This window comes from Streptomyces sp. CWNU-52B (assembly GCF_047444975.1).
In the GTDB taxonomy this organism is placed as follows: domain Bacteria; phylum Actinomycetota; class Actinomycetes; order Streptomycetales; family Streptomycetaceae; genus Streptomyces.
This window is the reverse complement of the sequence record NZ_JBLFJV010000064.1, coordinates 1-46,481: the sequence shown is the minus strand read 5'-3', so window position 1 is coordinate 46,481 and position 46,481 is coordinate 1. Positions and strand designations below refer to the sequence as shown.

Annotated in this window: 39 protein-coding genes, 6 pseudogenes and 1 CRISPR repeat array; of the genes and pseudogenes, 22 read left to right on the top strand and 23 right to left on the bottom strand. The window is 69.1% G+C overall.

Annotated features, from left to right (window positions below; translation table 11 throughout):
• Positions 1 to 222 (bottom strand): annotated as a pseudogene (locus tag ACLVWQ_RS39385) (hypothetical protein); the annotation flags it as partial.
• A 444-nt stretch (positions 223 to 666) separates the two neighbouring features.
• Between ACLVWQ_RS39385 and ACLVWQ_RS39380 the strand changes: the two are divergent.
• The gene (locus ACLVWQ_RS39380) at positions 667 to 942 is read left to right on the top strand and encodes an IS3 family transposase (protein ID WP_414114131.1); all 276 of its coding nucleotides are present in this window, start codon (positions 667 to 669) and stop codon (positions 940 to 942) included.
• Positions 943 to 1,367: 425 nt separating this feature from the next.
• Here ACLVWQ_RS39380 and ACLVWQ_RS39375 read toward each other — a convergent pair.
• Positions 1,368 to 1,616 (bottom strand): annotated as a pseudogene (locus ACLVWQ_RS39375) (IS5/IS1182 family transposase); the annotation flags it as partial.
• A gap of 1,889 nt (positions 1,617 to 3,505) precedes the next feature.
• Positions 3,506 to 3,889 carry a winged helix-turn-helix transcriptional regulator gene (locus ACLVWQ_RS39370; protein ID WP_414114130.1) on the bottom strand — a complete coding sequence of 128 codons (384 nt, stop codon included), beginning with the start codon at positions 3,887 to 3,889 and terminating at the stop codon, positions 3,506 to 3,508.
• Between the two features lie 101 nt (positions 3,890 to 3,990).
• Between ACLVWQ_RS39370 and ACLVWQ_RS39365 the strand changes: the two genes are divergently transcribed.
• Positions 3,991 to 4,392, top strand: coding sequence for a RidA family protein (locus ACLVWQ_RS39365; protein ID WP_414114129.1), 402 nt, complete (start codon positions 3,991 to 3,993; stop codon positions 4,390 to 4,392).
• Between the two features lie 334 nt (positions 4,393 to 4,726).
• On the opposite strand, the gene ACLVWQ_RS39360 is transcribed toward ACLVWQ_RS39365, so the two are convergent.
• The 3 genes from ACLVWQ_RS39360 to ACLVWQ_RS39350 form a co-directional block, all read right to left on the bottom strand.
• Complete coding sequence (locus ACLVWQ_RS39360) at positions 4,727 to 4,942, bottom strand: hypothetical protein (RefSeq protein WP_414114128.1); 216 nt, start codon at positions 4,940 to 4,942, stop codon at positions 4,727 to 4,729.
• Positions 4,943 to 5,045: 103 nt separating this feature from the next.
• Complete coding sequence (locus ACLVWQ_RS39355; RefSeq protein WP_414114127.1) at positions 5,046 to 5,936, bottom strand: NmrA family NAD(P)-binding protein; 891 nt, start codon at positions 5,934 to 5,936, stop codon at positions 5,046 to 5,048.
• 83 nt (positions 5,937 to 6,019) lie between these two features.
• Positions 6,020 to 6,460, bottom strand: coding sequence for a MarR family winged helix-turn-helix transcriptional regulator (locus ACLVWQ_RS39350; protein ID WP_414114126.1), 441 nt, complete (start codon positions 6,458 to 6,460; stop codon positions 6,020 to 6,022).
• Positions 6,461 to 6,741: 281 nt separating this feature from the next.
• Between ACLVWQ_RS39350 and ACLVWQ_RS39345 the strand changes: the two genes are divergently transcribed.
• Entirely contained in the window at positions 6,742 to 6,873 is a 132-nt protein-coding gene (locus ACLVWQ_RS39345; RefSeq protein ID WP_414114125.1) for a hypothetical protein, read from the top strand.
• A 47-nt stretch (positions 6,874 to 6,920) separates the two neighbouring features.
• On the opposite strand, the gene ACLVWQ_RS39340 is transcribed toward ACLVWQ_RS39345, so the two are convergent.
• Positions 6,921 to 7,868: a helix-turn-helix domain-containing protein gene (locus tag ACLVWQ_RS39340; protein WP_414114124.1), complete on the bottom strand. Its 948-nt coding sequence runs from the start codon at positions 7,866 to 7,868 to the stop codon at positions 6,921 to 6,923.
• A gap of 141 nt (positions 7,869 to 8,009) precedes the next feature.
• Between ACLVWQ_RS39340 and ACLVWQ_RS39335 the strand changes: the two genes are divergently transcribed.
• Positions 8,010 to 8,735 (top strand): SDR family NAD(P)-dependent oxidoreductase, encoded by a 726-nt coding sequence (locus ACLVWQ_RS39335; RefSeq protein WP_414114123.1) that lies wholly within the window; start codon positions 8,010 to 8,012, stop codon positions 8,733 to 8,735.
• A 90-nt stretch (positions 8,736 to 8,825) separates the two neighbouring features.
• Here the strand turns inward: ACLVWQ_RS39335 and ACLVWQ_RS39330 are convergent, their stop codons facing one another.
• Positions 8,826 to 9,023 carry a hypothetical protein gene (locus ACLVWQ_RS39330; RefSeq protein ID WP_414114122.1) on the bottom strand — a complete coding sequence of 66 codons (198 nt, stop codon included), beginning with the start codon at positions 9,021 to 9,023 and terminating at the stop codon, positions 8,826 to 8,828.
• A gap of 175 nt (positions 9,024 to 9,198) precedes the next feature.
• Between ACLVWQ_RS39330 and ACLVWQ_RS39325 the strand changes: the two genes are divergently transcribed.
• On the top strand, positions 9,199 to 9,636 hold the full coding sequence (locus ACLVWQ_RS39325; RefSeq protein ID WP_414114121.1) for a hypothetical protein: 438 nt from the start codon (positions 9,199 to 9,201) through the stop codon (positions 9,634 to 9,636).
• On the opposite strand, the pseudogene ACLVWQ_RS39320 reads toward ACLVWQ_RS39325, so the two are convergent.
• The 10 genes and pseudogenes from ACLVWQ_RS39320 to ACLVWQ_RS39275 all read right to left on the bottom strand — a co-directional run.
• Positions 9,558 to 9,731: pseudogene (locus ACLVWQ_RS39320) on the bottom strand (IS481 family transposase); the annotation flags it as partial. The gene ACLVWQ_RS39325 and the pseudogene ACLVWQ_RS39320 sit on opposite strands and share 79 nt — an antisense overlap.
• Positions 9,732 to 9,918: 187 nt before the next feature.
• Complete coding sequence (locus ACLVWQ_RS39315; protein ID WP_414114120.1) at positions 9,919 to 10,764, bottom strand: hypothetical protein; 846 nt, start codon at positions 10,762 to 10,764, stop codon at positions 9,919 to 9,921.
• An 84-nt stretch (positions 10,765 to 10,848) separates the two neighbouring features.
• Positions 10,849 to 11,229: a RidA family protein gene (locus tag ACLVWQ_RS39310; RefSeq protein ID WP_399450551.1), complete on the bottom strand. Its 381-nt coding sequence runs from the start codon at positions 11,227 to 11,229 to the stop codon at positions 10,849 to 10,851.
• A 47-nt stretch (positions 11,230 to 11,276) separates the two neighbouring features.
• Complete coding sequence (locus tag ACLVWQ_RS39305) at positions 11,277 to 12,770, bottom strand: carboxylesterase/lipase family protein (RefSeq protein WP_414114119.1); 1,494 nt, start codon at positions 12,768 to 12,770, stop codon at positions 11,277 to 11,279.
• Between the two features lie 20 nt (positions 12,771 to 12,790).
• A complete protein-coding gene (locus tag ACLVWQ_RS39300; protein WP_414114118.1) occupies positions 12,791 to 13,705 on the bottom strand; it encodes an MBL fold metallo-hydrolase in 915 nt (304 codons plus the stop codon).
• 390 nt (positions 13,706 to 14,095) lie between these two features.
• Positions 14,096 to 16,351: an FUSC family protein gene (locus ACLVWQ_RS39295; protein ID WP_414114117.1), complete on the bottom strand. Its 2,256-nt coding sequence runs from the start codon at positions 16,349 to 16,351 to the stop codon at positions 14,096 to 14,098.
• Between the two features lie 773 nt (positions 16,352 to 17,124).
• Positions 17,125 to 17,382, bottom strand: coding sequence for a hypothetical protein (locus ACLVWQ_RS39290; RefSeq protein WP_414114116.1), 258 nt, complete (start codon positions 17,380 to 17,382; stop codon positions 17,125 to 17,127).
• Between the two features lie 88 nt (positions 17,383 to 17,470).
• Positions 17,471 to 20,254 (bottom strand): AAA family ATPase, encoded by a 2,784-nt coding sequence (locus ACLVWQ_RS39285; RefSeq protein WP_414114115.1) that lies wholly within the window; start codon positions 20,252 to 20,254, stop codon positions 17,471 to 17,473.
• Positions 20,255 to 20,366: 112 nt separating this feature from the next.
• Positions 20,367 to 20,510 (bottom strand): annotated as a pseudogene (locus ACLVWQ_RS39280) (IS5/IS1182 family transposase); the annotation flags it as partial.
• Between the two features lie 107 nt (positions 20,511 to 20,617).
• Positions 20,618 to 20,860: a hypothetical protein gene (locus ACLVWQ_RS39275; protein WP_414114114.1), complete on the bottom strand. Its 243-nt coding sequence runs from the start codon at positions 20,858 to 20,860 to the stop codon at positions 20,618 to 20,620.
• A 482-nt stretch (positions 20,861 to 21,342) separates the two neighbouring features.
• Between ACLVWQ_RS39275 and ACLVWQ_RS39270 the strand changes: the two genes are divergently transcribed.
• The 3 genes and pseudogenes from ACLVWQ_RS39270 (at position 21,343) to ACLVWQ_RS39260 (ending at position 23,415) form a co-directional block, all read left to right on the top strand.
• Positions 21,343 to 22,595, top strand: a protein-coding gene (locus ACLVWQ_RS39270; RefSeq protein ID WP_414114113.1) for an IS3 family transposase whose coding sequence is annotated in 2 segments (ribosomal slippage) — positions 21,343 to 21,622 and positions 21,622 to 22,595 — 1,254 coding nt in all. Because the reading frame shifts where the segments join, the coding sequence is not laid out codon by codon here.
• A gap of 46 nt (positions 22,596 to 22,641) precedes the next feature.
• Positions 22,642 to 22,698: pseudogene (locus ACLVWQ_RS39265) on the top strand (hypothetical protein); the annotation flags it as partial.
• A gap of 96 nt (positions 22,699 to 22,794) precedes the next feature.
• Positions 22,795 to 23,415 (top strand): hypothetical protein, encoded by a 621-nt coding sequence (locus tag ACLVWQ_RS39260; protein ID WP_414114133.1) that lies wholly within the window; start codon positions 22,795 to 22,797, stop codon positions 23,413 to 23,415.
• A gap of 377 nt (positions 23,416 to 23,792) precedes the next feature.
• Here ACLVWQ_RS39260 and ACLVWQ_RS39255 read toward each other — a convergent pair whose 3' ends face one another.
• On the bottom strand, positions 23,793 to 24,815 hold the full coding sequence (locus ACLVWQ_RS39255; protein WP_414114112.1) for a hypothetical protein: 1,023 nt from the start codon (positions 24,813 to 24,815) through the stop codon (positions 23,793 to 23,795).
• Positions 24,816 to 24,997: 182 nt separating this feature from the next.
• Here ACLVWQ_RS39255 and ACLVWQ_RS39250 point away from each other — a divergent pair, with 182 nt between their 5' ends.
• The 7 genes from ACLVWQ_RS39250 to ACLVWQ_RS39220 all read left to right on the top strand — a co-directional run bounded on the left by ACLVWQ_RS39250 (position 24,998) and on the right by ACLVWQ_RS39220 (position 30,625).
• The gene (locus ACLVWQ_RS39250) at positions 24,998 to 25,261 is read left to right on the top strand and encodes a helix-turn-helix transcriptional regulator (protein ID WP_414114111.1); all 264 of its coding nucleotides are present in this window, start codon (positions 24,998 to 25,000) and stop codon (positions 25,259 to 25,261) included.
• Between the two features lie 172 nt (positions 25,262 to 25,433).
• A complete protein-coding gene (locus tag ACLVWQ_RS39245) occupies positions 25,434 to 26,291 on the top strand; it encodes a DUF6083 domain-containing protein (protein WP_414114110.1) in 858 nt (285 codons plus the stop codon).
• Positions 26,288 to 26,770 (top strand): hypothetical protein, encoded by a 483-nt coding sequence (locus tag ACLVWQ_RS39240; protein WP_414114109.1) that lies wholly within the window; start codon positions 26,288 to 26,290, stop codon positions 26,768 to 26,770. The genes ACLVWQ_RS39245 and ACLVWQ_RS39240 overlap by 4 nt, the downstream gene beginning before the upstream one ends.
• A complete protein-coding gene (locus tag ACLVWQ_RS39235) occupies positions 26,767 to 28,245 on the top strand; it encodes a UvrD-helicase domain-containing protein (protein ID WP_414114132.1) in 1,479 nt (492 codons plus the stop codon). Before ACLVWQ_RS39240 ends, ACLVWQ_RS39235 begins: the two co-directional genes overlap by 4 nt.
• Positions 28,246 to 28,442: 197 nt before the next feature.
• Positions 28,443 to 28,844 carry a hypothetical protein gene (locus tag ACLVWQ_RS39230; protein ID WP_414114108.1) on the top strand — a complete coding sequence of 134 codons (402 nt, stop codon included), beginning with the start codon at positions 28,443 to 28,445 and terminating at the stop codon, positions 28,842 to 28,844.
• A 117-nt stretch (positions 28,845 to 28,961) separates the two neighbouring features.
• Positions 28,962 to 29,249, top strand: coding sequence for a helix-turn-helix domain-containing protein (locus tag ACLVWQ_RS39225; RefSeq protein ID WP_414114107.1), 288 nt, complete (start codon positions 28,962 to 28,964; stop codon positions 29,247 to 29,249).
• Positions 29,246 to 30,625 (top strand): helix-turn-helix domain-containing protein, encoded by a 1,380-nt coding sequence (locus ACLVWQ_RS39220; protein ID WP_414114106.1) that lies wholly within the window; start codon positions 29,246 to 29,248, stop codon positions 30,623 to 30,625. Before ACLVWQ_RS39225 ends, ACLVWQ_RS39220 begins: the two co-directional genes overlap by 4 nt.
• A gap of 399 nt (positions 30,626 to 31,024) precedes the next feature.
• Here the strand turns inward: ACLVWQ_RS39220 and ACLVWQ_RS39215 are convergent, their stop codons facing one another.
• A complete protein-coding gene (locus ACLVWQ_RS39215) occupies positions 31,025 to 31,465 on the bottom strand; it encodes a hypothetical protein (RefSeq protein WP_414114105.1) in 441 nt (146 codons plus the stop codon).
• The gene (locus tag ACLVWQ_RS39210) at positions 31,462 to 31,803 is read right to left on the bottom strand and encodes a hypothetical protein (protein ID WP_414114104.1); all 342 of its coding nucleotides are present in this window, start codon (positions 31,801 to 31,803) and stop codon (positions 31,462 to 31,464) included. Before ACLVWQ_RS39210 ends, ACLVWQ_RS39215 begins: the two co-directional genes overlap by 4 nt.
• 223 nt (positions 31,804 to 32,026) lie before the next feature.
• Here ACLVWQ_RS39210 and ACLVWQ_RS39205 point away from each other — a divergent pair, with 223 nt between their 5' ends.
• Complete coding sequence (locus ACLVWQ_RS39205; protein ID WP_414114103.1) at positions 32,027 to 33,337, top strand: IS256 family transposase; 1,311 nt, start codon at positions 32,027 to 32,029, stop codon at positions 33,335 to 33,337.
• Between the two features lie 790 nt (positions 33,338 to 34,127).
• Positions 34,128 to 34,463 (top strand): hypothetical protein, encoded by a 336-nt coding sequence (locus ACLVWQ_RS39200; RefSeq protein ID WP_414114102.1) that lies wholly within the window; start codon positions 34,128 to 34,130, stop codon positions 34,461 to 34,463.
• A 210-nt stretch (positions 34,464 to 34,673) separates the two neighbouring features.
• Positions 34,674 to 35,068: direct repeats of the CRISPR family, unit length 29 nt; unit sequence GGACAGACCCCCACGCGTGTGGGGAGGAC.
• 753 nt (positions 35,069 to 35,821) lie between these two features.
• Here ACLVWQ_RS39200 and ACLVWQ_RS39195 read toward each other — a convergent pair.
• Together ACLVWQ_RS39195 and ACLVWQ_RS39190 are read right to left on the bottom strand one after the other, a co-directional pair.
• Positions 35,822 to 36,684 (bottom strand): IS5 family transposase gene (locus ACLVWQ_RS39195; protein WP_414114101.1). Its coding sequence is split into 2 segments (ribosomal slippage): positions 35,822 to 36,327 and positions 36,327 to 36,684, totalling 864 coding nucleotides; the frame shifts between segments, so codons are not numbered across the junction.
• A 236-nt stretch (positions 36,685 to 36,920) separates the two neighbouring features.
• Positions 36,921 to 38,283, bottom strand: a pseudogene (locus ACLVWQ_RS39190) (IS1380 family transposase).
• Between the two features lie 201 nt (positions 38,284 to 38,484).
• Between ACLVWQ_RS39190 and cas3 the strand changes: the two are divergent.
• The 5 genes from cas3 to cas5e form a co-directional block, all read left to right on the top strand.
• Positions 38,485 to 41,337 carry a CRISPR-associated helicase Cas3' gene (gene cas3 / locus ACLVWQ_RS39185; protein ID WP_414114100.1) on the top strand — a complete coding sequence of 951 codons (2,853 nt, stop codon included), beginning with the start codon at positions 38,485 to 38,487 and terminating at the stop codon, positions 41,335 to 41,337.
• Between the two features lie 938 nt (positions 41,338 to 42,275).
• Positions 42,276 to 43,826: a type I-E CRISPR-associated protein Cse1/CasA gene (gene casA, locus ACLVWQ_RS39180; protein WP_414114099.1), complete on the top strand. Its 1,551-nt coding sequence runs from the start codon at positions 42,276 to 42,278 to the stop codon at positions 43,824 to 43,826.
• A 52-nt stretch (positions 43,827 to 43,878) separates the two neighbouring features.
• Positions 43,879 to 44,544 carry a type I-E CRISPR-associated protein Cse2/CasB gene (locus ACLVWQ_RS39175; protein WP_414114098.1) on the top strand — a complete coding sequence of 222 codons (666 nt, stop codon included), beginning with the start codon at positions 43,879 to 43,881 and terminating at the stop codon, positions 44,542 to 44,544.
• 1 nt (position 44,545) lies between these two features.
• Positions 44,546 to 45,748: a type I-E CRISPR-associated protein Cas7/Cse4/CasC gene (gene cas7e, locus ACLVWQ_RS39170; RefSeq protein WP_414114097.1), complete on the top strand. Its 1,203-nt coding sequence runs from the start codon at positions 44,546 to 44,548 to the stop codon at positions 45,746 to 45,748.
• Positions 45,745 to 46,481: type I-E CRISPR-associated protein Cas5/CasD (gene cas5e / locus ACLVWQ_RS39165; RefSeq protein ID WP_414114096.1), on the top strand; the 737-nt coding region annotated here is incomplete at its 3' end. The genes cas7e and cas5e, both read left to right, overlap by 4 nt.

Below are 46,481 nucleotides of genomic sequence, written 5' to 3'. Positions count from 1 at the left end.
CAGCAGACCGCTCAGCGGGAAGCGGCGGCGCAGCAGGATCGCCAGCGGCAGGCCCGCCATCACCCATACCGTCTCCAGCAGCCAGGTCGTCGGATCGGCCGCGCCGAACCTCGACACGACGAGCGCCGCGGTCACCGCGACGGCGAGGGCGGCCGGCAGACGGCGCCGAGGAGACAACCCCGCGTCCAGTATCGGGGCGGAGGTGGGGCGGGTGGCGGTCATGGACTGCTCCTCATGTGCAGGGCGAACCCTCACTGTCGGGCCTGACCGCGACCGCCCTCATGAGTACGTGTACTCAGACCGCCGCGTCGCATCGCCCCGATCGGGGTGAGTGATGGCGCGGGGACAACCGTGCGGGCGAGCCGTCCCCTTGATCGTGGCCACCTGGCCACCTGGCCACCTGGCCACCTGGAGACCGGGGCCTGAGGTTCCGGAGGAAGCAGCACCAGGACGGTCACCACGGTCGCCCGGGAGCTGGGTATCAGCTCGGAGTCCCTGTGCGGCTGGTACCGCCAGGCCAGGGCCGACCGGGCGCGGGTGCCCCGGGGGAGCTCACGACCGCCGAGCGCGAGGAGCTCAAGCGGCTGCGCCGCCAGAACGCCGAGCAGGCCGAGACGATCGAGGTCCTGCGAAAGGCCTTGACCTCTTCGCGAAGGAGAGCGATCGGTGAACGAGACGTACACGTTCATCGAAGCGGAGAAGACCACCCACGGTGTCGCTTTCCTCTGCCGCCTGTTGCAGGTGTCCCGTCCCTCCTTCTACGACTGGCTCGCTGCGACGAGGGCCCGGGCTGCCCGCCGAGCAGCTGACCAGGCCCTGGTGCACGAGATCACCGTGCGCCACGTCGCCTCGCGCCAGAGCTACGGCGTCCCGCGGGCCCATGCCGAACTGCGGCGTCCGGGCCGGACGGTGAACCGCAAACGAATCGCCCGCCTCATGTGAACACGACATTCAGGGCGTCACCCGCCGCAAGCGCCGTTCGCTGACGCGACCGGACAAGAAGGCGAGTCGGCCCCGGCCCTGATCAGCCGCGACTTCTACGCCGAAGCGCCCGGCACGAAGCTGGTCGGCGACATCACCGCGCTGCCGACAGCCGAGGGCCGGCTCCACTTCGCCTGCTGGTTGGACCCGGCCACCCGCGAGATCGTCGGCTACTCGACGGCCGCGCCACCACCGCGTCGGCCTCGTCGTCGACGCCCTCGACATGGCCCACGGCCGCGGTGGACTGCAAACCGGTTGCGTGATCCACAGTGAGCCCTTTCCATCTTGATCAGGTGGCGAGTTCGAGGCGATGACGGCACGGACGACGGCTGTGATCCGGGTGGTGCTGCAACGGAGCTTCCGCAGGAGCCGCCAGGACCTGGGGGGCCGGCTGGATCCGCGAGGACCTGCGCGTTCATCCCGTGGTGCTTCTTCCTGCCCGAGTGGTACGGCTGGGCGGCAGCGATGCGGTCGATCGGCAGCGCGGTGCCGTCAAGGTTCACGTACGCCTTGTCCCGCACGATCCTCATGGCCTGTTCCAGCATGGGCGCCCGAGCGGCCAGAAGGTCGACGGCCTCTCGTATGTACCGGCAGACCGTCGCGATCCCTACGCGAGATCCCGCTGCAAGGCGGGCGCGGGACTCAAGGGTCACGTCCACATCCAGGGCCAAAGACAGCCAACTGATGATGTCCTGCGCCGTACGCGAGTTGTCGACTCGGACCGGTATGCGATCCAGCAGATTCTCGAGTCGCTCGACGTGACGCTCCGCGCCGAGGGCTCGCTGCTGCTGGATGTAGTGGTTGACACCGACCCATTCCGCGTCTGCGCCCGTCGTCAAGACCGGGAACTTCAGCTCGTTCGTTTTGGCCTGAACCCGAGGATGCGTGGTGACCGAGCGTTCAGGTGTGCGTAGAACCAGCGCTGCCGCGTTGTGGAGGCGAAGATCTGCGATGAGGCCGCACAGGGCCCTGACCTCACGCTCCTCAGGCAGGCGTTCCCATGTCACCGGTGCCAGTCCCCCGCCTGACACCGGGAGGTTGTGCGATCTGACGGTGTGCCCGGTTTGCCCGGCGGGAACGAGTGCGGTGACCTCGGCGACTGGGTCTCGCCGTAGACGCTCGGGTGTGCGGGATGCGTCCAGCGAAGCCGTAGATCCGGTCTCCTCTTGATGAGGTGATTGAGAGTAAGCATGAAATCTCCTCCCTCCTTGTCGCTCGCCACCGCGCCTGGGGCGCGGCAGCGGTGATGGGGTGGCCCAGGCGGTCATCCGTCGCTGCTCTGCCGCTCGGTTGCGAGGAGCGCCCAGAGCTGGATCCGGGTGTCCTGGCGCCGGCCTTCGTAGGGCCATGGCCTCGCGCCGCACGCCCTCCGACGTCACGCCGAGCCGCTTGACCGCCATCGAACTGCGTACGTTGACGGAACGGCACCGTCAGGCGGCATGCCACTCGCCGGACTGCCTCACCGTGGCCCGAGCCCCCGCCACGTCATCGGTCACGAATCGGGGCCCGGTCCACGGCCGGATGTGCTCGCGGGCCCGGTCCATGTGAGCGGCGAACTCCTCCCCGTGCCACAACTCCAGCGCTCCCGACGAGCGCCGTCACCTCACGGCAGGGACGACATGGCAACTCCCATCATTCACATAACAATGGTTATGATAATACATTGCACGGAGCACGCCGCACACAGCAAGCGGGATCATGGGGTACGCCACCATTCCCTCCGCGAAACGGTGCGAATGGCATTGCCTCCAGTGGGGGCAACGGTCGGGTGACAGCGACTCCGGCCGCAACGCACAAGCGCAGGCTCCCGCCTCACCAGCACGCCCAGGCCGCTCTGGTGTTCCTGCGCAAGCGTGACCCCTTGCCAAGGCGCGAACACCCGCCAAGCACCGCCACGCACAGGACGAACGAGCAGGCGATCACGCGACCTCCAGGGCAAGGCGCTGCGGCTGTCTCCGACCACGCCGGGGCACTGCCACGTCCTGACCGCGGCCCGCGCCCACTCGAATCATCAGGATCTGCGAGTGCCCAGGAGTACCGGTCCTCGCCGATCGCGCCTCCATCGGTGCCGGCGCAGGGGTGACCACACCGGCCGGGGGCCTGTGGGAGGCGAACCCACGCTCACCCGGCAAGCCGTCAACCGCGCGCCGTCCGGAGCGCGGTCCCCGGCCGAGCCGGCATCGCACGCCTCAAGTCCTGGCGCGTCCTCCGCCGACCCGGAGCAGCACGAATCGAAGGGCGCCGATCACCCCAGCCGCCCTCCCTTCTGGCTTCGTTCGCTTCGGACAGCAGCGCTTGTCCACCGGTTTCAGCGGCAATGGGTGATCTTGAGGCTCGTGGATGTTCACGGGAAATAGCAGCAAGTCCACGGGACGGTCCGCCGCCTGCGGGATGTCCGTTCGTGAACCTGTGGCACAGGATGGCTCGGTAGTCCGGCCAGGCGAAGCGCGGGCCGCGTCGGTGGCCGCCACCGTGAGGCCGGTCAGGCACGCGCGTGATGCGCGAGGGTGTCGCTGCCGGCCCGTCAGGCGTCGAAACGGCCGCGCGCACTCTCGATGTGACCGAGGTGCTGGTGGGTCCAGCCGCATATGACGTCGACCGCGGTGCGCAGGGCCCGGCCCGGCTCGGTGAGGGTGTATTCGACCCGCGGCGGCACGGTGGGATACACCTTCCGGTCGACCAGGCCGTTGCGCTCCAGCATGCGCAGGTTCTGGGTGAGCATCTTGTGGCTGACGCCTTCGACCTCGTTTCGCAACTCACTGAAGCGCAGGGTGCGCTCGCCGAGTGCCTCGATGATCAGGAGGGCCCACTTGTTGGCGACGTCCGAGAAGATTTCCCGCGCCAGTGAGTCTGCGCGCCGCAGGTCGGCGTCCTCGGGCAGGACCTTGAGCAGTTGCTTGGTCACCATCAGGTTCCTTAGTCACCGAAAAGTGCGTTCTTCCAGGTCATCCCTCACTCTCCTATAGTTCTCGAGTAACTACAAGAGAGCAGAACGGAAGGGCGATCACCGTGGCCACCATTGATGTCTTCCACTTCGGCGTGCCGGCCGAGAGCGACTTCGGCTACTCGCAGGCGATCAAGTCCGGCGAACTGATCCACGTCTCTGGACAGCTCTCGCTCGATGCGGCAGGCGAGTTCCTGCACGCGGGCGACTTCGCCGCCCAGCAGAAGCAGACCTACGCCAACATGGACAAGGTCCTGGACCACTACGGCGCCACCCGCAACCAGGTCGTCTCGCAGACCTTGTACGTGGTGAACCTGCGGCAGAACGTCGCGGTGACGGCGGAGGGCAACCTGGGGTACTTCGGCGACCACCGCCCGGCCAGCACGGTCCTGGGCATCTCTGAACTGACCTTGCCAGGCCAGGTCATCGAAATCAGCTTCGTCATTGACACGAAACTGTCCGCCTGACGCCTCCCCCTCACACGCCCCACAACCCTCTGAGGACTCCGTTCACGCAACAGCCACACCGACCATTCCACGAACGCCTGCGCAACCCCTGTCGGTGCCACGTTCCTCGACCAGCCGGTGGAAGGTCTGGGTGACCGTGCGCCGCTGCTTGTACGGCACGCCCAGGCTCGCGCCCGCGGGATCCCGTCGATCACCGCCTTGCACGGATCCAGCGCCGGCAGCCGCTGCGGCAGCGGCTCGCATGGTTCCTGCCCGGCCGAGTTCACAGCCTTTCACCGGGGACACCCCGATGCTGTCCTGGCCCGTACCCCGGCGCTCACACAACTCGTGGACATCACCCGACCGTGGACCCGAGCGCCACCCAAACCCGAGTACGACCGCCGACGTGGCCGACCGGTACGACACCCCGCCCTCCGCCTGGCTCGGCCGTGCAGGCGACGGTGCAGGGCTCGACGAACTTGTCCGCCGAACCCCGTGCCAGGTGGGCGTCCGGTAGATCCTGGATGACGCGCTCGGTGCCCGTGCCAGTGCCGGTGCCGGTCTCGGGCACGCCCCGGAGTTTCGGGACTGCTTCAACCCTTGCCGGATGCGTTACCGTGCCTGGAGCGCCGGGACTGTGGCCCGATCGCGGGGCGTTCATCGCCGCCGGAGGCTCAGGAACCAGCCACGTCTGTGGGCGTGGTCCAGCCGGTGGCTCGGATCCACTCGACCAGGTCCAGGGTGGCCGGCTCGATCGAGCGCACCACCGCGAGGTCCGAAGGGTATTCCGCCGCCATCGCGAACTGGCGGAACATCGCCTTGTCGAGGTCGTTGGGAAGCACGCTCAACGGGAGGACCTCGTACCGCGCAGGGAGCCCGGCGCGCGCGCCGAACGCTGCGGCGATCTGGGGGCCCGTCAGCTCGTCGCCGACCATGTCGACGACTCCGCCGGGCGCCTCCGCGGTGTCGAGCAGGAGCGCGGCGGCGACCCGGCCGATGTCCCTGACCGAGATCATCTTCAGGGCGACGTCCTCAGGCAGCGGCAACCTCAGCACGATCTCCCCATGCTCCAGGCTCGGCGCCATCACGCTCGCGAAGTTCTCCATGAAGGCGGTCGCGCGAACCATCGCGGCCCTCAGGCCGGACTTCTTCATGTGCTCCTCGATCCAGTGCTTCGAGTCGTGGTGCGGCACACCCGACTCGCGGTCCGCCCCGAAGACCGAGTTGAACACGACGTGCGGGACGCCCGCCTCGACCGCCGCGTCGACGAGCGCGGAACCGATGCGGATCTCCGCCTCGACCTCTTCGAGGCTGTTCGCCTCCGGGGTCATGAAGTAGAACCCCTCGACCGCCGCCAGCGAGACGGCCAGCGACGCCGGATCGTCGGCCCGGACGGCCGCCAGCTCGACCCCGCGGGCGGCCAGCGCCTGAGCCCGGCCGGACTGCGGGTTGCGGACCAGAGCCCGTACCCGCGCTTTGCGGTCCAGCAGCGCGTCGACCACCGCCCCACCCTGTTGCCCCGTCGCGCCGAAGACTGCGATCGTGCCGGCCATCTGCGTGCTCATCACTGCCACCCCTCAGTAGTTCATGGCGTGAACTAAACTAGTTCACGCCATGAACCTCGTCAAGGTGCGGGTGTGGCGGGGCCTCACGGTGTGCTGGGTTGGTTCGAGGCGGGCGAAGAGAGGTCCGAGGTGTCCACGATGGCGGTGGCCACGCGCTCGAAGTCGCGCTGGTCGTCGGCGTCGAGGTTCCCCGCGATCTCGGGCAGTCGCTTGGCGATCTCGGCGTAGAAGGCCTCGGCGAGCTCCTTCCCCGTGGGCGTCGCACTGAGCATGACGACTCGTCGGTCCTGCGCCGAGCTTGCCCGGCCGACCAACTCGCGTCGCGCGGTGCGATCGACCAGCTGGCTCAGTGCGTTCTTGGTCATACCCAACGACGCGGCGAGGTCAGCCATCTGCCGCGGCTCGTTCCTGACTGCGCAGAGCAGCGTGGCCTGCGCGGGGGTCAGGTCGAATTCGGCAGAGATCTGCGCGTACTTGCGTTGAATCACAACCGCGAGCCAGAAGAGCTTGTCGCCATAGTCCACGCCGGCCTCCCCGGTCCGATCACGAACGATCAGCGTACTCGTCGCGGGCCGGCGGACCACGCCACGCACCAGGAGATGCACACCTCTGCGAGACCGGCCTGGCACTTCTGCCCCAACCGCTTTGATCGACTTACCCGGTTCCTTCACCCTCGGTATCCGGCAAAGATTGTCGACACCCGGCCGCATCCGCCCGCTCCTGGACCGCCTGCCGGGCGGGCCTGGTTCTGGTCACCACACGCCGTGCCACCGGCTGGCACGACGTCGCCGCCGTCCGCCTCGACGTGTTCAACCCGGGCGAAGCCCTCGACCTGTGCACCCGCGTCCTCACCCGCCACCACACCCCCGACCGCGACACCACCCGCGGCGGAGCCGTCGTCGCCGCAGCGCTGTCTGCTGGTGGTGGCCCCGGCTGACCCTGGCGTCCCCGCCGTGGACGGGTGGCGGCACCGGCCCCGCACAGCTATGTGGCATCCGTCTCACGGGCAGCGGTCGCGGTCGCGGCGTAGTCGGTCGGGGTCCGGCCGTAGTACTTGCGGAAGGCGCGGGCGAAGTGGCCGCTGTCGGCGAACTGCCAGCGGGCGGCTATCTCCGTGACGGTCCCGCGCCCGTGCGATGCGACGAGCTCGCGGCATGCCTCCTCGAGGCGGCGGCGCCGGATGTAGGTGCTCAGCGGTCGGCCTTCCCTGGCGAAGGCCCGTTGGAGGGTACGTGGAGAGACGTTCAGCTCCCGGGCGAGAGCCGAGGGGGACAGGTCGGGGTCGGTGAGCCTACGGTCGGCCAGGTCCCGCGCGGCTTGGGCCAGGGCCGGCGACAACAGGGGCTCCACGTCGTCCAGGCCGCCTCCGGCGGCGGCCCGGGCCAACTCGGCCAGGGTGCTGCGGGCGGCGTCGGCGCCGGCCGGCCCGAGACGGTCCAGCATCCGGCCCACCATGGAGGCGTGCGCCGTCAACAGCCGCACCTCGGCGGTGTCGGCCGGACCGGAGGCCGGACCGCCCCGTGCGGGGCGCACCTCTGCGGCGGGCAGGACGAGTACCTGCACGAGGGTGTGTGGCGCCGCGGAGAAGTGGGACAGCCTTCCGGTCTGTACCAGTAGGCGGCCGGCCGGTGCCGTGTGCTCGGCTCCTCCCGGTTCCTCGAACCGCCAGGACCCCCGGTGGACGATCCACAGACGTACGTGATCGTCGGCCCCGACCCGTCGGCCCGCCGTTCGCAGGGCGGCCGCGGTCTCGAAGCGGTTGAACATCATGTCCCGCACTCGGAACCCGCGGGACCGCGCCGAGAAGCCGGACATGGTCGCCCGGCGGAAGGGCGCCAGAGCGAAGGTCTCGCCCATCCGGCTTCGCCACTCGTGTGTGAAGTCGCTGAAGGCGTTCGCGCCGCTCACGTCTGCTGAGAAAGTGCCGCTCATCGTTGTCGCGAATCTCCTGTTCGAGCTGACGCACCGGTCCGAGGCGCCGGGACCTCGCGCTTCCTACCGTTGTTCCGGCATGCATCGAAGATCCGACATCCGCAGTCCGGAATGTCGATACGAGGGTAACGAGGTGGCGAATTGAGCACGCTCGCGATCGTGGGCGCAGGCCCGCAACTGGGACGCGCGATCGGCCGGCGGTTCGCCGCCGAGGGGGTCGACGTGGCCCTGATCGCCCGCAACCGTACGACGCTGCAGGCGGTGGCCGACGACCTGTCCGACAGGGGCGTGCGGGCCGAGGTGTTCCCCGCCGACGTGACCGACCGTCCCGCTCTGCACGCGGCGCTCGCCGCCGCCGAGGAGCGCCTGGGACCGATCGACGTACTCGAGTACTCGCCCGCGCCGTCCCTGGCCGATCTTCGCCGGGCGCCGCTGGTCGAAGCCACGAAGGTCACCGTCGACTCGGCTCTGTCCCAGCTGGATCTCTACCTGCTCGGCGGTGTCGCGGCGGTGCAGCACGTCCTGCCCGGCATGCTGGAGCGCGGCACGGGGACGATCCTGGTCAGCAGCGGGGCGGGGTCGGGGCCGGTGATCGCCCCGCACGTGGCGAACGTCCAGATCGCCACCGGCGGGCTGCGCAACTGGATCCTCAACCTGCACGCGGCGCTCTCCGGCACCGGCGTCTACGCCGCGCACGTGGCGATCGCCGCCTTCATCGGCCAAGGCGGCCACGACTCCCAGCCGCAGACGATGGCCGACGCCTACTGGCGGCTGCACACCGAGCGCACCGAAGCCGAACTCGTCATCCAGGATCTGCCGGAGGACTACCTGGAACGGGGTCTGGCGGACAAGTTCGTCGATTCCTGAGCCCCTGACGGCTTCACGGGCCGTTGTCAGGCGCGTGAGATCGGGACCCGGCGCCGTGGGCTCCGGTCTGCCGCTCGACCGAGTCACGGTTCACCGCCCCAACGGCCCGGGGGATCGACAGGCCCGTCGCCGCAGCGCCGTCCGAGCGGCGGCGGCCCGAATTCCGCCCTCGTCGAGGGCGACCAGGGACAGCGCGCCCAGCGCATCACCGCGAGGGTCCAGGCTCGGGGCGGCGACGGTCGACAGGGTGGTGGGCTGCCCGGAACGCCGGGAGTGGGGCACCGTCATGGCGTAGACGCCCTCCGTGCGGACGGCGGCCCTGAGCCAGCGCAGGAGCGCCGCGCCGACTCAGGGCCGCGGCGCCTTCTCCGCACCCGCTCGGGGGCGTGTGTCGGCAGGGCGATGCCGTTGCCGCTCCGGTGAGAAGGAGGCGACCGCCGACCCGGTGTGCTACCTCTGCCGAGTGCCGTGCGGACAGGCGCTCGACGAGAACGGCCTCGTCGCCGTCGCGCACGGCGCGGAGGATGTGCTGGCCGGTGACCCGGTGCGGCTCCTGTGCGAACGGCAGCGCGGTCTCGACACGTTCGGCAACGACCTGGTCCGGTTCATGACCCTGGTGGTGCCGCGACCGTCGTCGTCGCGGGCGATTCCTCCGGCGGCGTCCTCACGGCCCGGCTGTCGGCGTACGCCTGCCGGAGCGGATCCGGGTGCGCTCTGCGAGGACGCCCCGTTCTCCACGTCCGGACTCATCCCTGCATACGGCCGCTCGGTCCGCCAGGGGGGTGGGCCCCTGCTCGAGCTCTCCGGCGAGGAGGACCAGGCGTATCGACCCGCAGGCGTGTTGACGCTGCTGACGGGCGGTCGGCCATCGAGTGCGGTGTGGCACCGGCGACAGTTGTAGGTGTGCGGGAAATCCGCCAGGGCTTCGGTGGGTTCAGCGTTGCTGGCGTACGGGCGTACGTCGAGCAGGGTGCGATCCAGGCGTTCCACCGGGCCGGTCCATCCAGCGCAGCCGGTTCAGGTCGTGGCGGGGCAGGACGCGGTGCACTGCGGAGGCGGTTAAGTCCAAGGCCGGGGCGATCGTGCTCGCTCGTGCCGCAGCGCGCAGATCCCTGCTTCGGCAGCCCTGGGGGCGCGGTGTGGGGTGGTCCGGGATCGGCACGGATTCACCTGCCGACGCCGCTCAGAGGCTGCATCTCCCGGCGGCGAGGGCCGTGATCGCGCACTCGGCGGCGTGCCGTGCCGCGAGCGCGGAAGGGAAGGGCCCGCACCCGTGGGAAGCGCGGCCGGTCGGTCCGTTCGTGATACGCCACTGCCAGGCAGTGTGTGCGGCAGGGGGTGAGGGGTGGTGCCAGACGGGCTGTTGGGAGGAGGGCGGGTTCTGCGTGTTCTGGACCAGTACGTCGTGGACCACTCCGCCGATCACGGCAGAGGAACGCCTCACGTCGTCGTCGGTGCTCCAGGCCAGGGGCGTCGGGGAGGACTCCGACACTTCCAGGAGGACATCGGCGAAGTCGGCCATAGTCCGGTACAGCGCGGCACGAGCCGTGTCGCAGTGGAGACGGCCCCACCGGCATGGGGTCCGTTCAGCGATTTCGTCCACGATGACCTGCGCGGCGATGTCGTCCAGAGAGTCCGGCTGTTCGAGGCGTACTCGCGCCAGCGACGCGGTGGCGCCCCAGGCCAGGTCGTCGCGGGTCACGGCGGTACAGCGTGCCAGCGTCCACAGGTCGGCGGGCCCCAGGTCGTCGACCGTGTGCTGGACGCAACGGGCGACCGCGTCCGACAGGGGCGGGACGTGGGCGTTCAGGAGGCCGGCGCGCACCTCGGTGGCCGCGCTCACGTCACCCGGTTGCAGCGCGCCCAGCGGCAGCGAGGTCGCTGCGTGAAGTACGCGCCCGTAGACGCGCCGTGCCGGATGAGGACCGGAGGGCGGTGCAGGGCGCCCCGACAGGGAGCACAAGGCGTCCAGCAGCTTCACCGGTGCGACCCTCAGGTTGACGCACGCTCCCGACAGGCGGTCATCCATCGTGTCCCCCTCTTCTTTCAGGGATGGAGGCCGGTCCGGCACGGCCCCGGGGCCGTGCCGGACCGGCCTTGCCCTGTAGCCGAGTCAGTCGTCCAGGACTGCCAGGGCGTCGATCTCCACGAGCAGTCCCGGAGGGAGCTGCATGTAGACGGTGGTGCGGGCGGGGAACGGTTCGCCGACAGCCGCCGCGTATGCCTCGTTCAGCTCGGGCAGGTGGGCGGGGTCGGTGAGGTAGGCGCGGAGCATCACGACGTCCTTCGGTCCGGCGCCGGCCGCCTTGAGTACGGCGGTGACGTTGCGCAGGGTCTGGGTGGTCTGCTCGGCGACCGTGGTGCCGACGACCGCGCCGGTGGCCGGGTCGAGCGGGAGTTGCCCGGAGACCTGAAGGATCGGGCCCTTGCGGATGCCCTGGGAGAGCGGGGCCGCCGGAGTGGGTGCGTTCTCGGTGGTGATGACGGTTTTCATGGTGTGTCCTTGACGGAAGGGCGCACAGAGCGATCTGTGCGACGGGGTCAGGCCCAGGCCTGTCGTTCCTGGCTGCGGGGGTCGTCGACCTGGGTCCACTCGGCGTCGATGCGCATCGTGGTTCGGCGTGTGGTGTCGTACTGGTCCCAGCCGGGGTTGCCGGTCCTGGCGAAGCGGATCCAGGCCTCGTGCGTGCGGGTGGCGAGGCTCCCGGGGAGCTTGTCGGGGCCGAGCAGGGCGCCCTCACCCGCCAGCTGCGGGAGTTCGGCGATGTCGAAGACGAAGGGGAGTTCCATCGTGTGGGTGGCGCCGAGGTCCCCGCTCAGGGCCTGGGACCGCCAGGCGAACTCGTAGCTGTACGTGGCGGACTGGGGGTGGGCGGCATGTGCGCCGACCAGGGCCCAGCTGCCCGCTCCGAACAGCGCGTCGCCCATGACGGCCGACCGCAGTTCCCCGAAGGACGCCTCGGGGCGGGTGGTGCGGTACGTCTCCACGAGCCGCGCGGGCCTCGGGTGCGAGCGCGCCGCCGTATCGTCGACATCGTCGGCGGTCGAGGTGGCGTACTTGTCCACCGGGACCAGGTAGAGGTTTCCCTCCTCGGTGTTGGTCCCGACAAGTAGGTCGACATCAGAGCTCAGGCCGGCGCCGACGGAGACGGCGGGCTGTGTGTCGAGCACCAGGCTGAAGGGGCTGAGGCCGATCAGCGGATCGTGGTGTGTCTCGGTCTGCAGGTCGATGCCCGCGAGCCGGTAGGCGGCCTCCACCAGGCGCTCGTCGGAGATGTCCGCGAAGGCGTCGGTGTGCGGCCCGATGCCCAGTTCCTCGGCCGCGGCCCTGGTGACACGGGCGGCTTGCTCGGAGGTGAACGCCCCCAGACCGCTGCCGCTCTGCACGATCGCCCGGCGGAACAGGCCCGCGGCCGCAGGGGTGGCGAGGACGCCCCCGACGACGGTCGCCCCGGCCGACTGGCCGAAGAGGGTGACGGCGTCCGGGTCACCGCCGAAGGCCGCGATGTTCTCCCGCACCCAGCGCAGCGCCGCGACCACATCGAGCAGGCCGCGGTTGGCTGGCGCCCCGGGGATGTCGAGGAACCCGGCGATGCCCAGCCGGTAGTTGAGTGTGACCAGGACGACGCCGTCGCGGGCGAAGGCGGAACCGTCGTACAGCGCGGACCGCGTCGATCCGGCGACGAACCCGCCGCCGTGGACGAACACCATCACGGGCAGGCCGCTGTCCGCGGTGGCGGGCTGGAAGACGCTGACGGTGAGGTAGTCCTCACCACGGCTCCAGCCGGCACCGAAGTAGGGGGCCATGTCGATGCCGCCGAGCTTCCGCTCGGACTGCGGGGCGTTGGGGCCGGGCACGGTGGCGTCCCGTACGCCGTCCCAGGGCTCGTGTGGCTGCGGAGGGGCGAACCGGCCGGCGCCCATCGGAGGAGCGGCGTAGGGGATGTTGAGGAAGGTGGCGGTGCCGTTGTCCTGACGGAGACCGCGGACGGCTCCCTGTGCGGTGGTGACGACGGGCTCGGGTTCGTGGCTCACAGCTAGGCCTTTCCTGGGCGTCAGCCCTGCTCGGAGTACGGGGCGAAGGGCGCCCAGCCCTTGATGTCGAACGTGTTGCCGTTGCGCGCGATTTCGGCGGCACCGTGACCACCCAGGTGCGCGGGGATCAGGAGCGCGTTGTGGTCGGCCGCCCAGCCCAGCACCTTGCGGCGGGTGGCGCGGGCGCCCGCGGGGTCCTCGCAGAAGCAGCTGTTGGCGTCCGGCTCGACGATCTGCACCGGGTTGTGCAGCAGGTCACCGACGAACACCGCGCGGTCCGTCCCGGAGCTGAGAGTCAGCACGGAGGAGCCGGGGGTGTGTCCGGGAGCCGCGTCCAGGCGCAGGTCGGCGTCGATCTGATGGCTGTTCTCCCACAGCAGAGTCTGGCCGGCCCGGTGCACCGGGTCCACGCTGTCCTCGAAGACGTTCTGGTTGCCGCGGCCGGGCAGCGGCTCGTGGCCGTTCGCCGGGTTCCAGAAGTCGAAGTCGTCCTTCGGCATCAGATAGGTGGCGTTGGGAAAGGTGGGAACCCAACTCCGCCCGTCCAGGTACGTGTTCCAGCCGACGTGATCGATGTGCAGATGCGTGTTGATCACGATGTCCACGTCCTCGGGCTGGACACCTGCCCGAGCGAGGTTGGCCAGGAAGTCCGTCTCCAGGTGGCTCCAGACCGGCGCGTACGGGCGCTCCTTGTGGTTGCCCACACCGGTGTCGACGAGGATGGTCTTGCCTCCGCTGCGCAGCAGCCAGGTCTGGATCGCGGAATTCACGATGTTGGTCTCGGAGTCCAGGAAATGGGGGGCCAGCCAGTGGACGCCGCCCTTCCAGACTTCCTGCGAGCTTTCCGGGAAGAAGGCGTGGGGCTCCATTTCGACGGACCCGAAATATTCCCAGACGCGGGTGATGGAGACGTTGCCGAGCGTGATCTGTTCCACGTGATTTCCTTGGAGTCCGTAGGGTTTACCCAACCGTACGAGCGACTTCAGCGGCGCGGTATCCGTCACGTGACTGCACCAGTGCGTACGGCTCTGAACAGGCACTTTTCCTCTTCCAGGCCAGGCCAGGCCAGGTGAGAGGGCGAGGCGGCTCCCCGTTTCCAGTTCCGTTCCCGGATGTCTGACGGATGAGCTCGCGAGTTCGTGGACACCTCGCCACCTCGCCACCTCGCCGCCGCGTCGACGAGCCGGCAGCCGGATCCGTATGCCCGCTTGTCGGCCGTGTCGTGTGCGGTGACTATCCCTGCCTTTCACGCCGACGGCTTTGATGCCTGCACATCAGCAAAATGCACGGGTCCGCGGTCACCCCGTGACGCGTTCTGGCGGGTGTCAGACGGCTCGGGCGTTGCATTGGTCCTCGAGAGCGACGCAGCGCACCGCGACAGCCGGGGCCGGCCCGTGCGGCGACGGGATGTCAACGCTCTCGGGCGGGACCCTGGTGGTGCGGCCGGGGTCCGGGACGAGCGGGTCCGCAGCTCGCACCAGCGCGGTCAAGGTCGCGTCGAGGCGACTGATGTGCTGCTGCAGGCGACACTCCAGCGACGGCCGGTTGCGGCTTACGGGCGGCTCCTCCGAGAGCAGGGACAGTGCCCTGACGACTCTGGGGCGTGCCGTGTGCGAGGAGAATCCCGGGCGATGGCCGGTGACGCGGATCAGGTGGGCGACGGTCTCGTGCGCGCGGTCGGCCGCGGCGGTGAGGCGGGAGGCGCATTCCGAAGCATTGCCCGCTGGGAGACGCTCGGCCGTGGCGGCCAGGCCACGTGCGTGGTACGCGCCGGCCTCAAGGAGTTCCAGCAGGTGGCGGGTGTGGTGCCGTCGGCCGCGCTGCGGATTGAGCGGATGGGTCAGAGGCAGGGACGCCTTGCGGAAGGACTCCAGTGCCTGGTCGAGGTCGTGTGCCGCGCGGACCCGGCTCGCCGCGGATTCCGCGTCCGTGCTTCCTGACGCGATGACCTGAAGGAGGCGGTCGAGGACGCGCAGGAAACCGACCAGCTCCTCGTCACTGGCCCGGCGGACCGTCAGGGGAAGGACGAGGGCGGCGGCGAGGACTCCGCAGGTCACTCCCAGCGTGGTCTCCTGGACACGCAGAAGCAGCACGTGCGTCGAGAAGGTGTCCAGCAGCGCGAGCAGCATGCTCAGGGTGCCGGTGATGAAGAACGTCACGGCCCAGTAGGCCCGTGACGGGGTGTAGAAGATCCCGAACATGCACAGCAGGAGCAGGATCAGGAGGACTGGGCCGTCTCCACCGACCAGGGCGGCGAGGCCGTAGCCGAACACCACGCCGAGGACAGTGCCCGCCAGCCGCCGGGCACTTTGCAGCAGCACCTCGCCGGTGCTCTCGGTCCTGATGAAGACGACCCATGCGCTCACCACTGCCCAGTACCACAGGTGCGGAGACAGAAGATGACCGCCCGCGACCGCGAGGGCCGAGGCTGTTGTCACCTGGACCGCCTGGCGGGTGACTTGGCGCTTCAGGCCTTCGGCGTCCGTGTCCCTGCGCGGCACCGCCCCCAAGGCTGATGGGGCGGCTTTGTGCGGAGGTGTCCCGAACCCCGCTGGGCGGCCGCGTGGGCCGAGAACCCGCAGGGCTGCGGTGAGTTCGTCGACCGCCAGGAAGCAGTCCTGCACATGTGCGGAGCCGGCCGACCGGTTCGCCGGGCCGCCTTCGTCCCTCTCCTCGTACGGTTCGGATGTACGGGCCGTTCCCGCGGTGACCCGGTGCCCGAGAGCCCGGATCCGCTGCGCGAGCCGCTGCCGCGCCCTTCGTTCCGCCAGATCGTTGCGGGCCGCCGGCGTGCGGACCGCGCGGAGGGTGAGTACGGCCAGGCGCTGCGCGGCCACCTCCACACGACCGATGTGCCGCAGCGGGGCCTCGGTGCCCTCGTCGACTGCGCGCTCGTCGAAAAAGTCCCCGATCAGCAGCGCGGCTGCGCGCAGTCTGTCGAGGTGCTCCTGCAGCAGACGGCTGCGGGTGCCGTCGTCCTGCCCGGTGGTGACCACGGAGGCCGTGTCCCGGAGGGCGTCGTACAGACGCACGTCGAATGCGTGCCGCAGCCGTCCCAGAGCTCCAGCCGCCGTGACGGGGCCGACGCAATACCACACGGTCGTAACAGCCCCGAAAGCCACGAGTACCGATGCCCCGAGTTGCGGAAGCTGGTCCGCTCGGGCCTGGACGAATTGAGACAGCAGGAAGAACATGAACCCGAAGACCCCCAGGCCCAGCCCTCGAGAGCCGAACCGGCGGGCCTGAACGGCGAGGTGGATCACCACCAAGAAGATCAGCTTGGCTGCCGTCGGGTACGGCGTCAGCACAGCTCCGGCGGCCAGGGACGCGAGAGAGAGCGGAGCGCCCAGCCCGAGGGTGATGAGCTGGTTGCGCGGATGCAGGTCGCTGATCGCCAATGACGTCGTCATCGCGGTGAAACCGCCGACCACCAGCACCGTTTCGGGTGCTCGCAGCGCTGCCAGCACGGCAAGCGCCGCGGCTGTGCCGAGCACGGCGCGCGTCGCGGAGGTCAGACGCGTGAGCCCGGGGTCAAAGGCGGCGAGGCGGTTCCGCAGTGCTGCCGTTGTCCTTGCCACCATGGTGCTCCGTAGGTCCTTTCGCGGGTGCACGACCGCCAGGGGCGTCTCGAGGTTCTGGCCGGCCACCGCCCGCTTCGTCAGTCTCGGTACGCGGGAATCCCTCCGGTATGCGTCAGGTGACTGCTCTCGGCGGTTCCGCGGCACGCAGATGGCAGATGAAGGAGCGTGGGGTGGCCGGCGGTGGTCTGGACGGTGAAGCGAGACGACGCGTCCGTTGTCGGCGTTGACGACCGCGCGGCGCCGGACGGGTCTGTACCCGTGGCAATGGCTGACGGTTCAGAGGGCCAGGCGGTGCATGGACTTGGGACGGACACCTGTCAGGTGGTCGAGGGGCACTCGACACCCGGAGCGTCTTCGTCAGGTCTCAGGTTTCCGCACCCTGCGCGTTCGCCCGGTCGTTCGCCCGTTCCGAGGCGGCCTCGTGGGCCGACTCCGGATCGGCCATGCCCAGCGCGGTCAACACCTGCGAGGATGACCATCCCCACGAGTTCGTGCACGGTTGGCCCGAGGCATGGCGACGGGGCATGCGGGGTGTTGCCCACCCCGCTGAGGCAGGGTGCGGTGACGGTCGACGGATGGACGCGAGTCCCGCGACAGCGGGGACGAGTTCGTCGAAGGGTTCGCGTCGGCTCTGGTGGCGGGCCAGAGCCCGCCGATGGTTGAGGTGTGGGATGCCGTGCTCGACGCGGACGTTGCGATGAGTGGGTCTGCTGGATGTGACGGTCGAACGCCCGTGGCCGCTCGCCGTGACGGCCGCAGTGGTGCCGGAGTGCTCACGGCCCACCGGGGTGGGACCGGCTCGCTTCCAGGCCGCCGACGACCATGGCCACGGAGGACCCGGTCGCGGTGGCCAGGTCGTAGCTTGAGTGGTCCACCGATGCGGTGGAGGCGGGAAGGATCTTGCGGATGTGGTCGGACATGGCCGGCGCCGGCAGTCCCTGGGCGAGACCGAACGCCTGGAACTCGACCATGGCGACGACCAGGCGTAGCTGGTCCAGCCGGAAGCCTCCTTCGATCAGTGCGGCACACATCGGCTCGTGAACCGCGATGGAACGGTCGCAGGCTGCCCGTAGCGGGCTTCCAGGAGTGCGTCCCGCTGCCACGAGGGGGAAACCGCGCTCAGCCCTGGACGCCAGTACCCGACAGGACGCCTTCGACCACGTCGCGGAGCTGTGAGCGGGCGGTGATGCCGAGCTTGGGGAACACCCGGTAGAGGTGAGACCCGACCGTGCGCGGTGAGAGGAACAGCTTTTCCCCGATCTCACGATTCGTCAGGCCACGGGCCGCCAGCTGGACGATCTGCTGCTGCTGGGGGCTGAGTTCGGCGAAGGCGGTGGGTACGACGTCGCCGGCCTCGATGCCGGCGGCACGAAGTTCTGCCTGTGCCCGCTCGCTCCACGGCCGCGCTCCCAGGCGCTGGAAGGTTTCGAGGGCGGCGCTCAGCAGCGGACGGGCCTCGGCGATACGGCGCTGCCGCCGAAGCCATTCCCCGTAGTCGAGCTGTGTCTGAGCCCGTTCGAACGGCCACTGCTCACCTGCGGGTTCCTTGAGCGCCGCGCGGAAGAACGGCTCCGCGTGCTCGGGTTCCGCCAGCAGGGCGCGGCCCCGGTCGATCAGTGTCCTCACCCGTGCCGACATGCCTGTCCCGAGGCGTCGCGCTGACCGTTCCAGCAGCTCCGCGGCGTGCTCCTGTCGTCCTCGGCGGACGGCGGCCGCCGCCAGTTCGGCCAGGAGGGTGTAGGAGACGTGGTAATGGACCGGATCGCCGTCATCGGTGAACGCGGAGCGGAACTGCGTGTACGCGGTGTCGTAGTCGCCCTCGGCCACGGCTGCCATTCCCAGGGCCCGACGCGCGAAGACCGCGACGGAGCGGCTCTCCAGCGGATCGACGAGAGCCAAGGCCCGTTCGCCGAGCCGGCGTGCGGTGGCCGGGTCGCCCAGCAGAGCGGCCACCGTGGCATCGAGTGCGCGAGCGCACGCCTCGGCATGGTCGAGCCCGGCCGACGATGCCATGGCCGCGATGGCAGTCGCCACCGAGCGGGCCTCGGCCCATCGGCCCTGCTCCAGGCGGGTCCAGCCGGCCGCGCATCCCAGTCCGTCCGGGAGCCGTCCACGGGCCTGCCACTGGTCGAACGCCTCGTCGAAGGTCCTGGCGGCGAGGGTGGTCTGGTCGAGCAGCCAGGCGACGACGGCCAGCGCGGTCAGGCGACTGGCGTCGCCCTTGGCCGCGGCGATGAGCCCGGGCAGGGCCGGTGTGAGGAAGGCTCCAGCGCTGCTGGGGTCGGAGACGGCCAGGACCCAGGCGCGCAGCGCCGCCGCGGCGGCATCGTCGGGCATGCGGGGGAGCAGGCTCTGGATCTGTCGCCGTTGGGACTCCTCACCCGAGTAGTAACGGACCAGTGCCGCCGCGGCCAGCGCGTCGAGAACGAGGGGCGACCGGGTGTCCGTCGCCTCGTCGGCAACACGAATGAGCAGAGCGAAGGCTACTGTGTGCTGGGAGCCCAGGGACATGAGCTGCCCGGTGGCCAGCGCGGCCTTGCCCAGCAGTGCCTGGTCGTCGGTGCACTGGCGGACTGCGGCGGCCAGTTGTTCCACCCAGCCGAGTTGACCGGTGAAGACGGCGGTGGTGGCGGCGTCGGCCAGAAGACGCGCCCGGTCCTCGCGGCGCGGGCTGAGTTCCGCGGCGCGCTCCTGGGCCGCGGCCGCGGCCGCGAAGCCACCCCGGCGCCGGGCCCGCTCGGCCGTCTGCTGCAGTGCGGCCGACACGTCCTGGTCGGGGCGTACGGTCGCGGCGGCGAGGTGCCAGGCGCGGCGGTCGGGCTCCTCGCGCAGCAACTCCGCGAGAGCGAGGTGGGCCTGGCGGCGTTCCTCGAACGACGCGGCATGGTAGACGGCGGAGCGGATGAGCGGGTGACGGAAGGAGATCCGGGATCCGTCCTGGCGTACAAGACCGGCCCGGTCCGCGGGTACCCATGCCCCGTCGTCCGCCTCGGGAAGTCCCACGGCCGCTGCCGGAGCGTCCGCCGCATCGGCGGCCGCGAGCAGCAGCAGGATGCGGCGGGTCGGTTCCGGCAGGTCCGCCGTGTGCCCCGCGAAGATCCGCTCCAGTCGTTCGGTGACCGGCAGCGGGCCCTGCACACCCATGCCCTCGGGGTGCCGGGTTGCGGTGGCGTGTGCCAGTTCCACCAGGGCCAGCGGGTTGCCGGCCGCCTCCTGGAGGATCCGCACCCGGGCTCGGCCGGTGGGCGGCGTGGGTTGCCGGTCCAGCAGTAGGTTGGCCGCCTCAGCGTCCAACGGGCCGAGTTCGAGGCGCTCGTAACCCTTGTCGAACCCAGGCAGGGCGGCCGCGCTGCGGACTCCGACCAGCAGTGTGACAGGCTCGCTGTCCATGCGTCGCGCCACGAACGCGAGAACGTCCAGCGACGCGCGGTCGATCCACTGGGCGTCGTCGACCACCACCAGCAGCGGGGCGGTTTCCGCCAGGTCCGACAACAAGGTCAGGACCGCCAGACCGACGAGCATCGCGTCGGGAGTCTCCGCACACTCTTCGAGCCCCAGGACGGCGCGGAGCGCGGAGCGCTGCCGCGACGGCAGTCCCTGTGTTTCAGCGAGTGCCGGGCGCAACAACTGATGAAGACCGGCGAATCCGAGGTGCGCCTCGGATCCGCTTCCCACCGCCCGCAGCACTCGGCCGCCCGTGGCCCGTGAGCGATCGGCCGCGAGGTCGAGCAGCGTGCTCTTCCCGGCACCGGGTTCACCCGTGACGATCAAAACGTCGCTGTGGGACCTGTCCGTGCCCACTCTCCGGATGATGTCCGCGGTCTCGGCTTCTCGGCTCACCACCGCCGGCCCGGAATCACGCGTCGAGTGTCGGTCCCCACGAGCCCTTCCATCGTTTCGCACGGATGCTCCAAGGAATCGAGATACCCCAGACACTAGCCTGGGGCTACGGCGGCAGCGGTATCGAACCCAGCTCAGAACGCTCAGAGGTCGTTCCGGTTGAAGACCTGATAGGTCATGGGTTGTGCCAAGTTATGAGCGTTTCGCCCGTTGCTCGTTTCGCGAGATTGGAGATCATCGCGAGGCGGATCACACTCTCGGAGTGCGCCGGTTTGGTCTCATAGTCGCGGGCGAGGCGGCGATGCATCATGATCCATCCAGTTGGGTCGGCCGCGCGGCGAGGTGTCTGCCGTGGCAGGTCCTGTTCCGCGCGGCCTCCCGCCGAACCGGACATGACGATTTCTCGGTCATCCGGCTCTCCCGTGATCACGGCGTGAATGATCTGGCTGCCTGTGCCTGATGGATGCGGTCATGGCAGGCGTCGCAGGCCACGACGGTCTTGCGGCGCCTATCCAGCATGACTCGCGTCCAGTCGGACGGCGGCCATCCGGCATGTGCGAGGTCGGCGAGAGCACGGATGTGATGCACCTGGACATCGCCCGTGGCTCCACAGATCTCGCAGGTGTCCGCCAAGAGCCGCGTGATCAGCTCTTTGTGCGGATAGTCCACCCAGACCGGCCGTCGATCGGTGATGGGCCTTGACCCCGAATTTTGAACACGTCTATGCGGCCTGGGCGGGGTTGATCAGCGATCCTTCGGGTTGCCGCTGAGCTCGGTCAGCAGACGGCGCGAGATGAGCCGGCGGACCACGAACGCCGTCACGTTCGCCCGCTCGCCGGGCTGGTTCGGCGTGCCGAGCGCTTCGGCGATCAGGTTCGCGGCGATGCCGCCCGCGACCGGTATGGCGTAGCTGATGATGTGCTTATTGATCTTGATTGCGGCCTGGTGTTGTTCAGTTGTACTGGGTGGTAGTTCTGGTCAGTCGGTGAGGCTTGTGCGGAACCGTGAACCTTCCCCTTGATCGTGGACACCTGGAGACTGGGACCTGAGGTTCCAGAGGAAGTAGCGCCAGGTGGGAAGCAAATACACGAAGCGGTACACTGAACCGCCCCGGCTCGAATAGAGGCTCGATTTCATGAAAGGATCGAGTCATGGCACGACCTTCCCGTTACCCGCTTGAGCTCCGCCGTCGTGCGGTGCGCATGGTTGCCGAGGTGCGCGACGGCTACCCGAACGAGACGGCCGCTCTGCAGGCGGTGACCGAGAAGCTCGGCATCGGCTCCCGCGAGACGCTGCGGAACTGGGTGAAGCAGCAGGAGATCGACGCGGGGACGCGTCCGGGGACGACGACGGAGGAGTCCGCCCAGCTCAAGGCGTTGAAGAAGGAAAACGCCGAGCTGAAGCGGGCCAACGAGATCCTCAAGGCCGCGGCAAGTTTCTTCGCGGCCGAGCCCGACCGGCCACACGCACGCTCGTAGCGTTCATCGACGAGCACCGGGACCGCTTCGGCGGCGTCGAGCCGATCTGTAGAACCCTCACCGGGCACGACTGCAAGATCGCCCCTTCCACCTATTACGCCCACAAGAAACGCCTGGCTGCCCCGTCTGCCCGTGCCGTGCGGGACGCGGAACTCAAGGAGCTGATCCGCCAGGTCCACACCACCAACTACCGCGTCTACGGGGCCCGGAAGATCTGGCGGGAGCTGAGCCGGCAGGGTCACACGGTGGCTCGCTGCACCGTCGAACGACTGATGCGCGAGCTGGGCATCGCCGGCGCCGTCCGCGGCAAGAGGGTCATCACCACGATTCCGGACCAGCAGGCCGAGCGGGCACCGGACCGGGTGGACCGCGACTTCGCCGCCGCCGCACCGAACCGCTGCTGGGTCGCGGATTTCACGCACGTGGCGACCTGGGCCGGCGTGGTCTACGTCGCCTTCGTCGTGGACACCTTCTCCCGCCGGATCGTCGGCTGGTCCGCCGCGACGTCGAAGGAGACCCAGCTCGTCCTGGACGCTCTGGAGATGGCACTGTGGCAGCGCGACCGCGACGAGTATCCCTATGTTCGCGGCGAGTTGATACATCACAGCGACGCGGGCAGCCAGTACACCAGTTTCAAGCTGGCCGAACACCTGGACGCGGCCGGCATCGCGGCCTCGATCGGCTCTGTCGGAGATGCGTACGACAACGCCCTGATGGAGAGCACGATCGGCCTGTTCAAGACCGAGTTGATCAAGCCGCGCCGGCCCTGGAAGACCCTCTCCCAGGTTGACCTGGCCACCGCCGAATGGATCGACTGGTACTGCCACCGACGACTCCACGGTGAGATAGGCCACGTCCCACCCGTCGAGTACGAGACCAACTACTACACAGAACTCACAAAAAACCCGGCCAAAACCACAATCTGAGGTCTCTACCGAACCCGGGGCGGTTCAGTCCGCACTGACGCCGATTGTGAAGCGTCTGGCCAAGGATCCGTCACCGGCTGTGCGGGCTTGCGCCGCACAGGCTGTACATGCACTCCGCAAGTACAGCCCCGACACCGCCATGGACCTCTCGGACGAACTACTGGCCTCCACTACCGCGGACATTTATGGTGCCCACACCGTGCGCGACATGCTGATCTCGGCCCTGCAACAAGACACGTCCCGCTTCAGCCCTCACCTCTTCCAAGCCTTGTCGCTTCCGGCGGATGCCGGTAACAGCGGCGGCCAGGCCTGGGCTTGCCTCGCGCTCTGGGGAGTCCTGACACCAGACCTCCCTGCCACGGTTCAGGAACTGAGCGAGCCCGTACGAAACGGTGCGGCCCAGGTCTTCGCCCAACACCCAGAGCTCTCCCTCCCATGGCTGGCCGACCTCTTCAACGACACCGACCCCACCATCCGTGACAGCGCAGCCAGAGCCACCTTCAATATCAAGCAACTGAAAGCGGCTGCCCTGAACGATTTCGTCCAGACATTCACCCGCAGCAAGGCCTTCCCGAAGAACAAGAGGACCTTCCTCAACACCCTCAACCAGCAGACCAGCCGGCCCCCGGCCGCGATCGAGGCATGCGAGCAAGCAGCAGCCCAAGGAACTGACGCACGGTTGACCGGGCGCTACCTCCTCCCCTTGTTGCTGCGCCTGGACCGGCAGGGCAGTCCAACTGACCGAGACCGCTGCCTGGACGTCATTGACCACTTGGCACTCACCGCGGACCTCGCGCCTGTGGACGAGGCCCAACGATAGGTTGCCGCCGAAAGGCTAGTTTTGCCCTCATTTATGGATATATCTTGAAGATCGGATCGTGAGATTCGAGGAGGTACTGTCGTTACCTCCTCGAATGTCCTACGTACTCGCCCACTCCAGCCCGAGCGCAGCCAGCGCGGCGACCTTGTCAGCACTGAACTTCCCGTGCCTGCTCTTGCTGTTGGACAAGAACACCCGAGTTTGACCTTGGCCCCGTCCTCCAGCTCCTCTCCGTGGGCCCTGGGGGCGGTCACGGAGCCTGTGCGGGCCGGCGTCGGCTGCTCGCATCGAAGGAGTGTCCCCAACCTCATCTTCCAGGTGAGCGCAAGGCAGTCCCGGCAGTGTGGGCGGAGCGGGACAACAGGCCCGCCGCGAGGTCACCTTCCTGGTGGGGCACTGCTCGGTGCGCTGTGTTCGGGGAGGCGCCAGGAGATCTCGTCGTGCTCCCTGAGGTGCTGCCAGGCGGCCAGGAGGCGGCAGCGGACCAGTTGGTCGAGGAGGTCCTCCACCTGCTGCGGGGATTGACCGCCCAGCCGGGCAAGGACGTCGAGTTCCGCACTTCCGACGCCATCGGACGTATGGGCCGCCAGGACCAGAGCGGTGAGCTGCACCGCGGGAGACACTCCGCGCGGCGCAACCAGCGGAACAGGGCGCAAGGCCCAGTGCGCCGCGCGGGCGCGGGCGCCGCGACCGGACGTCTGGGTCTGCATGTCCGCATCGAGCAGACGCGCTTCCACGTGAGGACGCAGCGGGAGGGAACAGCGGAGCCACCCGGCATGCTCCAGTTCGCTCCAGAGTTCGGCACGGCCGTGCAGCCGCATGCTGCGCAGAAGACCGTTGGGGAGCCGGACGCGGCCTCGGCCGTCGGCGCGCAGGGCGCATTGCAGGGCCAGCAGCCGGGCGGCGGGGGAGGAGTAGCAGGGCAGCGCCACCCCGAGGTAGGTGAGCATTTCCCGCACGCGCAGCCGCTCGCCCGGTCCGTGTGAGGGCCTGGCTGCCGGACCGGCCCGCCGCGCGCGTGTGGAGGCGAGCAGGGTGTCGGGTACGACGGCGGTGTTGGTGGTGGCGGCCGCGCAGGCGGCGCATGCATCCGCGAGGCGCCACACGCGGCCGCTGCGGTCGCAGGTCAGCGCCAGGAGCACGGGGCCGGCGCAGCCGCGATGACGCGGGTGCCAGGAGCAGCTTCGCGCCCGGCACTGGCAGGTCCGCAAATGCCTGGGCAGCACGTCCCGCCGGGCGTGGCGGGCCAGGTGCGTCAGGGCAACGGAGCGGGCCGAGGCGGCCGGCAGCCGGTAGCCGTGCAGTGTGCATTGAGGGCAGCTCAGCAGCGGCCCGCCCGGCTGCGGGTGCAACCGTACCGTCCAGATGCGCTGCACCGTCTCGTGCGTGGAGAGCCTCATCGGGCTCGCTTTCCTCCGATCTGATCCGTGCCGTCGAACGGGCGTGCCCCAGGCGTCGTCCGGGGCGGGAGCGGGGCACGCTGCAGCACTTACTCCAGCACCGCCGAGTGTCACTCCTTCCCTAGCAAATAGTGCAGAGGTCTGCACTGACAGGGCAGGGTTCTGCACCGTCGGATGGTGAAGTGACGATCTTGCCGCCCGATCCCGACCTCCTCGCGTTGCGTGTGACGCTGGCGAGGCTGAGGGGCGAGCGCGGCTGGACCTTCGACGAACTCGCCCGCCGCAGCGGCCTGGCCCGGCGCACTCTCATCGACCTGGAACACGGCCACACCACCGGCAGCGTCACCACCTGGCATGCTCTCGCCCACGCCCTCGACGTCTCCCTCGACGAGCTCCTCGGCTCCCTCTGCGCAGACCACGCCCCACCCGGCACGCCGCAACTCTGAACCGCCCGTCAGGCCCCTCCGCCACCCCGGCGCGACATCACCTGAACAGGCGACCCGGCATCGAGCGCACGTTCGTTCAGTCGTGCGGGCGTTCCCCCGGATTGCGCCATCCGTAGGACACTCTGAGGTGCTGTCCCGGTGCAGCGGCGCGTCGTCTGGAAGCTTCACCGCCATGTGCCCCAACTCCGCCTCCACTGGCTGCCACTGGGACGGCGGCCCCCGCCCAGTGCCGGTACGCCGTCCGCTGCGGGTGGCCGCCACCAGCCCCAGCCGTCTGCTGCGCGCCGGTCAGAGCGGCCGCTGCCGCGCCTGCGGCAACCACATCGACTTCTACCAGCGCGCCGATCGGCGCCCCATCGCCCTGCACCCCGCCGAACTCGCCGTCGCTCACGTCCCCGCTTCCTGCCGCTGGCATCTGAGCTGCGGCATCGCCCACCCGCACGGCGACGGCAGCGCTTGGTGCCGCATCCCGCACGCCGTGCTCTGCCCGAGCCGCACCCCGACTGCCCGCCTGACCACCCACGTCGAGGAGATGCGCCGCCAACTCGGCGTCCGCTCCCGGCGCCTGATCGACTCAGGTGCCTTCGCCCCGTCCATGCCACCCGCGCCCGAGCGTGAGCCGGCGACCCCCAGCGACTGGCCTGCCCGTCCCGTCGTGCAGCTGCTGCTGGGACGCTATCTCGCCGACCGGCCGGTCGAGGACATCCGGTGTGTGGCCCAGACCCGGCACCGCCGCCGCTGCCCGCTGCCCGTCCTCGCCCTCGACGCCCCCAAAGGGGTCTGGGCACTCCTGCCTGCCAGCCCGCAGCGCAGCCAACTCACCCTGCCCGCCGGGCTGATGGCCCTCTACGACCTCAGCCGCCTGCCGTACGGGGAGCAGCTGCGCTGGCGCACCCAGCGCTGCCCCGCTCATGCCGCCGCCCCGAACGCCGCCGACCTTGCCTTGGCCGGATGGCAGGTCTTCGACCCCCTCCTGCACGCAGCGCACATCCGCACGCGCCTCCCGCACGACCCCAGAGGCGAGGCATGACGATGGCGCACCACGCCCTGGAAATCACCCTGACCCGATCCCTCACCGCGGCCGAACTCCATCACGCCGGCCGCACGATGCCGCTCGCCGCCAACTTCGACGACACCCGGCTCATGACCGTCGTACGCGCCAAAACCCCGGGAAAGGCCCTCACTCGACTGCGCCGCCAGGTCGGCACACGGCTGCCCATCGACGTCATCACCACGCATTACCCCGACCGAAGCGGCAAGATCCTGCTCAACGTCGCCTTCCCGCCCGCCGCACACACCGCCCTCGCGGCAGCGGCCGACCGCGCAGCACAGACACCCCAACGCTTCGTGGAACTGGCCCTTCACCGGGCCCTGGCCCAGCACGCCAGCGACGAGGCCGATCGCCTCGACCGGGCCCTGCAGCAACTGCTCGCCCACACCACGCCCGCCCATCTCATCGCGGCCGTCGGGCACGCTCTGACCCGCACTTCCGGAGCCGCGCCGTGCTGAAGCCGACCGATGAACAGGCCGCCGCGGCCGCCGCCTTCCACGCCGGAGAACACCTGGCCCTGCAAGCCGGCGCGGGCACCGGCAAGACCACCACGCTGGCCCAGCTCGCCCACGCCACCCAGCGCCGCGGCCGCTACCTCGCCTACAACCGGGCCATCGCCCAGGACGCCACCGCGCGCTTCCCTAAAAGCGTCCTGTGCAAGACCGCACACGCCCTGGCCTACGCCGCCGTCGGCCACTGCTACACCCGCCGCCTGAACGCCCCCCGCCGCCCCGCCTGGCAGACCGGACAGGCCCTCGGCATCACCAAAGCCCTCCGCATCGGCGACCGCGACCTGTCCCAAAAGACCCTCTCCTACGTCACTTTGCGCACCGTGGCCCGCTTCTGCCACACCGCCGATACGACGATCACCCGCCACCACGTCCCGCCACTGCGCGGCCTGGAAGAGCCCAGCCTGCACGCGCAACTCGCCGCACACGTCGTCCCGTTCGCCCGTAAAGCCTGGATGGATCTGCAACACCCCGACGACGGCGCCGTCCGCTTCGATCACGACCACTACCTGAAAATCTGGGCCCTCACCCAGCCGAAGATCGAAGCCGACTTCCTACTCCTCGACGAGGCCCAGGACACCAACCCCGTCGTCGAGCAGATCTTCCTCGCCCAACGCGACCACGCCCAGCTGGTCATGGTCGGCGACTCCGCCCAGGCCATCTATCACTGGCGCGGTGCCAAAGACGTCATGACCGGCTTCGACGGCACCCAGCTCGCCCTCTCCCAGTCCTTCCGCTTCGGCCCCCGCCTCGCCGAGGAAGCCAACCGCTGGCTGGCCATCGCCGACGCCCCGATCCGCCTCACCGGTACCGACACCGTGCCCACCGAGCTCGGCCCCGTCAGCCGGCCCGACGCCGTGCTGTGCCGCACCAACGTCGGCTCCATGGCCCAGGTCATGGACCTCCTGTCCGGCGGACACCGGGTCGCACTGGCCGGGGGAGGAGACAGCCTGCGCGCTCTGGCCCTGGCCGCCCGCGACCTCAAAGAAGGACGCCGCACCACCCACCCCGAACTGGTGCTGTTCACCACCTGGGGCGACCTGCAGGACTACGCCGCCCACGACCCCGCCGGGCGCGACCTGCAACCCCTGGTCGACCTGGTCGACACCCACGGCGCTGACGCCATCCTGGCCGCCGTCGCCCATCTCGCCCCCGAAAACCAGTCCGAGGTAACCGTCTCCACCGCGCACAAGGCCAAAGGCCGGGAATGGGCACAGGTGAAGATCGCCGACGACTTCACGCCACCCTCCGACGGCCCGCTGCACGACACGGGGCAGGGGACGGCCCGCCAGATCGACGACAAGGAGGCATGCCTGGCCTATGTGGCCGTCACCCGCACCCGGCACCGCCTCGACATCGGCGGCCTGTCCTGGATCAACGAGCATCCGGAAGGAGCATCGGCCAGTCCCCAGCCACCACAGTGATACTCCGGGCGGGTTCTGGGCGTTCGGTGCCTCCGCCTGGAAGGAGCGCACGGGGGAGCGGCGGTACGGATCGCAATGATCCGGGACGGTGCAGCATCGAGTGTGACGGGCGCCGACCCTGCCGGTGACGGCACATCCGAGAAGCCCTCAGTGGCCGCCCGCTGTCCACAGACGGCCCCCGGCAGGCTTCTTGAGCTATGAACATCAGCTCCCCGGGCATCGCCCGGAACAACAAGACGAGGCCGCGCTGCGAACGCCACGACGCGCTCCTCCAGCCGGAAGAGCGGACCGAGTTCGCAGCCCGGTTCCCGGCCGGCCACCGGGCGCAGATGGCGTTCCTCCTGGCCAACTACGCCGACAACGCCTCCGTGGTCGGGGCGCTCTTGGGCACCGGAGTGCGTACGGTGCGCCGCCACTGCCGTGGGTGGCCGCCGCCGCCCGGGCTTCGGTTGCGCCGGGCCCTGCGCCGCCGTGTCGTCGACCTCGTGTGCCCGCGGTGCCTGTCTGATCGTGCGGTGGAAGCGGCGCGCCAGGTGAAACGGGAAGCCCGGCGCGCGGCCCGACGGATTCCGCGGGATCAGGGCGGCCCGGATTGCTGACACCCGCTTGCTCGAGAACCTTCAGTCCCTGTGTGACGGTGAAAGCTTTCCTGCATTATTGATAGTAAAAAGCTGATATAGATGCGAAAGTTGCATAGATTCAGGTAAGATGGCGGCATGGGATTGAGCTTGGAGGAGTCGCTGCGGCTGACGGTGGCCGCGTTGATGCAGGTGACGGGTGACTCGCAGCGGTCGGTTGCGGGGGCGCTGGGGCTGACGCAGACGCAGGTGTCGCGCCGGCAGTCGGGCGCCATCTCATGGAGCCTGCGCGACGTCGACGTCCTGGCCGAGCATTACGGCATCGGCGCGCTGGACCTGCTGGCGGGTCCGACCAGAGCGTGCGAGGCGCTGCCCACCGGCAGGCGTCGTTCCGTCCGGACCGAGGCGAAGGGGGCGAGCCGGTGAGCGACTTCGACGCGATCGACTCGCTGCTTGACGCCGTCGGTCCGGAGGCCGAACTCCCGCCCTGCCAGGTGCGCCGCGAGCTGCGGGAGCGGGCTCGGCTGTCCAAGGCGCAGGTGGCCCGTGCGCTCGGGGTGAGCCCGTCCACCCTGAGCGGATGGGAAAGCGGCCGGGACCCGGCCGGCGAGATCCGCACCAAATACGCGTACCTGCTGGACGGGCTGAACACCAAGCTCGCCACCGAGACCGAGACCGAGACCGAGACCACGGCGGTGCCGGCGTCGGCTGCGGAGCAGCCCCTCACGTCAGACACGGCCGCGACCGTTACCCTCTCGTCTTCGCCGGATCCCGGGCAGGACGAGGACAGGGACGACGTAGAGCTGCTCGTTGTACCCGAGCCGTGTGTGCTGTGCGGCCGTCCGGCCGGACAGCGCGTGGCGGGGTTCGCTCAGCACCTGGCCCCGGCCGACTGCCAGCCCACCGCCACTGGAGCCCCCGCTGCCGCGCCTGCCCCACCTGCTGAACAGCCCACTGCGCAAACTCCGAAAGCGCCGCTGCGCACGGCACGTCCGGTGCGTGCAACGGAGCGTTCCAAGAGCCCAGCCCGCCACGCGTTCCAGGAGCCGTCCGGCCCGGTCGACCTGATCCGCGAGGCCGTGCAGGGCGTGCTCGCCGAGCACCGGGGCGACGTCGACGCAGCCACGGCGGCGCTGTTGAAGCGGGCGATCCCAGACGCAATGCGACTGCTGGACGAGACCCGCAAGGGCGCCCGCTACGACGTGATCGCGCACCCCTGGATCCCCGACATCCTCAAGAAGCAGACCGCGCGCGGCGCCGACCAGATCTGGGAGGCCCGCCCCAAGTGGACCCGTCACGAACTCCCGCCCGGCCGGCATGAGGTGACCGCGCTCGACATCAACGGCGCCTACCTATCCGCCCTCAAGACGCACCTCCCCCTGGGTCAGCTCGAGCACTCCACCGACCTGGCCCACGACCGCCGCCGCTCCGGAGTCCACCTGATCACCCCGCCCGAGTGGGAGCACGAGGCGGTGCTGCCCAACCCGATCGGCCAGAGGGACGAGCCCGGCCCGCTGTGGGTCACCGAGCCGACGCTGCGCCTCCTGCTGCGCCTGTCCAGCCCGAAGCACCAGCTGTGCGCGCCTCCTCAGATCCACGAGTCGTACACCTCCGGGGCCACGGAGAACCTGCTGGAAAAGTTCCGCATCGCGTTGAAGGACGCCCGCGACACGGCGATCGAGCAGGGCGATACGGTGACGCTGGAGTACGTTGCGACTTCTCATTTCGGTGTCACCATCAGTTCTCACTCTGATGCCATGCATCTCTGCTGGTCACAGTACGGATCCGATGGCATCAGATGAGAAGGCTTGGTGACATCGATTGAGAATCTCCAGCGCGGTGGAATGAGAAGCCCAAAGGGATGGCCGTCTGACCTGCAGTTTTCTATCCCAATCTTATTGGATGCTCGGTTCGGCGACTGGGCATCTGGCGGGGCCCTGGGGCATCTTCGCTGGGGGCATCGAGTGGCGCGGCTGCGCTGGTCGTTCGGTGTACGGCCGGCTCAGGTGTCGCGTGCTTCGGTGTCCGGAAGATTCGGTAGTGAGGCGGCCCCGGACCGCCTGCGGCTCTCAAGATCGACATCTTGTTTTCTGTACTTTGCGAAGTCGGCGCGGTTGGTGAGGGGGCGATGCTCCACGGGATCAGCGGTCTTCGAATGCCAGACGGCTGAGCACGGCTGCTGGCAGCTTCCCATCTGCCCACTACTTGGGCGGTAGGCGGTCTGTGAGGGTTTTCCAGTCCTGGAGAGCCTCTTGCAGTTCGAAGTCTGCGGCTTTGCGGTGAGGGTCCTGGCGGTTGCGCTGCCGTACCAGGACAAGCTTCTTGCGTGCTGCTTCCTGCGCATGGGTGTCTGCCCGGGCTTCTTCCAACTGCTGCTCAACCTGCTTGAGCTGGTGGGGGATCCGGGCGCGGAAGCTGTTCTCGTCCGCGACCGCGTTCTGGATGGCCACGGTGAAGTCGCGCACTGCTTCCTCATCGAATCGCTGCTGGTCATCGGCTGCAGGAGAAGCATGAGGGTACTTCGCGCGGTGCACCCGTCCGGCGGTGTCGGTGAGGTAGATCGAGTGGTTCGTCCTGCCCGTGTCGAAGCGGGCATCGAGGCCGGCTAGTTCGATCGAGCGCGTGGCCGGTCCGGACGTCACCACGAGATGTGCTGGAACAGGACGAGCTCGCCCAGGTTGCCCAATCGCTCGCCGACGCCTGGGTTGCGCAGTCGTGCTATCTGCTGCTCCAGCCCACGCAGGTTTCGCTTGTAAGCGGCTCGTGCTGAGGTGAGTTCGGCCTGCGCGGCAGACTCGGTCTCAGCCGCCTTGCGCGACACCTCACGTGCCTTATTGCGCGCATTTGCCAGGGCGTCGCGGTCGCTCTCGTACCGCAAGCTGAATGCGAAGGCCCAACCGCCGGGATACCTGTGCCGCTTCCGCAAAACCCACAGACCCAAGCCCACGACAACGACCACCACCAACTGCGCCGCGCTCATGCTCGCCCCCTACGGTGTCGGCTCCCTGTCATATCGCGGCCGAACCGACAACGGCACCGGATGAGGGACAGACGTCAGCAACGCCACATCCCACTGAGCACTTTCGTGACACGCGGCCCCACACAGCTCAGCCGCCCGAGCCGGGCACCCTCCGCGTCCTCGCCTCCAGCGGGGGGGGTCTGTACGGTGAGCGGTGTAACTCCCGAGCTGGAAGCGACAGTTGATGACTGACGTGACGAGTGACACCGAGGCCGGGAAGGCCGCTGTGAGTGGGGCGGGCGCCGTGGATGACGGGCTGGTCGCCGAGCTGGTGACCCGGGCCCAGGCCGGTGGGGTGAAGCTCACCGGGGAGGGTGGCCTGCTGCAGCAGCTGACGAAGCGGTTGTTGGAGTCCGCGCTGGAAGGCGAACTCACCGATCATCTGGGCCACGAGCCCGGTGAGCGGGCCGAGGGCGGCCGGGAGAACTACCGCAACGGACACCGCTCCAAGAGGGTGATCACCGAGTCGGGGCCGGTCGAGATCGCGGTGCCGCGGGACCGGGCCGGGTCGTTCGAGCCACAGCTGGTCAAGAAGCGCCAGCGGCGTTTGGGCGGGGTGGACGAGATGGTCCTGTCGCTGTCCGCGAAAGGGCTCACGCACGGGGAGATCTCCGCGCATCTCGCCGAGGTCTACGGCGCGGAGATCTCCAAGTCCACGATCTCCACGATCACCGACAGCGTGATGGCCGGCATGAGCGAATGGCAGAACCGTCCCCTGGACACCGTTTATCCGGTCGTCTTCATCGACTGCGTGAACGTGAAGGTCAGGGACGGGCAGGTCGCCAACCGGCCTGTCTACATGGCGGTGGCGGTCACCGCCGAGGGACAACGGGACATCCTGGGCCTGTGGATCGGCGACGGCGGGGAGGGCGCGAAGTACTGGCTCCAGGTCCTGACCGAGATCAAGAACCGCGGCGCGGCCGATGTCCTGATGCTGGTCTGCGACGGCCTGACAGGCCTCCCGGACGCCGTGAACACCGTCTGGCCTGCGACGATCGTCCAGACCTGCGTCGTTCACCTGCTGCGGAACAGCTTCCGTTACGCGGCCCGGCAGGACTGGGAGAAGATCGCGAAGGCGCTCAGGCCCGTCTACACCGCGCCGACCGAGGACGCCGCGCTCGAGCGGTTCGTGGAGTTCACCGACGCCTGGGGCGGGAAGTATCCGGCGATCGTCCGGCTCTGGGAGGCGGCCTGGGCGGAGTTCGTGCCCTTCCTCCGGTTCGACGTGGAGATCCGCAAGATTGTCTGCACCACCAACGCGATCGAGAGCATCAACGCGCGCATCCGCAAGGCCGTCCGGGCCCGGGGACACTTCCCCACCGACCAGGCCGCCCTCAAATGCGTCTACCAGGCCGCCCTCAAATGCGTCTACCTGGCCGTCATGAGCCTGGACCCGACCGGCACCGGACGCAAACGCTGGACCATGCGCTGGAAGGCCGCACTCCAAGCCTTCGACATCACCTTCGACGGCCGGCTCACCGCCGGACGCCGCTGAACAAATCCGACTGAGTTCCACCGTTCGCTACACAGACCCCAGCGGGGCTCTGTTTCGACGGCGTCACGGCTGGATCGTGGGCGCGGGTGATCTGTCGCAGGGTCGTTGCCGAGGCAGGTTCTGGCGAGGCTTCTTCGGAGTCCCGCTGCCGCCCCTGGCTGGGCTGGTGCGAGAGCGCCTCCTACGGCAGGCCGCTGCGGGGTTGTCCCAGGGCTTGGCCCTTTCGCCGCTGGCGTTGCGGATCCTTTTCGCGCAATGGATCCCGGGCGGCAGCTGGCGAGTGAGGTCAGCGAGGAGGGAGCGATTACGTCACTTCGTGCCGTCGGCACACGCACCTGCGAGAATCCGCACGTGAGTTCCCTATCGCCCCGTAAGGCGACCCAACTGTGTTCTGAGGCGGACTGAGGGCAGCCTGCCGCGTTCTCTACACGTACGAAGAGCCCCTAGTGTGACACCCACATCACGGACATACTGCGTGAGGGCGGCCTGGAACCGCTGGAGCCCTTCACGAAACCGAAGGCGTGGCGTCTGACCCGGTGCCTGGCATGCGCCTGCGAGGCGCACTATCGCTTCGAGTACACCCTGGAAAAGAACGCATATGGGGAAGCGACGTGCCGGGCCTGCTACTGGCGGCAGTGGGCGCGACAGGCTCGCCAGGCCGGCGGCCCTGTCCTCACGGGCTAACGGCAGCGGCTGCCCCGAGTGCCGGGAGCATGGCAAGTCCCGCATAGAGCTTGACCACTGGGCAGCCGCGGGGCGTGCCTTCGGCCAGACATCGTCCAGCCAGTCAATGCGGCACGACGCATTCGCCCGGCGCGGGAGCTGGCTCGTCGACATCACGGTCGAGACGGCGGGTGAGCAGAAGCTCGCCATCGAGTACGACGGGTCCTACTGGCACGCGGACAAGGTTGACCTCGACATCGAGAAGTCTCTTGACCTGCTGGCCGCCGGATACCTGGTGGCCAGGCTGAGCGAACATCCACTGCCACTGCCACCGCTGCCGATCGACGACTCGAAGTACGTGGAGTTCGTCGTGTACTCGACGCTGCCCAAACCGGACGAGACAATCGGGCGGGTGCGTGAATGGGCAAGCTGGCGAGAGGAGAGGCTGGCGGCCCAGCACTGAGCCCTGTTGCGGTGGAGTTGACAGCAAGAGTCGTCAGACTCTTGCGTGTAGGAAGCACCACATCGAAGTGGACCCGCGCCTGCCTTCGCCGGAAGGACCCACACGTGTGGGGAGCGCCGGTGGCGAATCGTGGGCCGGGACGCGGTCGTCGACAGACCCCCGCTCGAGAGGGGAATTTTATGCTGGAATCGACGTCCCTGCCACACCCCTGGGCTAACCCCCACGCGTGTGGGGAGGACGTCAGTCCGTTGGCTCCGGCGGCGAACGCCATGGACAGACCCCCACGCGTGTGGGGAGGACGGTGTCGCTCGCTGCCCACGGACAGCACACCGGGACAGACCCCCACGCGTGTGGGGAGGACGCGGCCGGGGTGCCGGGCTGCTTTTCCGCCCGGGACAGACCCCCACGCGTGTGGGGAGGACCTGGGAAAGCAGATGCTCGCGATCCTGGTCCAGGACAGACCCCCACGCGTGTGGGGAGGACAAGGTGGCCGACTGGCGCATCCCGCTCGGCCCGGACAGACCCCCACGCGTGTGGGGAGGACGCGCCGGATTCATCGCCCGTCCCCGCTGTCGCGGACAGACCCCCACGCGTGTGGGGAGGACCCTTTTTCACCTGCGGTTTCGCCGACCCGTAGTGTGCTTTTTGCATATTTTACACGGCCTGGCCGTGCTGGTGAGAGCCGCCTGGCAGCGGTTGCTTTGGGTGGTTCGGTCTGAACTCCCCAACCGGTCACTTGATTTAGGATCACCAGTAACGGAGGACAGACTCTCATCTAAGCGGGGAACGTTACGCGGGAACCGACGTCAACCCCATGCGCCTGGGCTGACCCCCACGTGTGCGGGGAGCATCACAGGTAGCGAGAGTATTCGAACGCCTCCCCAGGCTGACCCCCACATGTCTGTGGGGAGAACATTCAGTCGGTGCGGTAGAGCCCCCGGTTGAAGGACTAACCCCCATTCGAGCGGGGAGAACCATGATCCGAAGATGGTCGCGGACTGAGTGTCTGGCTAACCCCCACTCGCGTGGGGAGCGCCGCTGGGTGCTGTCCGGCTCGATCGGGATGCGGGACCAACCCCCACTCGCGTGGGGAGCGCGACGTCGAGTCCGAGGCCGGATTGCTCGAGCAGGACCAACCCCCACTCGCGTGGGGAGCGCACTACCGTTCCACCGTCAGCTACACCCGCATCGGACCAACCCCCACTCGCGTGGGGAGCGCCCTCTACCACCTGCAGTTTCGAAGAGCGGTAGACCTGTTTTTACTTACTTACATTTTGGTTGGTGTGGTGGCCTGGTTGAGTTTGCCACAGGTGGACGTCGCATGGGTAGCGAGCTGTAGCGGAGGGGCTTTCCGTAGTTCAGTTGGAGTCCGCCGCTGGTGATTGCCTATGTGTTAGAGGTCCTAACAAAGGCGCTGTACGTGCCGGTGGGTGATGAGGCAGGTTGGCGAGGCCAAGGAAGGCTTCATGGATGTCGTCGCGTCGTTCCCAGCGGATCCGTAGGCGGCGGAAGCCGTGCAGCCAGGCGATGGTTCTCTCGACGACATAGCGGAAGATGCCCAGGCCGGAGCCGTGTGGTTGGCCCCGTTCGGCGATGACCGGGCGGATGCCGCGGGCCCAGAGCAGGCGGCGGTACTTGTCGTGGTCGTAGCCGCGGTCGGCTAGGAGCGCGTCGGGCCGGTGTCTGGGCCGGCCGACGACGCCGGCCACGGCCGGGACCTTGTCCAGCAGGGGCAGCAACTGCGTGACGTCGTTGCGGTTGCCGCCGGTCAGCGACACCGCGAGCGGGATGCCCTGGCCGTCGGTGAGGACGTGGTGCTTGCTGCCCGGCCGTGCACGGTCGACCGGGCTGGGCCCGCTTTTGGGCCGCGCCGAGCGGCCCGCACGTGCGAGGAGTCGATCACCGCCCGCGACCAGTCCAGCTTCTTCGCGGCCCGCAGCTTCTTCAGTAGCACCAAGTGCAACTCGTCCCACACACCGGCCTCGTTCCATGCGGCGAGGCGCCGCCAGCAGGTCATGCCGGAGCCGAAGCCCAGCTCCTGGGGCAGGTACTCCCACTGAATGCCGGTGTGCAGCACGAACAGAATCCCGCACAACGCCTGCCGGTCCGGGATCCGCGGCCGGCCCTCCAACAGCTTTGGACCCGGCTGGGGCAGCAACGGCTCGACCAGCGACCACAGTTCGTCCGAGACGATCCACGGACGCGACTCCCTCTTTCCCACGACAACACCAACGAGCAACCAGACCGACAGTCACATGATCAACAGCTTCTGTTAGGGCTTCTTAGCCTCGATCGTTCATGAGGGTCCGTCAGCTTGCTGACGGACCCTTTGTTGTTGGACGTGGTGGAGTTTTCACGGTGCGGTCAGGCTGATGGCCCGGCTCTCGCGTCGGGTAGGCGCCGGGTTCCACTGCCCGGTGTGGTGATGCGGGTTGTCGGGATGGGTGAAGTGTCTGGTCAGCCGGGGTTCGGCAGGGCATGGAGCCGCTCGATTGCGTGGGTGATGACGTCGGTCCAGGGCCACCGGGCGGGCAGGCGGAGCCAGCGGCGGCGGCCCGTGTTCACGAGCTGGGCGGCGGCGGAGAACAGCCGCAGGTGAAGCCGTTTGGGTTCCCAGCGGCGGGTCTTGCCGGTCAGGGCGAGCATGGGCATCCAGGCGAGGAGGTCGAGTGCGAGGGAGATGATCTCCAGCCGGATTCGGTTCTGTGTGGTGTCGTGCAGGGGCAGGTTGCGCAGGCCGGTGTCGCGGGCGTTTCGGATGCGGTCCTCGCAGCGGGCCCGGCGGCGGTGACGCAGTTCGAGGTCGGCGAGCTGGCTGCCCTTGGTGTTGGTGGCGAAGCAGGTCAGCCGTAGTCCGTCGAGGTCGGTGAAGCGCAACTGGGCGCCGGGGTGCGGGCGTTCCTTTCTGACGATCAGCCTCATGCCCTTGGGCCAGGATGAGAGGTCGGGCATGTCGGTGATCTCTGCAACCCAGGCGCCGGGCCGCTCGGTGCCGCCGGCGTCGTAGGCCGGTGTCCACGCTTTCTTCGGGATCTTCAGGACGGCTTGGTGGATGGTGTCGGTGATGGTCATTCCGACGGAATACGACAGCCACCGGCCGGGCCTGGAGAGCCAGTCGAGGAAGGCGTGGGTGCCGCCGGCGGAGTCGGTGCGGATCAGCGTCTGCCGCCCTCGCCGCAGGTGTCTGGGGAGTTGGGCCAGGGCGAGCCCAGTGGTGGTGATGTGGTCGGTGGCGGTGTTGGAGCCTGCGTTGCCGGGCCGCAGCGGAGCGGCCACCGGTTCTCCGGAGCCGGCCTGGCCGTGGTCGACGAACGCGACGAGCGGGTGATGGCCGAAGGTCTTCTTCCAGGTCGCGGTGGCGTCCTGCTTCTCGGAGTGGGCGAGCACCAGCACCCCGTCGATGTCCACGATCACCTGGCCGTCGGCGGCCGGACTGCTTGCCCCGGCCAACTCCCAGACCCGTGTCTGTACTTCGGAACGTGCGCCCCGGATCGCCGCAAGAGCTTTCGGGCCGGACGTGGCGGGAGACCGTCGGATCGGAGGCCACCGGGCCGAACACGTCGGGCTCGGCCCGCAGCATGGCGACATCGGCCAGGCAGTCGCCGCCGAGTGCGACGGCCAGGGCCACATCCAGCAGGATCTTGCCCGGGTCGTGCACCGTCCGCGGCTTGCGCCACGGTGCCAGCGCCGCCGATATCGCCGTGCCCAGGCCCGACTTGCGGACCGTTTCGACCAGCAGCACCGCCCCGGCCTGCGAGACCACCCCACGGCCGCTGCCCTCAACACGGACACGCGGATAGGACCCGCTACGCTTCTTCACCTGTAGAGTGCTTCTTTCCTTGCAGCTGACAGGACCCTCGACAAGTCCCATCGTTGCAGGTCAGCAGCACTCTCCATTTATTTGATCAAGACCCGGACAGGCCCACTCACGAAAGCGTGAGGTTAGGGCATGTACTTTGCCTGGCGGTATGGTCCCAACTGATCTTTTCCTTCGCGGTAGTTGGAGAGCGGGGTTGGGGCTGTGGGAGTGTGGGAGGACGCCAGGATCGGCGGGATCGATCTGAGGCCGTGGGGGAAGTTCGACCGTGGTGAGTCGGCGGTGTACTCGCTGCTGTTCCATCTGCTGGATGTGGCGGCGGTCGCCGGTGCGGTATGGGATTGGTACCTCGCCCGTGGGCAGCGGCGGCTGATCGCTGACGGGCTGGGCGTGTCCGTGGCCGAAGCCCGCTGCCTGGTGATGTTCATTGCGGGCCTGCATGATTTGGGCAAGCTGTCTGCGTTCCAGCAGCAGGAGGCGATTGCGTGGGCGCGGGTCGGTGACGAGCTCAGGGCGGATACGCAAGACTGGCAGCGCGTGCCGCATGAGCGGGCGTCCATGCACGTGGCGCTGCACCTGCTGGCGGAGGCCGGTTGGGCCGTGGACAGTTCGGACAGTCCCGGGGTGCGAGTGGCGCAGATCCTCGGTGGCCACCACGGCCGGTTCCTGCAACTGGACCTGCATGGTGCGGCGGCGGCCTCCCGGGTGCAGGTCACATTGGGCGGGCCTGCATGGCAGGAGCTGCGCCGGCGCTATTTTGCTCTTGTGCGGCACCTGACGGGTGCCACGGCGGTGCCTGCTCAGGTGTCTGCGCCGGCCGCGGTGCTGATCGCCGGGGTGGGAGTGATCGCGGACCGGCTGGTCAGCCAGCGTCACTACTGGCTGCCCAAGGCTCTGGCGCCCGCCTTCGCCGCTGGCAAGCATTTCGAGCAGGCGGTGCAGGATGCGCCCGCGCTGCTCGATCAGTCCGGCCTGCCCCGCGTCCTGTTGCCGCAGGTGCCCTTCGCGCGGGCTCACCGGGGCCTGCAGGCTCCCAACGACCTGCAGGCGGCATTGATCGAGCAGCTCACCGCTGCGGTGGGGGAGAAGGGGCCGGGCATCGTGGTGCTCACCGATGCCACCGGCGGCGGAAAGACCGTTGGCGGGCTGGAAGCGGCCCGCATCTTCAATACCGGCGGTGAGACGGCCGGTGTGGCATGGCTGCTGCCGACCACCGCCACCGCGGACGCCGCCTATGACGAACTCGAGTCCTACGTGGCGGCGCACCATCCCGGCCATGCCCCGGTCTCCCTGGTCTACAGCCACAGTCACGTCAACTCCGCCTACAGCGACCACCGGCTCCTCGCCCACGAGCCGTCCACCAGCGACGCATTCTGGGCCGACAGCCCCGAGGGCACGCCTGATCCGGGCGAACGTCCCGAGGAACGGGTGACCGTACCGGACGGCTGGCTGCGCGGCTGGGACCGGGCACTGCTGGCCCAGTTCACCGTCGCCACCCACGACCAGGCCCTCATGGGTGTTCTCCCCATCCGGTTCAGCGCCCTGCGGCTGCTGGCGCTGTCCGGGCGGACCGTCATCGTGGACGAAGTCCACGCCATGAGCCCGTTCATGCAGCAGATGCTGGGCCGGCTGCTGCACTGGCTGGGCGTTCTGGGCAGCCCGGTCGTGCTCCTGTCCGCCACCCTGCCCGAGCGCACCAGCCGTGAACTCGTGCGCAGCTACCTGGCCGGCGCCGGCCACCCGCATTCCAAGACAGCCGGCCTGAACTGCTCACCCGGCTACCCCGGCTGGCTGTTCGCCGCGGCCCGAGACGCCTCCCTCACCCGGATCGACCCCACAGCCGCCGACGCCCACGCCAAACGATCCCGCCGCACCGCCGAGATCCGCCTCCACCCCGTACGCCACCCCTCCTGCACCGACCCCGACGGCGCACCCGCCCGCGAGGGCCGCATGGAGCGCATCACGGACGAAATCAGTCCCGTCATCCAAGACGGCGGCTGCGCGGCCGTCGTCTGCGCCACCATGGCCGACGCCCAGGACACCTACACGCACCTGCGCACTCTCGACTGGCCCGGCGGACCCGACGGCCAACTGCTTCTGCTGCACGCCCGCATCCCCGGACACGAACGCGAAGCTGTCACCCGCTTGATCCGCAACGCGCTCGGCCGCCTCGGCCGCCGCCCCAGACGCCTGGTCATCGTCACCACCAGCCTGCTCGACATGAGTCTCGACATCGACGTCGACGTCATGGTCAGCGACCTGGCCGCCCTGCACACGCTCCTGCAGCGCCTGGGCCGCCTTCACCGCTTCGCCCCGCTGTGGGCCGACCACGACCGACGACCCGGCTGGCTGCACGGCACCCCCCGCCTGCATGTCCTGCAGCCCACCGATCACCAGGGCCAAACCCTGATCCCGCCCGCGTGGCGCACTCTGGAATACCCCTTTCTCACCCATGCCACTGCCGAACTCCTCGCCCGCCGGCCCGGCCGTACCACGACGCTGCGTCTGCCCGACGACGTCGCTCACCTGGTCGAGACCGTGCACGGGGAAGCAGACGAACTCGCCCACGCCTATCCCGGTCTCCAGCGGCGCCACGCCGCTTACCAGGCCCGCCGACGCACCGAGGAACACCACAGCGAGCTGCCTCTGATCCCTGGCTGGCAGCACATTTTGTCCCTGTCCGACCTGCACCGTCAGCACCTGCATGCCCGCGACGCCGCCACCCGGCTGGGCGTCCTGCCCCGGCGCCTGCTGCCCGTCCACCACACAGCCGCCGGGCTCGCCCTGGACGCGGCCGGCACCCACCTGCTGCCGGAGAAGAAACCGACCACCGCGCAGACCCGCACCATCCTCCAGCACACCCTGCCCGTCCCCGCCGCGTGGGTCGCCGAGAGGCACAACAGCCACCGGGTCCCGCAGGCCTGGCGGCAGCACGCACTGCTCGCCGACCTCGTCCTGCTCCCGCACCGCCCCGACACGGCCGACGAGCCGGTGCGCTTCGGCCGCCACACGCTGCGCCTCGATCCTCTGCTGGGGCTGGTGCACCGCGCGGACTGAGGCCCGTCCCGGGCCGCAACTACCTCTTGCCGTATGCGGTTTGGCACACCCCTGCTGCGGACGAGCGCTGATCCGTCACCCGCTTCCACGGCATGTCACGTCCAGCCTGCTGCCGCCCCATCCGCAGACCAGACCGGCCACCGTCTCAAGTGGCCCGAGGTGTTCTTCAACCGAACCCCGGAAGAGCGCCCCAACGCGCAACTGAAGTCGGCCGCAGATGAATTGGCTTCTCTTCCCCGGGGTCGGACTGCCGCCGGCCGTTCGGCTGAGCACGCTGGCTGCGGTGCTGGACGAACCGGCCGGCCCGTCCGGCATCCGACACGGCCGCCGACGGTCGGCCGGCCGGCCCTGCCAGGGTGGCGTTGAGATGGTGCGAGAAGGCCACCCGCCACCAGTGTCGTCCCCCCAACACGAGCCTCTCAGTGTGCTGTCCGGCACACACCGCACCGTCCACGGCACTCTCCACCCGGTACGGAACACCGGCCTGAATTCAGGTCAGCTGCGCCGGCCGGTGAACTCTGCGACGGCCACACGTAATTCCTGGTGCATGACAACGTTGTGCTGACAGGAATCCCCGTCCAGTTTCCATAAGAGGTTGACCAGCCAGTAGTCAAAGCGTCAATTACATGGCTCAAGAGGGCTCCGGCTCGTGGTTATTATGGAAATGCGAACCCGGGCACACGTTCGAATCCGGTGGATCGCCTCTGCCGTGCTGCCGGTGCCACACCCACAGCGCCCCACGCACGGCAGCGGGCAGTCCCACCTGTATGAGCCCGGCCCCCGCGTCTTGACGGTGGGACACCTCTGCCCTCCACGAGGCCCCTTGGCCGCCGCCAACCCAGAACGCGGCCACCATTCCCGCCCTCAGGCCCTCCCTCCTCCTCTCCTCCTTTGCCTGTTTCTCTTTCCTGCCTTCGCTGGCCCTCTGGAGCCATCCTGTGCCTGTCCCGCGATATGCCACTGACGAAGAACCCTGTATTCCCGTCCTGTTTTTGAACGGACGTCAGGAATCCGTGGGATGGCGGGAAATACTGCTCCGCGCACACACCATCGAGGACCTGGCCCTGCCCCTGCCACCGGCCGCGTCGGCCGCGCTGCGCCTGCTCGTAGCCATCACCGCCCGACTGACCGGACTGGACGATCCCGAGATGAGTGCGGGGGAGTGGGCCGCCCGCCGCCGGGCACTGCTGAAACAACCGCACGGCTTCGACCCCGCCACGGTGCACGCCTACTTCGACCAGTACATCTGGGACCTGTTCCACCCCGAGCGGCCCTTCCTTCAGGACCCCCGACTGACGGTGCAGTGCGTGAAACGAGCCGGTGTGAACAAACTCGTCTACGGCCGGCCCGAGGGCAACAACCTGTCCTGGCGCAGCCCGCACACCGACACCGACACCGACCCGCAACCGGTACCCAGCGATCAGGCCTTGTGGCACCTGCTCATCCACCACTACTACGGAGCCTCCGGAGAGGGCTCAGTACGCGCCGTCGACGGCCACACGACCGGCAGCGCAAAGGCCGGACCGCTGCGCTCCACCGTCTCCTTCCACCCGCTGGGCCGCACCCTGTACGAAACCCTCCTGGCCGGTCTGCCCCAACCGTCCCAGGCATGGCCGGACGCCGAGGACCGGTGCCCCTGGGAAGAGCCTCTGCCTGACCCCGCGGCCGCCCCGCACCCGGTGACCTGGCCCGGCCGGCTCCTCACCGGCCGCTCCCGCCACGCCCTGCTCCTCATCGCGGCACCCGACGGCCGGCACGTGAACGACGCCTACGTCACCTGGGCCACCCAGACCCGCCTGCCAGCCTTCGACCCCTACCTCGTCTACCGCGTCGACACAGACCCGGAAAAAACCTTCACCCAGCGGTACAGAGCCCGCACCGCAGACGCCGACCGGGCCCTGTGGCGGGACCTGGACGCCCTGCTCCTGGCCGGCGACGAGTCCTCCACCCGCAGCACCTACGTCCGTCGTCCCGACGCCTTCACCTCCCTCAACGACCTGCCACCCGAAGCCCGCACCCACCTGCGCGTCCGCGTCCACGGATTCGACCAGGACTCCAAGACCGTCAACCGCACCTGGTACACGGCCATCACTCCACCGATCTGGCCCTACACCCAGGAACACGACCCTGCCCACGCCGAACGCTTCACCGCCTGCCGTCAGGCCGCCGAGAAGACCGGCGCCCTGCTGGACAAGGTCTCTGCCCAGGCCTGGCGCGCCACCATCAGCACCGCCTCCGCTGCCGGCCGCCCCGCCGGGCCTCCCCGGAACCTGCCGGCCTGGACCCGCCACGCCCGCACCCTCTACTGGCCGCGCGCCGAAACCACGTTCTGGAACCTGCTCGCCGAACCCGACCGCAACGCCGACGCCGCGTTCACCGCCGACGCCGTCACCGCCTTCAACACCGCCACCCAGCCGGCGATCGACCAGTACTTCAACGCCGCAGAAGCCGTCGCCGAAGCCGTCGCCCGGCTGCGCCGCGCCCGCTGACACCGCCACCTCACCCGCACGCATCGCCCTTTCTTCTCACGAAGGCACTCTCATGCCCCCCACGCCCGTGGAACGCCGCGCCCATTACGACGACTTCGTCGCCCAGGTCATCCGGCTCTGCGAGATCAACAGCATCCGCACGGACCTCGTCTCGGGCCGCGGCCGCCCCATCGAGGACTGCCCCCGGATGCCCGAGCACCTCGACCACCGCATCGCCGGCTTCGGCGCAGCCCGCGCCCACTACACCGTCGCCAGCCTCCTTGCCATGCAACGCGACCTGCCCCACGAGGACGGCCCCTACCTACCGGAAACCGCCCTGCCCGACAGCAGCACTGCCGATCAGCACACCGACACCACCGGCCACGCCCAGCAGACCCCGCCGACGACCGGCACGGCCACCGGACGTGAACACGCAGCGCGGGCCTGGCGGACACGCCCCAACCTCGGCACCAGCCTCGCCATCGCCGCAGCCCGGCACGGCTTCGACCCCACCCGCATGACCGGCAAGGTCAAAACCCTCACCAGACTCGGCACCCCGCTGCTGCACCCGGCACTGTTCAGCCTCGCCGCCCACCTGCACGCAAAGGACGCCGCCCGCCTCGACTTCGCCGTCCTCCTCGAGGACCTCACCTGGTGGGAGTACGACCGCAAACACATCGCCGCCCGCTGGCGCAATTCCTACTTCATCACCCTGCACACCCTCACCCAGGAGCACTGACATGCCCGCCTCCCCGCCCGCCCGCTACCTCGACCTGCACGCCCTGCACCCGCTGCCCGCCTCCGTGCTCAACCGGGGCGAGGACAACGAGCCCAAAACCCTGCTGTACGGCGGCACCACACGCGCCTACGTGTCCTCACAAGCCTGGAAGCGGCCCATCCGCCTGCGCCTGGAGGAAGACCTCGACGAGCACGCCGCCCGCACCCGCAACCTGCCGCTGCGTGTGAGTGACGCCCTGCGTGCAGCCGGCTGGTCCGATGACCTGGCCGCCTTCGCCGGCGCCCAGATCGTACGGTCGGCCACCAGCGGGGGGCTCAGGATTGAGGAGAAGCTAGGCGGCATCACTTCGGTCGCCCTCTACATCCCGCGCGACATCCTCGACGACCTCCTGGCCCTGTGCACCGAACACCGCCAGAACCTCTATGACGCCCTCCAGGAGGAAACCGCAGCCGCGCCGAAGCCGAAGGGCAAGAAGTCCCGAAGCGACAAGACCAAGACCCCAGCCGTCCTGCCCACCCGGCAGGTGGCCGCACTAATCCGCCGCCGCACCGCCACCATCAACCTCTTCGGCCGCATGCTCGCCGAAGTCCCCGACGCCCACGTCGACGGCGCCGTGCAGATGGCCCACGCCTTCACCGTCCACACCAGCGACCTCCAGCCCGACTACTTCACCGCCATGGAGGACTGGTCCGCCCCCGGCGAAACCGGCAGCGCCCACCTGAAGACTGCCTTCTTCACCACCGGTCTTCTCTACCGCTACGCCACCGTCAACCTCACCGAACTCACCCGCAACCTCGACGGCGACAACGACGAAACCCTGCACCTGCTGTCCCTGTTCACCGAGGCATTCATCGACGTCATGCCCGGAGCGAAGAAGACCTCCACCGCCCCCCACACCCTGCCCCACCTCATCCACTACGCCCTGCGCGACCGCCGCCCCCTCTCCCTTGCCGCCGCCTTCGAACGCCCCGTCCGACACGCCCCCGGCGGCGGTTACACCCAGCCCGCCACCCAGACCCTCTCCGAACACGCCGCCGCCCTCAATCAACTCCTCGGATCCAAGCACCGCATCGCCCACGGCTACGCCACCGCCCAGACCGACGACATCGACCACCTCGGCCAGCGACACGCCTCCTTCGACGACCTGACCGACGCCCTCACCCGGGCCGCCGCCCAACCCGTCACACCGGCGGCCAGCGTATGAACGGCATCCTGCTGCGCCTGGCCGCACCCCTGATGTCCTTCGGCGAACACGCTGCCTTCGCCTACCGCGACACCCTCGCCTTCCCCACCCGTTCCGCACTCATCGGCCTCTTCGCCGCCGCCGAAGGACGCTCCCGCGAAGAAGCCCTTACCCCCGACCCCGCCACCGCGGCCATCCCCTACACCGACCTGGAGCTCACCGTCCGCGTCGACAGGCCCGGCACCCGCCACACCGACTACCACACCGCCGGCGGCGGCCGCCCCCACAAGCAAGGCCTGCGCACCAGCAGCGGCGGCTACCGCGCACAGAAGTCCTCCACCTACATCAGCCGCCGCGTCTACCTCGCCGACGCCGTCTTCACCCTGGCCGTCCGCGCACCCGACCCACTCCTCGAGCGCCTGGTCACCGCCTTGGAACAGCCCGCCTTCGCCCCCTACCTCGGCCGACGCTCCTGCATCCCCGACGAACCCCTCCTCCTGGGCGGCATCCGCCCCGACCCCGTCGACCAACTCCTGCGCCACGTCCCGCTCAGCCTGCCCGCCCCGCCACCCACCGCAGCCACCACCGTGGAGGTGGACGTCATCTGGGAACACCCACCCGACCACCTGCCCACCGCCCGCGCCTACCGCGAGATCGCCGACGTCCCCGTCGACTTCACCCCCGAGCGGCGCCTGCACCACACCCGCCGCATCTGGATCACCACCAGAGACCTGCCTGCCGCCCTGTACACCGC

What these genes read in the sequence shown, in the direction of transcription:
- ACLVWQ_RS39200 (WP_414114102.1), top strand. Translation starts at nt 34,128, where the DNA reads ATGCGGCACGACGCATTCGCCCGGCGCGGGAGCTGGCTCGTCGACATC.
- cas7e (WP_414114097.1), top strand. Translation starts at nt 44,546, where the DNA reads ATGCCCGCCTCCCCGCCCGCCCGCTACCTCGACCTGCACGCCCTGCAC.
- ACLVWQ_RS39240 (WP_414114109.1), top strand. Translation starts at nt 26,288, where the DNA reads ATGACGATGGCGCACCACGCCCTGGAAATCACCCTGACCCGATCCCTC.
- ACLVWQ_RS39340 (WP_414114124.1), bottom strand. Translation starts at nt 7,868, where the DNA reads ATGAGCGGCACTTTCTCAGCAGACGTGAGCGGCGCGAACGCCTTCAGC.
- ACLVWQ_RS39255 (WP_414114112.1), bottom strand. Translation starts at nt 24,815, where the DNA reads ATGAGGCTCTCCACGCACGAGACGGTGCAGCGCATCTGGACGGTACGG.
- ACLVWQ_RS39295 (WP_414114117.1), bottom strand. Translation starts at nt 16,351, where the DNA reads ATGGTGGCAAGGACAACGGCAGCACTGCGGAACCGCCTCGCCGCCTTT.
- ACLVWQ_RS39175 (WP_414114098.1), top strand. Translation starts at nt 43,879, where the DNA reads ATGCCCCCCACGCCCGTGGAACGCCGCGCCCATTACGACGACTTCGTC.
- ACLVWQ_RS39310 (WP_399450551.1), bottom strand. Translation starts at nt 11,229, where the DNA reads ATGAAAACCGTCATCACCACCGAGAACGCACCCACTCCGGCGGCCCCG.
- ACLVWQ_RS39315 (WP_414114120.1), bottom strand. Translation starts at nt 10,764, where the DNA reads ATGGATGACCGCCTGTCGGGAGCGTGCGTCAACCTGAGGGTCGCACCG.
- ACLVWQ_RS39210 (WP_414114104.1), bottom strand. Translation starts at nt 31,803, where the DNA reads ATGAGCGCGGCGCAGTTGGTGGTGGTCGTTGTCGTGGGCTTGGGTCTG.
- ACLVWQ_RS39370 (WP_414114130.1), bottom strand. Translation starts at nt 3,889, where the DNA reads ATGGTGACCAAGCAACTGCTCAAGGTCCTGCCCGAGGACGCCGACCTG.
- ACLVWQ_RS39330 (WP_414114122.1), bottom strand. Translation starts at nt 9,023, where the DNA reads ATGACGGTGCCCCACTCCCGGCGTTCCGGGCAGCCCACCACCCTGTCG.
- ACLVWQ_RS39225 (WP_414114107.1), top strand. Translation starts at nt 28,962, where the DNA reads ATGGGATTGAGCTTGGAGGAGTCGCTGCGGCTGACGGTGGCCGCGTTG.
- ACLVWQ_RS39205 (WP_414114103.1), top strand. Translation starts at nt 32,027, where the DNA reads ATGACTGACGTGACGAGTGACACCGAGGCCGGGAAGGCCGCTGTGAGT.
- ACLVWQ_RS39230 (WP_414114108.1), top strand. Translation starts at nt 28,443, where the DNA reads ATGAACATCAGCTCCCCGGGCATCGCCCGGAACAACAAGACGAGGCCG.
- ACLVWQ_RS39290 (WP_414114116.1), bottom strand. Translation starts at nt 17,382, where the DNA reads ATGTGTGCCGCACTGATCGAAGGAGGCTTCCGGCTGGACCAGCTACGC.
- ACLVWQ_RS39355 (WP_414114127.1), bottom strand. Translation starts at nt 5,936, where the DNA reads ATGAGCACGCAGATGGCCGGCACGATCGCAGTCTTCGGCGCGACGGGG.
- ACLVWQ_RS39245 (WP_414114110.1), top strand. Translation starts at nt 25,434, where the DNA reads ATGTGCCCCAACTCCGCCTCCACTGGCTGCCACTGGGACGGCGGCCCC.